The sequence below is a fragment of the Paenarthrobacter sp. RAF54_2 genome, assembly GCF_052113945.1.
In the GTDB taxonomy this organism is placed as follows: Bacteria; Actinomycetota; Actinomycetes; order Actinomycetales; family Micrococcaceae; genus Arthrobacter.
The window spans coordinates 57,672-105,796 of record NZ_JBFRDV010000017.1 but is presented as its reverse complement, the minus strand read 5'-3'; the positions used below and the strand labels follow the sequence as shown (position 1 = coordinate 105,796).

The 48,125-nt window shown below is 61.5% G+C and carries 46 protein-coding genes and 1 tRNA gene (1 of these 47 only partly in view); 35 read left to right on the top strand and 12 right to left on the bottom strand.

Translation table 11 applies throughout. The annotated features are described in order from the left end of the window. The coding region (locus AB4Y87_RS17835; protein WP_442005633.1) for a hypothetical protein at positions 1-725 on the bottom strand (725 nt) is incomplete at its 3' end. Between AB4Y87_RS17835 and AB4Y87_RS17830 the strand changes: the two genes are divergently transcribed. The 9 genes from AB4Y87_RS17830 to xerD all read left to right on the top strand — a co-directional run bounded on the left by AB4Y87_RS17830 (position 714) and on the right by xerD (position 10,032). After that, on the top strand, positions 714-1,583 hold the full coding sequence (locus AB4Y87_RS17830) for a hypothetical protein (protein WP_442005632.1): 870 nt from the start codon (positions 714-716) through the stop codon (positions 1,581-1,583). The genes AB4Y87_RS17835 and AB4Y87_RS17830 overlap by 12 nt on opposite strands. After that, a complete protein-coding gene (locus AB4Y87_RS17825) occupies positions 1,576-2,562 on the top strand; it encodes an HAD-IIA family hydrolase (RefSeq protein ID WP_442005631.1) in 987 nt (328 codons plus the stop codon). The genes AB4Y87_RS17830 and AB4Y87_RS17825 overlap by 8 nt, the downstream gene beginning before the upstream one ends. 9 nt (positions 2,563-2,571) lie before the next feature. Next, the gene (locus tag AB4Y87_RS17820) at positions 2,572-2,835 is read left to right on the top strand and encodes a hypothetical protein (protein ID WP_442005630.1); all 264 of its coding nucleotides are present in this window, start codon (positions 2,572-2,574) and stop codon (positions 2,833-2,835) included. Positions 2,836-2,838: 3 nt separating this feature from the next. Then, positions 2,839-3,651 (top strand): TlyA family RNA methyltransferase, encoded by an 813-nt coding sequence (locus AB4Y87_RS17815; protein WP_442005629.1) that lies wholly within the window; start codon positions 2,839-2,841, stop codon positions 3,649-3,651. A 13-nt stretch (positions 3,652-3,664) separates the two neighbouring features. Beyond that, on the top strand, positions 3,665-4,723 hold the full coding sequence (locus AB4Y87_RS17810) for an NAD kinase (protein WP_442005628.1): 1,059 nt from the start codon (positions 3,665-3,667) through the stop codon (positions 4,721-4,723). 3 nt (positions 4,724-4,726) lie between these two features. After that, on the top strand, positions 4,727-6,466 hold the full coding sequence (gene recN, locus AB4Y87_RS17805) for a DNA repair protein RecN (RefSeq protein WP_442005627.1): 1,740 nt from the start codon (positions 4,727-4,729) through the stop codon (positions 6,464-6,466). Positions 6,467-6,612: 146 nt separating this feature from the next. Next, complete coding sequence (locus AB4Y87_RS17800; RefSeq protein ID WP_442005626.1) at positions 6,613-8,358, top strand: CTP synthase; 1,746 nt, start codon at positions 6,613-6,615, stop codon at positions 8,356-8,358. 49 nt (positions 8,359-8,407) lie between these two features. Next, positions 8,408-9,070, top strand: a complete 663-nt coding sequence (locus AB4Y87_RS17795) for an NUDIX domain-containing protein (RefSeq protein ID WP_442005625.1) — start codon at positions 8,408-8,410, stop codon at positions 9,068-9,070. Between the two features lie 2 nt (positions 9,071-9,072). Beyond that, complete coding sequence (xerD, locus tag AB4Y87_RS17790; protein ID WP_442005639.1) at positions 9,073-10,032, top strand: site-specific tyrosine recombinase XerD; 960 nt, start codon at positions 9,073-9,075, stop codon at positions 10,030-10,032. Positions 10,033-10,056: 24 nt separating this feature from the next. Here xerD and AB4Y87_RS17785 read toward each other — a convergent pair whose 3' ends face one another. Next, entirely contained in the window at positions 10,057-10,836 is a 780-nt protein-coding gene (locus tag AB4Y87_RS17785; RefSeq protein WP_442005624.1) for a hypothetical protein, read from the bottom strand. 93 nt (positions 10,837-10,929) lie between these two features. Here AB4Y87_RS17785 and AB4Y87_RS17780 point away from each other — a divergent pair, with 93 nt between their 5' ends. Next, on the top strand, positions 10,930-11,427 hold the full coding sequence (locus tag AB4Y87_RS17780; protein WP_442005623.1) for an 8-oxo-dGTP diphosphatase: 498 nt from the start codon (positions 10,930-10,932) through the stop codon (positions 11,425-11,427). A gap of 91 nt (positions 11,428-11,518) precedes the next feature. Here the strand turns inward: AB4Y87_RS17780 and AB4Y87_RS17775 are convergent, their stop codons facing one another. The 6 genes from AB4Y87_RS17775 to AB4Y87_RS17750 all read right to left on the bottom strand — a co-directional run bounded on the left by AB4Y87_RS17775 (position 11,519) and on the right by AB4Y87_RS17750 (position 18,329). Then, complete coding sequence (locus tag AB4Y87_RS17775; protein WP_442005622.1) at positions 11,519-12,658, bottom strand: bifunctional 2-methylcitrate synthase/citrate synthase; 1,140 nt, start codon at positions 12,656-12,658, stop codon at positions 11,519-11,521. A 75-nt stretch (positions 12,659-12,733) separates the two neighbouring features. Beyond that, a complete protein-coding gene (gene prpB / locus AB4Y87_RS17770) occupies positions 12,734-13,639 on the bottom strand; it encodes a methylisocitrate lyase (protein WP_442005621.1) in 906 nt (301 codons plus the stop codon). Beyond that, on the bottom strand, positions 13,640-15,160 hold the full coding sequence (locus AB4Y87_RS17765) for an MmgE/PrpD family protein (protein WP_442005620.1): 1,521 nt from the start codon (positions 15,158-15,160) through the stop codon (positions 13,640-13,642). A gap of 39 nt (positions 15,161-15,199) precedes the next feature. Beyond that, positions 15,200-15,841, bottom strand: coding sequence for a GntR family transcriptional regulator (locus AB4Y87_RS17760; RefSeq protein ID WP_442005619.1), 642 nt, complete (start codon positions 15,839-15,841; stop codon positions 15,200-15,202). Between the two features lie 131 nt (positions 15,842-15,972). Next, on the bottom strand, positions 15,973-16,686 hold the full coding sequence (locus tag AB4Y87_RS17755; RefSeq protein WP_442005618.1) for a response regulator: 714 nt from the start codon (positions 16,684-16,686) through the stop codon (positions 15,973-15,975). Beyond that, entirely contained in the window at positions 16,683-18,329 is a 1,647-nt protein-coding gene (locus AB4Y87_RS17750) for an ATP-binding protein (RefSeq protein WP_442005617.1), read from the bottom strand. The genes AB4Y87_RS17755 and AB4Y87_RS17750 overlap by 4 nt, the downstream gene beginning before the upstream one ends. 139 nt (positions 18,330-18,468) lie before the next feature. On the opposite strand from AB4Y87_RS17750, the gene AB4Y87_RS17745 reads away from it, so the two are divergent. The 18 genes from AB4Y87_RS17745 (at position 18,469) to AB4Y87_RS17660 (ending at position 36,934) form a co-directional block, all read left to right on the top strand. After that, a complete protein-coding gene (locus AB4Y87_RS17745) occupies positions 18,469-19,815 on the top strand; it encodes a cation:dicarboxylate symporter family transporter (protein ID WP_442005616.1) in 1,347 nt (448 codons plus the stop codon). A 268-nt stretch (positions 19,816-20,083) separates the two neighbouring features. Continuing rightward, positions 20,084-20,983 (top strand): ParA family protein, encoded by a 900-nt coding sequence (locus tag AB4Y87_RS17740; protein WP_442005615.1) that lies wholly within the window; start codon positions 20,084-20,086, stop codon positions 20,981-20,983. A gap of 7 nt (positions 20,984-20,990) precedes the next feature. Next, positions 20,991-21,878, top strand: coding sequence for a segregation and condensation protein A (locus AB4Y87_RS17735; RefSeq protein WP_442005614.1), 888 nt, complete (start codon positions 20,991-20,993; stop codon positions 21,876-21,878). A 7-nt stretch (positions 21,879-21,885) separates the two neighbouring features. Beyond that, a complete protein-coding gene (scpB, locus tag AB4Y87_RS17730) occupies positions 21,886-22,527 on the top strand; it encodes an SMC-Scp complex subunit ScpB (RefSeq protein ID WP_442005638.1) in 642 nt (213 codons plus the stop codon). A 143-nt stretch (positions 22,528-22,670) separates the two neighbouring features. After that, a complete protein-coding gene (locus AB4Y87_RS17725) occupies positions 22,671-23,876 on the top strand; it encodes a pseudouridine synthase (RefSeq protein WP_431119606.1) in 1,206 nt (401 codons plus the stop codon). A gap of 3 nt (positions 23,877-23,879) precedes the next feature. After that, positions 23,880-24,986: a prephenate dehydrogenase gene (locus AB4Y87_RS17720; protein ID WP_442005613.1), complete on the top strand. Its 1,107-nt coding sequence runs from the start codon at positions 23,880-23,882 to the stop codon at positions 24,984-24,986. Beyond that, positions 24,986-25,699 (top strand): (d)CMP kinase, encoded by a 714-nt coding sequence (gene cmk / locus AB4Y87_RS17715; RefSeq protein ID WP_431119609.1) that lies wholly within the window; start codon positions 24,986-24,988, stop codon positions 25,697-25,699. The genes AB4Y87_RS17720 and cmk overlap by 1 nt, the downstream gene beginning before the upstream one ends. Further along, positions 25,689-26,438, top strand: coding sequence for a lysophospholipid acyltransferase family protein (locus tag AB4Y87_RS17710; protein ID WP_442005612.1), 750 nt, complete (start codon positions 25,689-25,691; stop codon positions 26,436-26,438). The genes cmk and AB4Y87_RS17710 overlap by 11 nt, the downstream gene beginning before the upstream one ends. Before the next feature lie 10 nt (positions 26,439-26,448). Then, the gene (gene der, locus AB4Y87_RS17705; protein ID WP_431119613.1) at positions 26,449-27,999 is read left to right on the top strand and encodes a ribosome biogenesis GTPase Der; all 1,551 of its coding nucleotides are present in this window, start codon (positions 26,449-26,451) and stop codon (positions 27,997-27,999) included. A gap of 141 nt (positions 28,000-28,140) precedes the next feature. Then, a tRNA-Pro gene (locus AB4Y87_RS17700) sits at positions 28,141-28,217 on the top strand. A gap of 341 nt (positions 28,218-28,558) precedes the next feature. Next, positions 28,559-29,002: a MarR family winged helix-turn-helix transcriptional regulator gene (locus AB4Y87_RS17695; RefSeq protein WP_442005611.1), complete on the top strand. Its 444-nt coding sequence runs from the start codon at positions 28,559-28,561 to the stop codon at positions 29,000-29,002. A 292-nt stretch (positions 29,003-29,294) separates the two neighbouring features. Continuing rightward, a complete protein-coding gene (locus tag AB4Y87_RS17690; RefSeq protein ID WP_442005610.1) occupies positions 29,295-30,419 on the top strand; it encodes a hypothetical protein in 1,125 nt (374 codons plus the stop codon). Between the two features lie 50 nt (positions 30,420-30,469). Then, complete coding sequence (locus AB4Y87_RS17685; protein ID WP_442005637.1) at positions 30,470-31,984, top strand: MFS transporter; 1,515 nt, start codon at positions 30,470-30,472, stop codon at positions 31,982-31,984. Beyond that, positions 31,981-32,901, top strand: a complete 921-nt coding sequence (locus AB4Y87_RS17680; protein ID WP_442005609.1) for a HesA/MoeB/ThiF family protein — start codon at positions 31,981-31,983, stop codon at positions 32,899-32,901. Before AB4Y87_RS17685 ends, AB4Y87_RS17680 begins: the two co-directional genes overlap by 4 nt. A gap of 30 nt (positions 32,902-32,931) precedes the next feature. Beyond that, positions 32,932-33,378 (top strand): hypothetical protein, encoded by a 447-nt coding sequence (locus AB4Y87_RS17675; protein WP_442005608.1) that lies wholly within the window; start codon positions 32,932-32,934, stop codon positions 33,376-33,378. Beyond that, positions 33,375-34,592: an acyl-CoA dehydrogenase family protein gene (locus AB4Y87_RS17670; protein ID WP_442005607.1), complete on the top strand. Its 1,218-nt coding sequence runs from the start codon at positions 33,375-33,377 to the stop codon at positions 34,590-34,592. Before AB4Y87_RS17675 ends, AB4Y87_RS17670 begins: the two co-directional genes overlap by 4 nt. Then, entirely contained in the window at positions 34,582-35,565 is a 984-nt protein-coding gene (locus AB4Y87_RS17665; protein ID WP_442005606.1) for a hypothetical protein, read from the top strand. Before AB4Y87_RS17670 ends, AB4Y87_RS17665 begins: the two co-directional genes overlap by 11 nt. Then, a complete protein-coding gene (locus AB4Y87_RS17660; RefSeq protein ID WP_442005605.1) occupies positions 35,549-36,934 on the top strand; it encodes an amidase in 1,386 nt (461 codons plus the stop codon). The genes AB4Y87_RS17665 and AB4Y87_RS17660 overlap by 17 nt, the downstream gene beginning before the upstream one ends. 89 nt (positions 36,935-37,023) lie before the next feature. Here AB4Y87_RS17660 and AB4Y87_RS17655 read toward each other — a convergent pair whose 3' ends face one another. Next, a complete protein-coding gene (locus AB4Y87_RS17655; protein WP_442005604.1) occupies positions 37,024-37,470 on the bottom strand; it encodes a MarR family winged helix-turn-helix transcriptional regulator in 447 nt (148 codons plus the stop codon). Positions 37,471-37,644: 174 nt separating this feature from the next. Here AB4Y87_RS17655 and AB4Y87_RS17650 point away from each other — a divergent pair, with 174 nt between their 5' ends. Further along, on the top strand, positions 37,645-38,853 hold the full coding sequence (locus AB4Y87_RS17650) for an MFS transporter (protein ID WP_442005603.1): 1,209 nt from the start codon (positions 37,645-37,647) through the stop codon (positions 38,851-38,853). 79 nt (positions 38,854-38,932) lie between these two features. On the opposite strand, the gene AB4Y87_RS17645 is transcribed toward AB4Y87_RS17650, so the two are convergent. Then, positions 38,933-39,514, bottom strand: a complete 582-nt coding sequence (locus tag AB4Y87_RS17645; protein ID WP_442005602.1) for a hypothetical protein — start codon at positions 39,512-39,514, stop codon at positions 38,933-38,935. Positions 39,515-39,631: 117 nt separating this feature from the next. On the opposite strand from AB4Y87_RS17645, the gene gcvH reads away from it, so the two are divergent. From gcvH to AB4Y87_RS17620, 5 genes are all read left to right on the top strand, one after another. After that, positions 39,632-40,018 (top strand): glycine cleavage system protein GcvH, encoded by a 387-nt coding sequence (gcvH, locus tag AB4Y87_RS17640; protein ID WP_442005601.1) that lies wholly within the window; start codon positions 39,632-39,634, stop codon positions 40,016-40,018. Positions 40,019-40,156: 138 nt separating this feature from the next. Further along, positions 40,157-40,633 (top strand): FHA domain-containing protein, encoded by a 477-nt coding sequence (locus AB4Y87_RS17635; RefSeq protein WP_442005600.1) that lies wholly within the window; start codon positions 40,157-40,159, stop codon positions 40,631-40,633. Positions 40,634-40,656: 23 nt separating this feature from the next. Then, the gene (gene ftsR, locus AB4Y87_RS17630) at positions 40,657-41,373 is read left to right on the top strand and encodes a transcriptional regulator FtsR (protein WP_442005599.1); all 717 of its coding nucleotides are present in this window, start codon (positions 40,657-40,659) and stop codon (positions 41,371-41,373) included. Then, positions 41,373-41,876, top strand: coding sequence for a bifunctional nuclease family protein (locus AB4Y87_RS17625; RefSeq protein ID WP_216922920.1), 504 nt, complete (start codon positions 41,373-41,375; stop codon positions 41,874-41,876). The genes ftsR and AB4Y87_RS17625 overlap by 1 nt, the downstream gene beginning before the upstream one ends. A 237-nt stretch (positions 41,877-42,113) precedes the next feature. Continuing rightward, on the top strand, positions 42,114-42,707 hold the full coding sequence (locus AB4Y87_RS17620; RefSeq protein ID WP_275965381.1) for a MerR family transcriptional regulator: 594 nt from the start codon (positions 42,114-42,116) through the stop codon (positions 42,705-42,707). Between the two features lie 90 nt (positions 42,708-42,797). On the opposite strand, the gene AB4Y87_RS17615 is transcribed toward AB4Y87_RS17620, so the two are convergent. Next, positions 42,798-43,607 carry a ParA family protein gene (locus AB4Y87_RS17615; RefSeq protein ID WP_442005598.1) on the bottom strand — a complete coding sequence of 270 codons (810 nt, stop codon included), beginning with the start codon at positions 43,605-43,607 and terminating at the stop codon, positions 42,798-42,800. A gap of 304 nt (positions 43,608-43,911) precedes the next feature. On the opposite strand from AB4Y87_RS17615, the gene AB4Y87_RS17610 reads away from it, so the two are divergent. Continuing rightward, positions 43,912-47,307 (top strand): pyruvate carboxylase, encoded by a 3,396-nt coding sequence (locus tag AB4Y87_RS17610; protein ID WP_442005597.1) that lies wholly within the window; start codon positions 43,912-43,914, stop codon positions 47,305-47,307. 70 nt (positions 47,308-47,377) lie between these two features. Here the strand turns inward: AB4Y87_RS17610 and AB4Y87_RS17605 are convergent, their stop codons facing one another. Then, positions 47,378-48,125, bottom strand: partial view of an AMP-dependent synthetase/ligase gene (locus AB4Y87_RS17605; protein WP_442005596.1) — the final stretch only. The gene runs 1,064 nt beyond the window's last position; the window shows 748 of its 1,812 coding nt (coding positions 1,065-1,812); its start codon lies off the right edge, out of view — the gene reads right to left on this strand; it ends in the stop codon at positions 47,378-47,380.

Below are 48,125 nucleotides of genomic sequence, written 5' to 3'. Positions count from 1 at the left end.
GTGGCGAGCGTAAGCCCTTCGGCGACCGCCCGCCCCGCGATGGTGAGCGTCGTTCCTTCGGTGGCGATCGTGATCGTAAGCCGTTCGGTGACCGTGGTGATCGTCCGGCCCGTGATGGTGAGCGTCGTCCGTTCAACAGCGACCGTGGCGAGCGTAAACCCTTCGGTGACCGCCCCGAGCGTGGTCCCCGGAACTTTGATGGCCCCCGTCGTGATGGCGAGGAACGTCGTCCCTTCAACAATGACCGTGGTGACCGTCCCGCGCGCGATGGTGAGCGTCGTCCGTTCAACAGCGATCGCGGCGAGCGTAAGCCGTTTGGTGACCGTCCCGAGCGTGGTGGTGAGCGTCGTCCGTTCAACAATGACCGTGGCGAGCGTAAGCCGTTCGGTAGCCGCCCTGAGCGTGGCCCGCGGAACTTTGATGGCCCGCGGCGTGATGGCGAGGAGCGTCGTCCGTTCAGCAATGATCGTGGCGAGCGTAAGCCGTTTGGTGACCGTCCCGAGCGTGGTGGCGAGCGTCGTCCGTTCAACAATGACCGTGCCAACTCCTGGGAAGACCGTCCCGCCCGCGTTCCCAACGCGAAGGACATTCGCAGCGCCAACCGCCCTGACCGCGAACGTTCTCCGGAGATCGATGAGGATGTCACGGGCAAGGAACTTGACCGCGCCACCGGGCACCAGATCAAGACCCTCGAAGAGCAGAGCGCAGGCTGGGTGGCGAAGCACCTGGTCATGGCCGGTCGCCTGATCGACATCGAGCCGGAGCTGGCCTTCCAACACGCTTTGGCCGCCAGTCGCAGGGGTGGTCGGCTGTCGGCTGTCCGGGAAGCTGTTGGCTTGACGGCTTACGCTGCAGGTCACTATGGCGAAGCGCTGCGCGAATTCCGTACGTACCGCCGCATCAGCGGATCCAACGTTCATCTGCCCGTCATGGCGGACTGTGAGCGTGGCCTTGGCCGCCCTGACCGTGCACTGGACATGGTCCGGTCTCCTGAAGCGCAGGACCTGGATGCTCCGGGCAAGGTAGAGCTGGCGATTGTGGCTTCGGGCGCCCGTGCTGACCTCAACCAACTTGATGCTGCTGTAGCCGAGCTTGAGATCCCGCAGCTGGACATTAACAGGGCATTCTCTTACAGCCCCCGTCTGTTCCGCGCGTATGCAGAAGCACTGACTGCTGTGGGTCGCACTGAGGAAGCCGAAAAGTGGGCTCGTCAGGCACTGGTAGCTGAGAATGCCCTCGGCGTTGGTGACTTCGCCGAACCGGAAATTCTTGACCTCGGCTGGGACGAGCAGGAAGAAGCAGCGGCTGCACGGAAGCCACGCTTCGAGAAGCGCGGCGAGGATTCCGACGTCGTGAGGGCGGAAAGCGAAACGGTGATCGCGGAGGCGGCTGCTGCAGACGCCGAACACGACGACGTTGACATTGATGATGCAGAGTCGGACTACTTCGAGTCGGACGACGCCGAGTCGGACATTGATTCAGCTGACGAAGCCGAAGAAGCTGACGAATCAGAAGAAGCCGAGGAAGCAGTAGCACACACGGAATCCACCGAGGAACAGGGCACTGACTCCCAGCATGGCTGATTCACTCATTTCGTCCTTTGACGCGGTTCTTTCCGATCTTGATGGTGTCGTTTACGCAGGTCCCCATGCAATTCCCGGGGCTGTGGAGTCGCTGCAGCGCCTGGAGACCGTAGGCGTCGGCTTGGGTTACGTGACGAACAACGCCTCGCGTACTCCCGCCCAGGTTGCTGCGCACTTGCGGGAACTGGGGGCTCCTGCGGAGGATCACCAGGTGGTCAGTTCTTCGCAGGCTGCCGGGGAGCTGCTTGCTTCCATGCTGCCTGCGGGGGCTCACGTGCTCATTACCGGCAGCGCGGCGTTGGCCCACGAGATCGAACTGGTGGGCCTCAAGCCCGTGCATAGTGCGGCGGAATCGCCGGTAGCTGTTGTCCAGGGCTTCAACCCTGAGATCGGCTGGAAGGACCTCGCTGAGGCCTCCTATGTTGTTGCCGGTGGCGCCCAGTGGTTTGCGACCAACACGGATATGTCGATCCCGCAGGCGCGCGGTATGGCTCCTGGCAACGGTACTCTCGTTGCCGCAGTTGCGGCCGCAACGGGCAAGACGCCGATGGTGGCCGGTAAACCGGAGGCGCCGTTGTTCCATGCTGCGGCCAAGCGCTTGAAGTCTGATCGCCCTTTGGTGGTGGGGGACCGTTTGGATACGGACATCCTGGGCGGCAACCGTGCGGGATTTTCGACGGCGGCGGTACTCACCGGCGTCGATACGACGCTGTCGATTCTGGCTGCCCGGACGGAAGAGCGTCCGGACTACCTTTTGGCAGACTTGGGGGACCTTTACGCCCCTTACCCGGAAATCGTCAACGACGCCGGCACTTACCGTTGCGGTGCAGCGTCAGCAGTTGCTGAGGATGGCAAGGTCACGTTGACCGGGAATAAGGATGACCTCGACGCGTGGCGTGCTGCCTGCGCGGCATGGTGGGCTGAGGTTCCGGACACTGCTGTAGCTCAGGCGCCCCAGCTGGAATGGCGAACTCACTAGACTGGTGCGATGACCGAGGCCAACAATTACCCGGAAGCTGAGGCTGAACGGCCCCCTGTGCGCTGGCCAGAGGCTCTTGAAGCCACCGGCGACGTCCCTGTGGACCGCGCCCTTGGCTTGTTGGAGGGCGTTCATGGGGCTCCGGTGGCAGACCACGCTGGGTTGTACACGGCAATTCATGACTCCCTCCTGGAGGCTCTGGATGCTGAGCCCGGCCTGCCGCCGGTAGTGGACCGGGATACCGCTCGTACCCGCCCGGAAGGCGAGAATTAGCGAATGGCAAGACTTGATCAGGAACTCGTCACCCGTGGGCTGGCGAGGTCCCGGACGCACGCTGCCAAGCTCATTAGCGACGGCAAGGTGAGTTCAGGCGGGGTTGTCTTCGCCAAAGCGGCCCAGCAAGTGGACGCCGACACAGACCTGGACGTCCAATCCCACCTTGAGGACATTTACGTGAGCCGCGCCGGGCACAAACTGGCCGGCGCGCTGGCCGCGTTTCCGGCGGTAGCAGTATCCGGTCGCCGGTGTCTCGACGCCGGAGCCTCCACTGGCGGCTTCACGGACGTGCTGCTTCGGCAGGGAGCCGCGCAAGTGGTGGCGGTCGACGTCGGGCATGGCCAACTGGTGCCGCTGCTCCGCGATGATCCCCGGGTGGTGGTCCATGAGGGGCTCAATGTCAGGTATATGACGCCGGACCAGATCGGTGGCACCGCAAGCCTGACTGTCGCAGACCTGTCCTTCATTTCCCTGACGTTGGTCCTGGGCCCCCTTGCTGCCTGCACGGAACCTGGCGGAGACCTTGTCCTGATGGTCAAGCCGCAGTTTGAAGTCGGCAAGGAGCGGCTAAGCCGCACGGGCGTCGTGTCTTCCGAGAATGAACGACGCCGGGCGGTGGCCCAGGTTGCCCGCGCTGCAGTTGATGCGGGGCTGCAACTTCATGGCCTGGCGGCAAGTCCACTTCCGGGCCAGGACGGAAATGTTGAGTACTTCCTGTGGATGAAGCGCAGGATGTCCGCTGTGTTGCCTAAGATCGTAGAGCGGGACGAGGACGTTGCTGCATTGATAAAGAACCTCTGGCCAAACGACTAGAAAGCAGAACCCGATGAGCAGGCATGTACTTGTCCTTGCCCACACAGGGCGGGAGGAATCGCTCCGGGCGGCGTGGGATGCTTGTACGCAATTGCACTCGTCGGGCCTGGTGCCGGTCCTTCAGAAGTCAGAATTGGCAGATGTCGAGCGCTTCTTTGGTGCCGTTGATACCCCCATTGAGATCCTCCACGACGACGTGAGTCTGGAAGACGTGGAATTGGTGATGGTCCTTGGTGGCGACGGAACAATCCTGCGCGCGGCGGAGCTGGTCCGGGAGGTGGACGTTCCCTTGCTGGGCGTCAACCTCGGCCATGTGGGCTTCCTTGCAGAGAGCGAACGTGCTGATCTGGCGCAGACGGTTGAATGGATCGCGAGTCGCCAGTACACCGTCGAAGAGCGCATGACGATCGATGTCCAGGTGTGGATCAAGGGCCAGAAGATCTGGCATACCTGGGCCTTGAACGAGGCCGCGATTGAGAAGGCCAATCGAGAACGGATGCTGGAAGTCGTCACTGAGGTGGATGAACGGCCGTTGACCTCGTTCGGCTGTGATGGCGTGGTCCTTGCGACGCCAACGGGATCGACGGCGTACGCGTTTTCGTCTGGTGGGCCGGTGGTGTGGCCTGAAGTGGAAGCCCTCGTCATTGTGCCGATCAGCGCCCACGCCCTTTTTGCCAAACCCTTGGTGGTGTCTCCGCGATCCAAGCTGGCTGTGGAAATCATGAACCGGACGGATGCCTTGGGCGTCCTTTGGTGTGATGGCAGGCGCTCCGTTGACTTGCCTCCGGGGGCCCGTGTTGAGGTGACCCGCTCAGCCACGCCCGTACGCCTGGCACGGACACATAAGACTCCTTTCTCGGCACGGCTTGTGCGCAAGTTCCAGCTTCCCATCCACGGCTGGCGTGGTCCGGCTCCCCGCTCAGGGGAAGTCCACACCGGCCCCATCCCCGTGATTCGAACACTTTCACCGGCTCCTTTGCCTACCCCCCGGGACGCGAGTGATCTCCGGGATACCGAAACGTCCCTGAACCCGGGGCACGGTGAGCCATCCGACCCCACGAATGCGAAGTGAAGCATGCTTGAAGAACTCCGAATCCGTGATCTCGGTGTCATCACCGATGCCGCCCTGCCGCTAGGGCCCGGCCTCAGCGTCGTAACCGGTGAAACTGGTGCCGGCAAGACCATGGTGGTGACCGCCGTCGGGCTCCTCCTGGGTGCCCGTTCGGACGCCGGCGCAGTCCGGAGCGGCGCCAAATCTGCCTCTGCGGAGGCGGTCCTGAAGCTTGATCCAGGCCACAGCGCCGTAGAGCGGGCCAAGGAGGCCGGCGGTGAGGCGGAGGAGTTCGACGGCGTCGCTGAACTCCTGCTGGCCCGCACCGTTGGTGCCGATGGCCGCAGCCGGGCTTACGTTGGGGGACGGGCGGCACCGGTAGGGGTTCTGGCCGAACTTGGGGAGAGCCTGGTGGTGGTGCATGGACAGTCGGACCAGATCCGGCTGAAAAGCGCTACGGCACAGCGACACGCCCTGGATCGCTTCGCTGGTGCAGCGCTGGCCAAGGTTCTGGGGGAGTACCAGGATCTGTACAACCACTGGAAGTCCATTCAGGCCGAGCTGGAGACACTTCGCAGCGAAGCGCGGGAACGGCTTCGTGAGGCGGAATCGCTGGACGCCGCTCTCAAAGAGATCGATGACGTGGATCCCCAGCCTGGTGAGGATGAGACCCTCAAGGCTGAGGCCGTAAAGCTTGCCAACGTTGAAGAACTCCGGCTCGCAGCGGCAGCGGCACATGAGTCGCTCATCGCCGAGGAATTCGGCGATGCCGGCGATGCCACATCGATGGTGGATGCGGCCAAGCGGACGCTGGAGCACGTTGCAGAACATGATGAGGCGTTGGGGGCCGCTGCTGCACGTCTTGCAGAAGTTGGCTTCCTGCTGAACGATATCGCCGCTGACTTGTCCAGCTACCAAGCTGCATTGGACACTGAAGGCCCGGAGCGGCTCTCTGAAATTGAGGAACGCCGCGCAGCCTTGGCCAAACTGATCCGCAAGTACGCCCCCAGCATCGATGAGGTGCTGGAGTGGTCGGCCACTGCCCGGATGCGTTTGGACGAGCTGCAGGACGATTCAAGCCGCATCGAATCCTTGGATGCCGAGGTGGCTTCGAGCGAAGCTACCCTGCGCAAGCAGGCCGCAGCGATCAGCAAGGCCCGGCTGAAGGCGGCCAAGGACCTCTCAGCCCGCGTGAGTGCAGAGTTGAAGGCTTTGGCGATGGCGGATGCCACATTGATCATCCAGATAGAGGACAGCGGATCGCTTGGCCCCTGGGGGACTGACGAGATAGCCTTCCTCCTCCAACCACACTCTGGCGCTCCGGCGCGTCCACTGGGCAAGGGAGCCTCCGGCGGTGAACTCTCAAGGGTGATGCTGGCCATCGAGGTGGTGCTCGCGGCGGTGGATCCTGTTCCTACATTCGTCTTTGACGAGGTGGACGCCGGAGTGGGTGGACGGGCCGCCGTCGAGATCGGGCGCCGGCTGGCCATGTTGGCCCGCCACGTCCAGGTCCTCGTGGTGACGCACCTGCCGCAGGTTGCCGCCTTCGCTGATCAGCACATCCGTGTTACCAAAACCTCAGTTCGGGGCGCCGACGGAAAAACGTCCACCGGATTCACCTCCAGCGATGTGCAACTGCTGGACGACGACGAGCGCGTGAAGGAGCTTGCCCGTATGTTGGCCGGGCAGGAGGACTCAGAATCTGCCCAGGCACACGCGCAGGAATTGTTGGACGATGCGAAATTGCTTCCCCAGAGGGCCTAGGAAATTCTCGGCACGGGGCTGATTAAGGACTGCGACCACTATCACATCCGTGCACTTGGTCCCGCCCGGCTCTTGATTGCAGGCATGGTCTTGGGCAACTATTGACCATTTGGGGAATCCGGACGGACGCTTGGAAGGCGTAATTGATGATAAGCTCGAATTCCGTGGTGCAGCGATCAAATTCCCGTGTAAATTCCCGGTTCCCGGGCTCGTCCAAGACGACCAAACACATCTTCGTCACCGGTGGTGTGGCGTCCTCGCTCGGTAAGGGTCTGACGGCTTCCAGCCTCGGCCACCTGCTGCGGGCACGCGGTTTGTCTGTAACTATGCAGAAGCTCGATCCCTATTTGAACGTGGATCCGGGCACGATGAATCCCTTCCAGCACGGCGAAGTTTTCGTGACTGATGATGGCGCCGAAACCGACCTCGACATCGGACACTACGAGCGCTTCCTCGATGAAAACCTCGAAGGTTCGGCCAACGTCACAACAGGCCAGATCTACTCCACGGTCATCGCAAAGGAACGCCGTGGTGAATACCTTGGAGACACCGTTCAGGTCATCCCGCACATCACGGATGAAATCAAGCGCCGCATGCGCCTTCCCGCCGAAGGCAAGAACGCTCCGGATGTCATCATCACCGAAATCGGTGGCACGGTGGGCGACATCGAATCGCAGCCCTTCCTTGAGTCGGCCCGCCAGGTGCGCCAGGACATCGGCCGAAACAATGTCTTCTTCCTCCACGTATCCCTGGTTCCGTACATCGGGCCTTCCCAGGAACTGAAGACCAAGCCGACGCAGCACTCCGTGGCAGCCCTTCGTTCCATCGGTATCCAGCCCGAAGCCATCGTGATCCGTTCGGACCGCGAAGTGCCGGACGCCATGCGCGAGAAAATCGGCCGCATGTGCGACGTCGATATCGACGCCGTCGTCAACGCCGCTGACGCACCCAGCATCTACGACATCCCCAAGACGCTGCACTCCCAAGGCCTGGACTCCTACATCGTCCGTGCACTGGACCTGCCGTTCAAGGACGTCGACTGGAGCAAGTGGGACAAGCTGCTCGAAGCTGTCCACAACCCCAAGCATGAGGTCGAGATCGCCCTGGTGGGCAAGTACATCGATCTTCCCGATGCTTACCTTTCGGTGACCGAGGCCCTCCGTGCAGGTGGGTTCGCGAATGAAGCCAAAGTCAAGATCCGCTGGGTCCCCTCTGACGAGTGCGAAACACTTGCAGGCGCCACCAAGTCCCTTGCCGGCGTCGACGCCATCTGCGTGCCGGGAGGCTTCGGCATCCGTGGCCTGGAGGGCAAGTTGGGCGCGTTGAAGTTTGCCCGCGAATCCAAACTCCCGGTTCTGGGCCTGTGCCTTGGCCTTCAGTGCATGGTGATCGAGTACGCCCGCAACGTGGTTGGCCTGGAAGGCGCCTCGTCCAGTGAGTTCGAGCCGGACTCCAAGTACCCGGTTATCGCCACTATGGAGGAGCAGCTGGACATTGTGGAAGGCAAGGGAGACCTCGGCGGCACCATGCGCCTGGGACTCTACGAAGCCAAGCTGGACGAGGGCTCCGTAGTCGCAGAGACGTACGGCACCACTTCAGTGAGCGAACGCCACCGCCACCGCTACGAGGTTAACAACAAGTATCGTGACCAGATCGCGGCGGAGGGCCTGGTCTTCTCGGGTACCTCTCCTGACGGCAAGCTGGTTGAGTACGTTGAACTTCCCCGCGAAGTGCACCCGTACTACGTCGCGACGCAGGCACACCCCGAGCTCAGCTCCCGCCCRACGCGCCCGCACCCGCTCTTCGCAGGCCTGGTGAAGGCTGCCTTGGAGCGTCGTGAAGGCGCCGTTGTGGGAACCAAGACGGGTGCCCGCGCGGTAGCTGCCAAGTAAGCAGCTGCCAAGTAAACGGTAAACGCAAGCACTAACGAAGGACGGCGCGATGCCCGGCATTTCTGAAACCCCCAGCACCTCAAGGCAGGTTTCGGATATGCCGAGCCCGCGCCGTCTTTTGTCCACCAGCAAGGTCTACGAAGGCCGTATCTGGGATGTGGTCAGCGACGCCTTCCAGCTCAGCGAGGATACGGACACCCTGGTCCGGGATTACATCGACCACCCTGGGGCGGTGGCCGTGCTGCCCATGAACGTTGACGGCGAAATCCTGCTCCTGAAGCAGTACAGGCACCCCGTTGGTATGGACCTCTGGGAAATCCCCGCGGGCTTGCTGGACATTGAGGGCGAGGATTTCGTCGTGGGTGCTGCCAGGGAGCTCGCTGAGGAAGCTGATCTTGTTGCGGCCACGTGGAATGTCCTGGTGGACTTCTTCAACTCTCCGGGATCCTCCAGCGAGGCTGTTCGCATCTATCTGGCTCGTGGGCTGAGCGCTGTTCCCGACGCTGACCTGCATGTCCGCACGGACGAAGAGTCAGAAATTGAGTTCCACTGGATTCCGCTCGACGACGCCGTGAAAGCGGTCCTGGAAGGGCGCCTGCACAATCCGTCCGCGGTCCTGGGAATCCTTGCAGCCGCCGCCGCGAAGGCCGATGGCTTTTCCAGCCTGCGCCCCGCTGACGCGCCGTGGCCCGCGCACCCGAGCCAGCGCTGAGAATGGCCGAGGCCGCCACCCGCACCGCAAACGGCATTGATCGCGGAGTTACGGACTACCTCCAGCACGTCGGGGTGGAACGTGGCCTGGCTGCCAACACCTTGGCTGCCTATCGCCGTGACCTTGCCCGCTATTCGAACTTCCTGGCCAGCCAAGGCGCGGAACGGCCCGGAGACATCACCCGGCATCATGTCACCGCCTTTGCCCAGGCCTTGTCCGACGGCTCCGATGGGGCTGCGGCCCTCGGCGTCCGCTCTGCCGCCAGAACCATCGTGGCCGTGCGGGGGCTCCACAAGTTTTGGGCCCTTGAGGGAACCACGACGTCGGATCCCGCCAGCGATGTCCACCCGCCGATGCCGGGCAAACGGCTTCCGAAAGCCATCAGCGTTGGTGAAGTAACGCGGATCCTTGAAGCTGCGGGTTCGGACTCTGCGACCGGCCTGAGGGACCGGGCCTTGCTTGAATTTCTCTACTCCACCGGTGCGCGCATCAGCGAGGCCGTAGGGCTGGACGTTGACGATGTATCCCTGGAGCACGCCGGTGGCGAACCTGCAATCGTCAGGCTCTTCGGCAAAGGTTCCAAGGAGCGGTTGGTTCCTTTGGGCTCTTACGGTGCACGCGCCGTCGGAGCCTACGTGGTCCGGGGAAGGCCACTGCTGGCATCCAAGGGCAAGGGCACTCCCGCCTTGTTCCTGAATGCCCGTGGCGGCAGGATCAGCAGGCAAAGTGCCTGGACAATCCTCAAGACTGCCGCGGAGAAGGCAAACATCACCAAGGATGTTTCGCCACACACCTTGCGGCACTCTTTTGCCACGCATCTTCTGGAAGGCGGGGCTGACGTGCGCGTAGTCCAGGAGCTGTTGGGGCACGCGTCGGTGACCACCACCCAGGTCTACACGTTGGTCACGGCCGATACTTTGCGGGAAGTTTACGCTGCTGCCCATCCCAGGGCGCTCGGCTGAACCTGCGGTCGGCAGGAGCCGCAACTAGTCCAGGACACTGAACGTCAATTCCACGGCATCGACGAACAAGGCCAGCAGCGACGTCCCCAATCCGGCCACCAGCAAGAGCCCGGGGTGGGCCAGCCCCACGACCACCCGCTTCAGCCGTGGCTGACCCTTGAGGAACTTTTTGGGTACCCGCGTCTTCAGGGGTATTTGCCGCCAACCGCGTAGCCGGCGGAGGAACCAGGCGCACCGCACTATGAACGCCATCCACAGGACAGAGAGCACCAGCGGGACCGAAGCCAGCATGAGGTTGAAGCCGAGTGCGGTCACCTCCTTTTCGGAGTCGCCGATGACGGTTTGCACGGTGGTCGAGATGGAAGCACTCATCACCACAGAGGCGGCCCACACCATGAAGGCCACTACCAGGGCGAGGAAGCGGACGAAAAAATGGCCCAGGACAGTGGCATCCACTGCCTTGAGGTGGCTGCGGGGCGTGGCATGCAGCACAGCCAGCGTGGACAGCAGCGTTGGCAAAGCAGCGGCGAGGACCAGCAAATACCAGGTCCATCCGGCCAGGTCCACCACTTCATCCAGAACAATGAGCCCGGCCCACACCACCGTCCAGGCCCAGCCGACGTATAGCGGATGCGCTACCACCCAACGGGGCAGCCAGGCATCGCGCTCCTGCCCGGCTCGGACGTGTGCTGGTGACTCGGCCACAGGAACTGTTTCGACATCTTCCGCTGCCTGGGGCTTCGCAGCGTGATTGATGGCCTGCGCCTGCGTCTCGGCGCGCGCTTCGCCGCCACCTTCGTTCATGGGCTCACTGTAGGCAACTGGGCTCACGGTAGCAATTGGGCTGACCGTCGCAATGCCAGCCTTGGTAGAGGAGATCGGGTTAAGGTAGGCAGCATGACAGCAGCCCATGTGACACTGTGCTTCCTCCTCCGCGATGACGAGGACGGGGAACACGTCCTCCTCGGCACCAAGAAGACCGGTTTTGGGCGCGGCAAAGTGGTGGGCGTGGGTGGGCACGTGGAACCGGGGGAGACCGCAATCCAGGCGGTGTGCCGCGAGGTCATGGAGGAGATCAGCGTGGTGGTCCAGGCGGCGGACCTCATCCCTGCCGGCATCATCGATTTCGTGTTTCCCGGCAGACCGGAATGGAACATGGCCACCACTGTGTACCTGACGCGGATTTGGGAGGGTGAACCGGTTGAAAGCGATGAGATCGCGCCGGAATGGTTCCCAGTGTCCAAGCTACCGGTGGAACGGATGTGGGCCGACGCCGAGCATTGGCTCCCCGCGATGATTTCCGGGCAGCGGATCGCAGTTCGAGTGGACCTGGCTGCCGATAACGAGAGCGTGGCCAAAGTCCACACCATCGATTGGATCGGAACCGAGCAGTAGAAAAGGTTTCCCAGCGTACGACGGCGGGCCGGTCGCCTTTCGGTGACCGACCCGCCGTCGTCTGCTTCCTTAGCGCCCGAGCGCCAAGAGGCTACGGCACGTGCCGCTCTTCGGGTCCGTTGTATTCGCTGAGCGGACGGATAAGGGAATTCGAGGCAAACTGTTCCATGATGTGTGCTGTCCAGCCGGTGATCCGGCTGGCGACGAACAATGGGGTGAACGTCTGCGTATCGAAGCCCATGAGGTGGTACGTGGGGCCGGCGGGGTAATCGAGGTTGGGCTTGATGGCTTTGGCTTCGTCCATGGCCTGCTCGAGTCCGTTGTAGAGTCCCAGGAGTTCGGGCCGTCCGTAGTGGGCGATCATCTTGTCCAGGGCCGCTTTCATAGTGGGTACCCGGGAGTCGCCGTGCTTGTAGACGCGGTGCCCGAAGCCCATGACCTTCTTCTTCTGTGCCAGGGCGTCTTCCATCCATGCCCGGGCCCGTACGGCGGCTTCCTCCATGGATTCTTCGCTGCGGATGCCGATCTCATCGAATGTGTGCATGACGGCCTCGTTGGCGCCGCCGTGCAGCGGGCCTTTGAGGGCGCCGATGGCAGCGGTCACGGCCGAATGCAGATCCGAGAGCGTGGAGGTGACTACGCGGGCTGTGAACGTGGAGGCGTTGAAGGAGTGCTCCGCGTACAGGATCATCGAGACGTTGAATGCCTCCACAACCTCCACCACTGCTTCTTCGCCGAAGGTCATCCACAGGAAGTTGGCCGAGTAGTCCAGGTCCTCCCGCGGTTCCATGGGCTCCTGGCCGCGTCGGCGGCGCTGGTCATAGGCCACGACGGCAGGCATCGCAGCCCAGAGGTCAATCGCCTTCTTCATGTTGGCATCGGGCGATGAGTCCTCGGCCAGCTCGTGCCGGGCTCCCAGCACGGAAGCTGCTGTACGGCAAACATCCATGGGATGTGACGTGGTGGGCAACGTGTCTATAACTGACTTGACCACAGGGTCCAGGGCACGCCCCGCGCGTTCGCGGGCAACAAATTCAGCCAGTTGGGCATCGTCGGGCAGTTCGCCGTTCCATAGCAGGTAGGCAACTTCTTCGAAGCTGCACTTGGCGGCCAGTTCCTGGACCGGGTATCCCCGGTACAGCAGCGAGTTGGTGTCCGGGTTGACCTTCGAGACGGCGGTGTAGTCCACCACGACGCCGGCAAGGCCTTTTTTAATGTCTTCAGCAGCCATGCTGAACTCCTTCGTTCATTATGCAAGCGCCCCGGTTTGCCGGAGTGCCTGCTGTCCCCTTGGTGATTCCCGGACCTAGCGGATGCCAGGAACCTGGAAGTTGAAAACGCCGGTATCGAACTGGTTGTAGGCCTCGTAATCCACGAGTTCGTAGAGGCGCGCACGCGTGAGCATGTTTTCCACTTGTGCCTCTTGAGTCCCCGCAGCCTTAATCGATTCCAGCGTACGCTCTGCAGCGCCCATGGCAATGCGGAGGAGGGTAACGGGGTAGATGACCATGTTGACTCCGACGCTTTGGAGTTGGTCCACGGTGAAGAGTTCGCTTTTGCCGAACTCGGTCATGTTGGCCAGGATGGGCACGTCCACGGCGTCCCGGATGGCCTGGAATTCGCTCAAATCGGCCATGGCTTCGGGGAAGATCGCGTCGGCTCCGGCGTCCACGAGGGCTTTGGCGCGGTCCTGGGCTGCTTGGATTCCATCGACGGCGCGGATATCGGTGCGGGCCATGATGAGGAAGTTCCGGTCCCGGCGTGCGTCTGCTGCGGCGCGGATGCGTTTGGTGGCGGTGTCGATGTCGACGACGTTTTTGCCGTCCAGGTGGCCGCAGCGTTTGGGGTTGAACTGGTCTTCGATGTGGCAGCCGGCCAGGCCTGCGTTTTCGAGTTCCTGGATGGTGCGGGCCACGTTCATGGGTTCGCCGAAGCCGGTGTCCGCGTCAACGAGGGAGGGCAGGTCGGTCATGCGGGCGATCTGGCCTGCCCTCGTGGCGACTTCGGTGAGGGTGGTCAGGCCGATGTCGGGCAGGCCGAGGTCGTTGGCCAGGACCGCGCCGGAGATGTAGACCCCGGCGAAGCCTTTTTCCTCGATCAGCCGTGCCGAGAGCGGGTTGAACGCCCCGGGGAACTGGTGCACGGTCCCGGAGGCCAGCAGTTCCCGCAGCTTCAGTCTCTTCTGTTCGGGTGTGGTTTTGGAGTACAGCATTTAGAACAGTCCCTTCGGAGCTGCCGCGAGGTCGATCACGCCGGGGGCTGCGGTGATGTTCAGCTGGTCCAGTTCGCCTGCGGACAGTTCGGTGACGCGTTCGACGGCGGTGAGGAACCGTTCGATTTCGGCCTCCTCGACCAGACCGGCAGCAAGCGTGCGGAACTTGTTGATGTACTGCTCACGGGCGAACGGCCGGGCACCGAGCGGGTGCGCATCGGCCACGGCGATCTCATCAGTGATCACGGTTCCGTCCGTGAGGGTGATTTCCACGGAACCGCCGAAGGCTTTCTCTGCGATGTCGAGGGAGTGGTAGCGGCGGGTCCATTCCGGGTCTTCCACCGTGGTGACCTTCTGCCACAGTTCCACGGTGTCCGGACGGGCGGCGCGTTCGGGGGCGTAGGAATCCACGTGGTGCCAGGCGCCGTCCTGCAGGGCGACGGTGAAGATGTACGGGATGGAGTGGTCCAGGGTTTCGCGGGACGCTGTGGGGGAGTACTTCTGGGGATCGTTCGCGCCGGAACCGATCACGTAGTGGGTGTGGTGGCTGGTCTTGATCAGCACCGACTTCACATTTGCAGGATCGGTGGTTTCGGGGTGCTCGCGGTTGAGCTTGCGGGCGAGGTCGATCCACGCCTGGGCCTGGTACTCGGCGGAGTGTTCCTTGGTGTAGGTGTCCAGGATGGCGCGCTTGGCTTCACCGGGCAGCGGCAGAGGGACCTCGTAGGCGGCGTCCGGACCGTCCAGCATCCAGGCGATCACGCCGTCTTCGCCTTCGTAGATCGGCACCGGGGAGGTCTGTCCGCGCATGGAACGGTCCACTGCTTCGACGGCCATCTTGCCCGCGAAGGCCGGGGCGTGGGCCTTCCAGGTGGAGATTTCGCCCTTGCGGGACTGCCGGGTGGCGGTGGTGGTGTGCAGGGCCTGGCCCACGGACTGGAAGATCGTCTCAACATCCAGGCCCAACAACGTGCCGATCCCGGCTGCGGCGGAGGGGCCGAGGTGGGCGACGTGGTCGATCTTGTGCTTGTGCAGGCAGATGGCCTTGACCAGGTTCACCTGGATCTCATACCCGGTGGCGATGCCGCGGACCAGGTCGGCACCGCTGGCACCGACGTGCTGGGCGACGGAGAGGATCGGCGGGATGTTATCCCCGGGGTGGGAGTAGTCCGCGGCCAGGAACGTGTCGTGGTAATCCAGTTCGCGCACGGCTACCCCGTTTGCCCAGGCAGCCCATTCGGGGGATACCCGTTCCGTGATACCGAAAACGTTGCCGCCCTTGCCGTTCGTGGACGGCCCATGCGTCAATGCCTGGGCACGTGCTGCGACAATCGGGGCCCGGTTCAACGAGGCAATGGCCACCGACGCGTTGTCGATGATCCGGTTGATCACCATATCCGTGACCTCGGGAGTGACGTCGACGGGGTCGGCGGCGACCACGGCGATCTTATGCGCCAACTGCTCCTCACGCGGGAGGTTCTCTTCGGACTTGTAAACGCGGACGTGGTGGTTCTTAACCATGGTGCTCCTTCTAGGCAGGGGTGGTTCTAGGCAAGGTCTTTAGCGGGCCACATGAGCGGCTTTGACGTGGGTAAGGCTGCGGTGCAAATGAAGTGTGGTGGCTGCTTCGGCCAGCCGGGGATTCCCTGCGGCGATCGCTTCGGCAATGGCCGCATGTTCTGCGGCTGCGGCATGGAGCCTGGCGGCGTCATCGGCTGCCAGCCGGCGCACCCGGACCAGATGCACGCGAAGGCTCCGCATCGCCTGGGCAAGGTAGGAGTTGGAGATCGCAGCATCGATGGCCTCATCGAGCCGGCTAACCAACGCGTAGTAGTCGTGCCGGCCAGGATCCTTCTCGCTGAGCAGTTCCGGCGCACTGAGCAGCTGCGCGTGCAGTTCGGCGAAGACGCCCGGCTCTCCGCGCTGCGCCGCCAACGCTGCGGCCCTGACTTCGAGTGTTTCGCGCAATTCGAACAGTTCGTCGATGCTGTCCAGCGAGATATCGGTCACGACGACGCCGCGGCCGCCTGCCGCCGTCGTCAATCCCTCAGCCATCAGCCGGCTCAACGCCTCCCGCACCGGCGTGCGGGAAACCCCCAGCCGCTCGGACTGTTCTACTTCCGCGAGGACCGTGCCGGGCCGAAGGCGCCACTCAATGATGTCTTCACGGAGGGCCGCATAGGCCCGATCACTGGCGCGCATGACTTCAGTGTATACATAAACTCAAGGAATTTGGATAAATCTTCAAAAAGATCGGAGCAATGTATACATTTGCAGGCTCTGTGGGGAACTTGAGGTCCAGATCGCGGGCGGACCAGTCGTTGAGGCGCGTGTTAGCCCCGGTTCCAGCCGTACTCGTTCTCCGGGCGGCCCGGTGTTCCGTAGCGCGGGGCCCTGGTGACCGTCCCGGCGTCGGCCAGGTACTCCAGATACCGGCGGGCTGTGACCCGGGACATTCCAAGGGCGTCCATCACTTCACTAGCGGATACGGCTTGTTGCCGGGCGCGGACAAGATCCTTCACCGCCTCCAATGTGGAACCTGACAACCCCTTCGGCAGTGGTAGTTCCGTGGGTGCCCGGAGACTCGCGAAGGCCTGGTCCACGTCGCTCTGGGATGCTCCGGCCTTGGAGATGCCGGACACTGAGCCCGCCAATTGATCACGGAAAGTGCGGTAGCTGTTCAGCTTGTCCGCAAAGGTTGCGTACGTGAATGGCTTGATCAAATACTGCACGACGCCGATGGAAACGGCGCTGCGCACGATGTTCAATTCACGGACGGCTGTGATGGCAATAATGTCGGCGAAGACTCCCGCCGAGCGCATGCGTCGGGCAACATCCAACCCATGAAGGTCCGGCAGGTTCATATCGAGCAGCACCAGGTCCACCGGCGAGCCGGACGCAGCGAATTCGCCAAGGATGCGCAGTGCAGACTGGCCATCCGGGGCCGTTCCCACCAGCGTGAACCCTTGGAGCCTGCCCACGTAAATAGAGTGGGCGTCTGAGGCGATGGGCTCGTCCTCGACCACCAGGACGCGGATGTCAGTCATGCCTTCTCTTCCTCGGGGATGGGCGCGGGCAGCACAACATGGAACTGGGCGCCGCCTGGATTGCTGATCGTCATAGTACCGTTCAGCCGCTGGACAGCCTGCCGGACCAAGGCAAGGCCGACCCCACGCCCATGGGCTCCCAGCGGATTGTCCTGGGCGGACTTGGTGCTGTACCCGTACTGCAACACATCATCGATCGAACCAGGATCGATACCGGCCCCGGAATCCCGAACAGTGAATCCAACACCGGCCACACTGGCTTCGACGTCCAGTTCCACCTTTCGGGGCATCTGACCGGACGCGGCAGCATCAATGGCGTTGTCCAGGAGGTTTCCCAGAATCGTCACAAGGTCCTGGATTTCCAGACCACGGACGCCCGAACTCCCTGATGTCCGAACCACCAATTCCACCCCACGCTCATGTGCTTCGGCGGACTTGCCCATCACCAATGCACTCATCACCGGTTCATCCACCGAAGCAAGCATGTCGTCCGTGAGCTGCTGGCTGAGCTCCAGGTCCTTGGTGGCGAACTCGAGCGCTTGGGGCGTGCGGCCCAACTCAAGAAGGGAAACGATCATATGCAGTCGATTGGCATGTTCATGGGTCTGGGCCCGCAACGCATCCGAGAGAGTCTTCATGGTTTCCAGCTCGGTTCCCAACGACTCAATCTCAGTGCGGTCACGAATGGTGGCCACTGTGCCGTAGACAGATGGCTTTTGCCGGCTCCGGGCAGGGACCGGACCCACGGCGGGGGCTTGGTTGACCACCAGGATCCGTGAACCAGTCAAATGGATTTCGTCATGGGCTGGCCTGCCGGATTCGAAAAGCGCTCGCAGGCTCCCGTCGAAGGGGAGGTCGGACAGCTTGGGAGCATCATCGGGGGAGCGGTCGGCCTCGGAAGGTTCCAGTCCCAGCAACTCCGCGGCTTGATCGTTGTACATCACTGCTTTTCCGCGGGTATCGATCAGGATCACGCCTTCACGGACGGAGTGCAGGACTGATTCGTAGTAGGCGAAGAGCTGCGCGAGCTGTTCGGGACCCCAGCCGCGGGTCACGGATCGCAGGTAACGTCCGAGCAGCCAGGAGGCTATGGAGCCGAAGAACAAGACCACCAGCGCGATGCCGCCAATCACTCCCAGCCTTTCGGCGACATCGGTATCCACGGTTCTTACGGTGATGCCTGCCGCCACCAAGGCCTTGACGGTTCCACCGGAGTCCTTCACCGGCACGATGGTCCGGACCGAGGGCCCCAATGTACCGGCAGTGACTTCAGTGAAAGTCTCACCCCGGAGGGCAGGGTCGATCGTGCCGATATAGGGCTTGCCCAGCTCTTCGGGACGGGGATGTGTCCATCGCGTTCGGTCGGGAGCCATGATGGTGATGAAATCTGCGTCCGCGTCCTTCATGACCTCCAGCGCATAGGGCTGCAGTATGGCTGACGGATCAGAAGTTGCCGCCGCCTGCAACACCAGTGGGTTGTTGGCAATGGACGTTGCGATCGCAAGCATCCGGCTGCCCGCATCCTCGTATGCCCTGTCCCGTGCCTCCAGTACCGAGAACGCGCCGAAGACAGCTGTCAGCACCAGCACGAACAGCAGGTTTGCCACAAACAAGCGGCGGGCGATGCTCCAGCGATGAAACAAGTAGGCCTCCCATGACCAATATGACCGCAACGGTGATGTGTGTCACCCATGGCTGAATGATGGATATCACACAAGGGCAGCGGATTGGACACAAGTGCAGGACCGCAGCGCCTTACACAGTATCCAGAAGGAGAATCCCATGACCTCTCAACGAGGAGAGTCGGCAGTAGCCACCACCGGTGGACGCAGGGGGCTCGACAAGTCGCATTACCTGTACATCGCGGTCATCCTGGCCGTAGTGCTCGGTGCCGTGGTCGGCCTGCTGTTCCCTGAGGTTGGAAAGTCCCTGAAGCCGCTCGGTGATGGCTTCATCAAGCTCATCAAAATGATGATCGCTCCGGTCATCTTCTGCACCATCGTCCTGGGCATCGGTTCCATCGCCAAAGCCGCAACCGTCGGCAAGGTAGGTGGACTCGCACTTGGCTACTTCGTAGCCATGTCAACCTTCGCACTGGCTATCGGCCTCGTTGTCGGCAACCTCATTCACCCGGGTGAGGGCCTGAAGCTGACTCCGTACGATCCCAACAAGAAGGCGGCCACGGACAGCACCGTGGACTTCCTGATGGGCATCATCCCCAGCGACATTCCCGTCCTGCCCACCCTCCTTGCGGCCATCCTGGTGGGCTTCGCGCTCCAGAAGATGGGTAAGCAGGGCACCCCGATCCTCACCGCCATCGGCCACGGACAGCGACTTGTCTTCCGGATCCTCATCATGATCATGTGGCTGGCTCCCGTCGGCGCCTTCGGTGCGATCGCCGCCGTCGTTGGTGCCACTGGCGTCCAAGCAATCCTCGGCATGTTCACTCTGATGGTGGCCTTCTACATCACCTGCGCAGTGTTCATCGTGGTCATCCTCGGCTCCCTGCTCCGTGCGGTGGCCGGTGTCAACATCTTCAAGCTGATGAAGTACCTGGCCCGTGAATACCTCCTCATCTTCTCCACGTCATCCTCCGAGGCAGCCCTGCCCCGCCTTATCGCCAAGATGGAACACCTGGGTGTCTCCAAGCCGGTTGTCGGCGTGACCGTGCCCACCGGCTACTCGTTCAACCTTGACGGCACGGCCATCTACCTGACCATGGCCTCCCTGTTCGTCGCCAACGCCATGGGTACGCCGCTGGACCTGGGTGCCCAGATCTCACTGCTCGTGTTCATGATCATCGCTTCCAAGGGCGCCGCAGGCGTCACTGGAGCTGGCCTGGCAACGCTTGCCGCCGGCCTGCAGGCACACAGGCCCGAGCTCCTTGGCGGCGTGGGCATGATCGTTGGCATCGACCGCTTCATGTCAGAGGCCCGTGCACTGACGAACTTCACCGGCAACGCCGTTGCCACCGTTCTGATCGGCACCTGGGTCAAGGAAATCGACAACGCCCAGGTGGAGCGCGTTCTCTCCGGCAGCGAGCCGTTCGACGAGACGACAATGATCGCCCACGGCGCCGAGGCTGAGACGGCTCCGGAAGCTGAAACCCGCCACAAGGCAACCATCTAACACCAATACATAGCAACGAGGACCGACACCCATTCGGGGTGTCGGTCCTCTGCCGTTCGTCAAGGAAGACAAGGAGGCCCGGCAGCCAAGCAAAGCAAGCCTTCGACCGGCCAACCTTCGACCTCAACTAGAGGGTCAAGGCTCAAAGATCAACGAAAGTCAAGTTCCCTGAAATGCCGTGTCGGGCGCTGTAGCCTAGGTGGGTAGCAGCGCTGTACCCAGGGGAACAGCGGCAGGGAAGATCGTCGTCGAAAGAGTGGTTAGATACGTGAGCAGCGAACGGGGAACAGCTACGCTGGGAGACACCGAGCTCGATCTGGAAGACGCCATCATGGGGCCTACGGGCCGTCCTTACCGCGACTTCCCGGAACCGGCTCCACTTGCCTCCCACGGCCCGGCAAGGGTCATCGCCATGGTTAACCAGAAGGGCGGAGTGGGCAAAACAACGTCCACCATCAACCTTGCGGCGGCGCTCGCGGAGTATGGCCGGCGGGTGCTTTTGGTGGACTTTGATCCACAAGGTGCTCTTTCTGCAGGGCTCGGCGCCAATCCGCACGAACTCGATCTCACCGTCTACAACGTCCTCATGGACCGCAAAGTGAACATCCGGGATGCTATCCAGCAGACCGGCGTGGAAGGTGTGGACCTTCTGCCTGCAAACATCGACCTCTCCGCTGCTGAAGTGCAGCTGGTCAACGAAGTCGCCCGCGAGCAAGTCCTGGACCGCGCACTCAAGAGCGTTGAAGATGACTACGACGTCGTGCTGATCGACTGCCAGCCGTCGCTCGGCCTGTTGACTGTCAACGCACTGACCGCCGCCCATGGCGTCATCATTCCGTTGATTTGCGAGTTCTTCGCGCTTCGCGCAGTGGCCCTCCTCGTGGAAACCATCGAGAAGGTGCAGGACCGTTTGAATCCACGTCTGCAGGTGGACGGCGTCCTCGCCACCATGTACGACGCCCGCACCCTGCACAGCCGCGAAGTCATCTCGCGCCTCGTGGAGGCCTTCGGTGACAAGGTTTTCGAGACCGTCATCAAGCGTTCCATTAAGTTCGCGGACGCCACAGTGGCCGCGGAACCCATTACGAGCTACGCCGGCAACCACATCGGTGCAGACGCCTACCGCCGCCTCGCAAAGGAACTGATCTCGCGCGGCGGCGCGCCGTAGCGGACACGTGGGACGGTCACTCGCCGAGGCGGCAAGTCCGGAGAAAACTTCCGACGCCGGCACCTCCGACACCCGTAGGGCGGGCTTTGAGGTTCGGCTCGCAAACTTTACCGGGCCGTTCGACCTCCTGCTGGGCCTGATATCCAAGCACAAGCTGGACATCACCGAGGTGGCCTTGGCCACCGTCACCGATGAGTTCATCAAGTACATCCGCCGCCTCCAGGAACTGGGGGAGGACTGGGCGTTGGACGAGGCCAGCGAATTCCTGGTGATCGCTGCCACGCTCCTGGACCTCAAAGCTGCCCGGCTCCTTCCCGCTGGCGAAGTAGAGGACGACGAAGATATTGCTCTCCTGGAAGCCCGGGACTTGCTCTTCGCACGGCTGCTCCAGTACAAGGCATTCAAGCAAGTGGCAGGTCTCATCAGTGAAACCCTGGAACAGGAAGAGCGGAGATACCCGCGTCAAGTGGCACTGGAGGCCCATTTCGCCGCGCTGCTGCCCGAACTTGTGTGGCGGCACACCCCTGAACAGTTCGCGGAGCTTGCCGCCAAGGCACTGAAGCCAAAGGACTCGGCGCCCGCAGAGGTGCGATTGGACCATCTCCACGCACCCCCGGTGAGTGTCAAGGAGCAAGCCGAGATCATCGGATACCGGCTTCAACTTGGAGCCCCCCTCTCCTTCCGCGTGCTGATAGCCGACGCCGAGACAACCTTGGTGGTGGTGGCCCGCTTCCTGGCCTTGCTGGAGATGTTCCGGGACAGGGTTGTGGCATTCGAGCAGGCAGGTCCGTTGGCAGAACTGACAGTGCGATGGACCGGGGATGTGGCCGAATGGGACAGCTCGAACCTGAGCGAAGAGTACGAGGAAACGACCGAAGGGACAGCCAGTGACTGAGCAGGACATGGCCGCAGCCGGCCTCGCTGAGCTCGAAACCCTGCCTGGCGGGGCGCGGGCAGCGTTGGAAGCTGTGCTCATGGTCATCGATGAGCCAGCCACCTCGGAGGAGTTGGCTGCGGGATTGAACGTAACGGTCGCCGTCGTCGAGGATTTGCTGCAGGACCTGCAGCGGGAGTATAGCGGCTATACTGTTAAAGCCCCGGACGTGGATGCTGTCGGCTTTGCCGTTGCCAGCTCTGCCCCCCGGGGTTTTGAATTGCGGAACGTCGCCGGTGGGTGGCGGATCTATTCACGGTCTGACTTTGCGGACATCGTGGGCAGGTTCGTCCTCGAAGGGCAGACCACCAGGCTCACTCAGGCAGCGCTTGAAACTCTGGCGGTCATTGCCTACAGGCAACCGGTCTCCAGGGCCCGGGTGTCCGCAATTCGAGGCGTCAACGTCGATTCTGTGGTCCGGACTCTTACCCAGCGTGGTCTGATCGAAGACTCCGGGAACGATCCCGAGTCAGGGGCTGTCCTGTACAGGACAACCTCCTACTTCCTGGAACGGATGGGCATCGGCTCGGTGGCGGAACTGCCCCAGCTCTCGCCGCACCTTCCGGGTTTGGAAGGGATCGACGAGTACTACGACGCCAGCCGGATGTAAGCCCGGCAACGCACGAAAACTACATACTGATTCACGGCACCGCATGGACGGTGCCACGGCAACAAGGGGCAGACGATGTCTGCCCGGCTGGCTAGTGTTGATTGCAGCACTAATTGCCGGCCATTACTACACAAGGACGGGTCATGACACAGGCGGGACGCCAGGGTTCACCACGTAACAGTTCGGGACGCAACAGTTCTGGACGCAATGAGGCAAGGGGCGGCACAGGCCGCTCCAACGCCGGCGGCTTCTCCGGCCGCGGCGGCAGTGCCGGCGCCGGAAAGCGCAACTTCACTCAGGGCGAGGGCCGCCCGTTCAAGGCTTCAAAGCCACGGGAAGCGGCCCCTTTCGATCCCGATAACCCCACAACGGCTGGCGATTACGATCGCGGCCAGGCCGCCAGGCCTGCCAAGCCCTTCCGCAAGCCCGGCTCCAACAAGCCTGGTTACGGCAAGGCTCCCGGAACACCCGGTGCGTTGAAGCCCAAGGCGAAGCCCGCGAGGCAGTATGGCTCCAAGGCTTTCGGCAGCGAACGCTTCGGCCAGAACCTGGGCCCCATCCGCAAGCCTGGCCGCAACCGCGGTCCGCGCCAGGAAGTCCCGCAGTCGGACCTCCACGATGTGGACGGCGTGCGCCTGCAGAAGGTCATGGCCCAGGCCGGCGTGGCTTCCCGCCGCGTGTGTGAGGAAATGATCCTCGAAGGCCGCGTCGAGGTAGATGGCGTGGTCACTACCGAGCTTGGCATGCGTGTGGATCCCAAGACCGCCGTGATTCACGTTGACGGTATCCGTATCCAGCTCGACGAAACCCTCGTCTACATGGTCTTCAACAAGCCCAAGGGCGTTGTCTCCACCATGGAAGACCCCGAGGGCCGCCCCTGCATCAGCGATTTCCTGAAGAACGCCAAGGGTGAGCGGCTCTTCCACGTCGGGCGCTTGGATGTCGGCACCGAAGGGCTGCTGTTGTTGACCAACGACGGCGAACTCGCCAACCGCCTGACCCACCCCTCCTATGAGGTTCCCAAGACGTACCTGGTTCAGGTTCGCGGTCCCTTCCCGCAGGGCGTCGGCGCGCAGCTGAAGTCCGGCGTCGAGCTTGAAGACGGTCTGGCAACAGTGGATTCCTTCCGCCTTGTTGACTCCACCCCTGGCCACGTCCTCATTGAGGTTGTCCTGCACTCCGGCAAGAACCGAATCGTTCGCCGTATGTTTGATGCCGTTGGTTTCCCGGTAGAGCGTCTTGTCCGTGTCAAGATCGGTCCCATTGGCCTGGGAGACCAGCGCCAAGGAAGCATCCGCAACCTCGGCAGGCAGGAAGTCGGTCACCTTCTGGCATCTGTGGGGCTCTAGGGCATGTCGGCATTCCGCTCGCACGGCCGCGGCCATCTTGATGGCCCGGTCGTGGTTCTTGGTACAGGCTTGCTTGGAGCCAGCATTGGCCTCGGCCTGCGCGGACGCGGTGTTCCCGTTTTCCTTTTCGACCCCTCGCCGACCAACCAGGCGGTCGCGGTGGACATTGGTGCCGGCAGGCCGTTGGCCGAGCTTGATGAGCAACCTCAGTTGGTTGTTGTCGCTGCACCGCCTGACGTGACGGCCGACGTCGTGGAGAAGGCCTTGGCGGACTACCCCTCCGCCGTCGTCGTTGACATTGCCAGCGTCAAGGCCACTATTCAATCCCAATTGCGGGAGCGCGGCGTGGATTTGGCCAGGTACGTGGGGACCCATCCGATGGCCGGCAGGGAGAAGTCGGGGCCCGTTGCGGCCAGGGGCGAGCTTTTCACATCCATGCCCTGGGTGGTTTGCCCATCGGAGGAAACCGACACCGACGCCCTGCAAACGGCACGTTCGCTGGCGGGGGATTTGGGAGCAATCGTCTCCCAGTTCACCGCTGATGAGCATGACGAAGCGGTCGCTCTGGTGTCTCATCTGCCGCAGATCATGTCTTCGCTTCTGGCGAGCCGTTTGCAGGGAACGCCCTTGCATGCCCTGTCCTTGGCCGGGAACGGGTTGCGGGACACAACGCGTATCGCTGCCAGTGATCCCACCCTTTGGGTGCAGATACTGGGTGGCAATGCGGAAAAGGTTGTTTCCATCCTGCACGGCGTCCGTGAAGACCTGAATCGCTTGATCGGGACTTTGGAAGCGCCGCTTGCCCCCGGAGCGCGGTTGGATCTCGCCCAGCTCATCAGTGAAGGCAACGCCGGACAGGCCCGGATTCCGGGCAAGCACGGCGGGCCTCCACAAGCGTATTCCTGGCTTACGATCCTGGTGGATGACAAGCCCGGACAGATCGCGCAGCTCCTTACCGAAATTGGCGAGATCGGCGTGAACGTCGAAGACCTCCGGCTCGATCACTCCTCGGGTCAGAACGTGGGCATGGTGGAGCTCTCAGTCCTGCCGAGCAAGCACGACCTCCTTGTTGAAGCCTTGACCGATCGTGGATGGCGGGTACTCCAGTAATGACGCGTGAATTCTTTGGGCCGGAGACAGTTGCCCGCCCCGGCAAGCCGCTCGTGATCGCGATCGACGGCCCCTCGGGGTCGGGCAAATCCAGCGTCAGCAAGGAAGTTGCCCGGCGCTTGAAGCTGGCGTACCTGGATACCGGTGCGATGTACCGCGCGCTCACGTGGTACTGCCTCAAAACAGGCCTCGACCTCCAGGACGGCGCTGCGGTGGAGCAGGCTTCCAAACTTATGCCCCTGGAGATCAGTACCAGCACGGCTACCGAGTATGTGGCAGTAGACGGCACCGACATCACAGATGAAATCCGCGATCCCTTGATTTCGTCCTCCGTGAGCGCCGTCGCTACTACGCTGGGTGCCCGCACGGAGCTGATCCGCCGCCAGCGCCAGCTCATCGATCAGCACCATCACCGGATGGTGGTGGAGGGACGCGACATCACCACGGTGGTTGCACCCAACGCCGAGGTCCGTATGCTCCTGACCGCGAGTGAAGAAGCCAGGCTCCGGCGTCGTGGTATTCAGTTGGGCGGTACGCAGACCAAGGAACAGCTTGCCGCGCAGGTGACACAGCGTGATGCCAAGGACTCCACGGTGGTGAACTTCACCCAAGCGGCCGACGGCGTTGTAACCCTCGATTCCTCGGACCTCGACTTTGAGGAAACAGTGGAAACAGCCCTGGCGATCGTTAGCAAGGTCATCTATGGCGACTAAGAACCAGCTTTCAGCACCACTCCTTCCAGCCAAGTGGACACGCATCTGGAGCCGTCCCGTTGGCTGGATCCTGGATCATGTCATCTATCGGACGGTCGTGGCGGGCAAGGGCAACATACCCGCTGCTGGTCCAGTGATATTTGCAGGCAACCACATCAGCTTCCTCGACGGTCCCGTGATGTTCGGCGCTTCGCCGCGCCCCATGCACATCCTGGTCAAGAAAGAGATGTTCCAGGGATTCCTGGGCCGCGTCCTCAGGGGATCAGGGCAGATTCCGGTGGACCGAAGCGGTGACCGCAGCGCACTGCACGTGGGCAAGCAATTGCTCGACGCCGGCCGTTGCGTGGGGATCCTGCCGGAAGGTACCCGGGGGAGCGGCTCCGCTGACAACATCAGTAATGGTGTCGCCTGGCTGGCTATCAACTCCGGCGCCACGGTCATACCCGTCGCGATTCTCGGAACCCGTGCGGGTGATGAGCACCGCGACCATATTCCCAAACCCCGCCGCAGGCTGTATGTCAGCTTCGGCGAACCCCTCACGGTGCAGCGCCGGAAGGGCGAACCGGGGCGTGTTTCAATGGACAGGGCGGCTGCGGCAATCCGCGATGCACTGGCCGGACACGTCCAGGATGCAGTCAGGACTACAGGGCAGGGCCTTCCCCAGGAACCTCCGTCCGGACCATCCACACCGCAGCACCGCCAAACAGAAGTAGCCGGGACGCCGGCAGACCACCATTAAGGAACGTGCAATGAGCGATACGACTCAAAAATCCGGCCTCCACGGAGCCGGCGACGACGAATACACGCCCACCGGCACCGACCAGGTGGCTGAAAACCTGGCTGCCCTGGACGATGAAGAGGCCGAACTCCGTGCGGCCACCCTCCGGGCCGGCCTGGACGATTACGACCTCGACGAAGAAGATGCCGCGCTGCTCAGCGGCGAATACGGCGATGAAGGCGACGAAGGTCCCCTCAAGCTGGACCCGGTTTTGGCCATCATCGGCCGCCCGAACGTGGGCAAGTCCACCTTGGTCAACCGCATCCTTGGCCGCCGCGAAGCCGTCGTGGAGGACACCCCGGGTGTTACCCGCGACCGCGTCATGTACTCCGCACGTTGGAATGGCCGTAACTTCACGTTGGTAGACACCGGCGGATGGGAACACGATGCCAAGGGCATCCACGCCCGTGTTGCCGAGCAGGCCGAGATGGCTGTTGAGCTTGCCGATGCTGTTCTCTTCGTCGTGGACTCCGCCGTTGGCGCGACTGCGACGGATGAAGGCGTCATGAAGATGCTGCGCAAGAGCAAGAAGCCGGTCATCATGGTGGCCAACAAGGTGGATGACTTCGCACAGGAAGCTGACTCGGCAGCATTATGGGGCCTTGGTTTCGGCCAGCCCTACCCGGTATCGGCCCTCCACGGCCGCGGCGTAGCCGACCTCCTGGACCACGTCATGGACACCCTCCCCGAGTTCTCCCTGGTTGAGGGCGTGGAGCGTTCAGGCGGTCCTCGCCGTATCGCCCTGATCGGTCGCCCGAACGTCGGTAAGTCCTCCCTGCTGAACAAGCTTGCAGGCTCCGAGCGCGTAGTGGTGGATCCGCTGGCCGGCACTACCCGTGACCCGGTTGACGAATTTATCGAACTTGGCGACCGCACGTGGCGCTTCGTGGACACTGCAGGTATCCGCCGCCGCCAGCACATGGCACAGGGTGCCGACTTCTACGCGTCCCTGCGTACGCAGGCCGCCCTCGAAAAGGCGGAGGTCGCCGTCGTGCTCCTCGCAGTGGACGAGGTCCTCAGCGAACAGGACGTCCGCATTCTGCAGTTGGCCATTGAGTCCGGCCGTGCGCTGGTACTCGCGTTCAACAAATGGGACCTGCTGGACGACGAACGCCGCCGCTACCTCGAGCGTGAAATCGAGCAGGACCTGGCCCACGTTGAGTGGGCTCCGCGAGTCAACATTTCTGCGAAGACCGGTTGGCATAAGGACCGCCTGGTTCCTGCCTTGGATACTGCACTGGAGAGCTGGGACCGCCGTATCCCCACTGGCCGCCTGAATGCGTTCCTCGGTGAACTGGTTGCTGCCCACCCGCACCCGGTTCGCGGTGGCAAGCAACCGCGTATCCTCTTCGGCACCCAGGCTTCCAGCCGCCCACCGAAATTCGTGCTGTTCACCACCGGTTTCCTGGATCCCGGCTACCGCCGCTTCATCACGCGTCGCTTGCGCGAAACGTTCGGCTTCGAAGGAACGCCCATCGAGGTCAACATGCGCGTTCGTGAGAAGCGCGGCAAGAAGCGCTAAATGAGACGGGCATCACAGTCGACTTTGGCTCTGATGGCCTTGGCACCCTCCAACTTCGTGTAAGCTTTTGGAGGTGGTTCGGCCGGACTGCTTAGGTGGGACTCTTCGGAGGAAAACCTGGGCGGAGAACGGTGGAACCAGCGGGCTGTAGCGCAGCTTGGTAGCGCACTTGACTGGGGGTCAAGGGGTCGCAGGTTCAAATCCTGTCAGCCCGACCATGAAGGCCGGAATCACGCGGAAGCGCTAGGTTCCGGCCTTTGGTCGTTAACTCCGTATTTGCGTGTGCGGCGCGAAAGCCGGTCTTGTTCGCTCCACTCGCCTTTGCACTCGGGTTTCGGCAACCCCGACGTGGCAGGTCGGGCCTTCTGAAGCGTGGTCGGCAAGGGCGAGGTGGGCAATGGGGATAACTGTCGTCTAGACTGACTCTCCGGCGCGGTTCTGTAACATGGCCGTGTGGCGCAGATCGTTTTTCTTGGACCTCAGGAAGATCGGCGTTGATACGCGGTGAGACGCGCCCCTCATCAGCTGACTGGAAGGGCCCGCTTTGCCGAAAGGTCATATGAGTGCTTCTGAGCGCCAGCAGGAAATCAATGGGCGCCTCATAACCCTTCTCAACCAAGCCGAAGCTGTTCTGGTTGAACGTGTTACTGAGGCGCTGCTCGAATTCGACCTGACACCCACCCAGTATGCGACGCTTCTGATGCTCGGCTGCAACCAGGGCTCCACCAGCGCCCAGCTGGCCCGTTTCGTCAATGTCACACCACAGTCCATGGGTGTCGTAGTGGCAAAACTGGAGGCCCGAGGGTTGATTTCCAGAGAGCCTTCCAAGGTCAATTCCCGGGTAATGGCTACCAAGTTGACGCGGGAGGGTCGTCGCGTCATGGAAGCGGCCGATGAAGCGGCCGGGATGATCGAGCAGCAGTTGCGTGAGGTCCTTGGCGAGGCTGAGGTCGAGCAGTTTCGTGGCCTGCTTCAGATGGCACGCGGGGCACTTGCGTCCTAGTTGCTCCAAGTCGTCATAAGGCGCTAAGGCTCTTGTGGTGCCTGCGCGCCGGGGGCTCTCCGCGATGGCTTTTCGCCTGAATCAGGTGTATCTCGCGGCTGACGCTCTGGCTTCGTCGGCATCCGAGCCGCAATCGTCCTCACCGCGCGCCACCCAGCGCTTTTCGTCCGTCGCCGTATGCGACTCTGTAGATGCCTCCAATGAAATGTGAGCTAAGACTCTTGTTTAGCTCGGGTTAACCCTGCTATAAGTTAACTTACTGGACTAAGGAAACTTGTATGGGGGATTTGAGATGACTAGCGATACGCAGCATGTCGTGAACGACCACGACCGTACTTGGCCGATCAAACCGATGGAAAACCTGGCCATCAAACTCAGCGATGTAGAGCGAAGCCGGTTGGCCCGGGTTGCTCGCAATGTGGGTAGTCGACATTCGGAACGGCCTTCCGGATACCACCTCGACGATTCCGAGTTGATGCTGGACTGCAATATAGCCATGCACCGCGAGGCACCTGCCAGGCTCGTTAGGGCCCTGCTCGAGTTTCGCCATCAAAGCACGGCAGAAGGAGCGCTGTTGATACGAAATCTGCCCATTGATGAGGAGCTGCCGCCTTCACCAAAGACAGGAAACTACGACGAGAGTTGGAGGGATGTCGAAATCGCAAGCATTGTTCAACTAATGGTCATGAATATTCTCGGCGATGTCATCTCTTACGCGGACGAAAAGCAAGGGAGGATTATTCAAGATGTAGTTCCCATCGCAGGCTCGGAGGACAAGCAAGAAAACTCCGGAACATGTCTCCTTGAATTACACACCGAGGACGGTTTTCACCCGGCCAAACCACGGTTCATCAGCCTGCTGGGAATTCGTGCCGATCATGATCGTAAGGCATGGACTCTCGCATGCGGAATTCGCGAGTCGCTGGCTGGACTCGAGGGTGGAGTCCGGGCCACGCTTGCGATGCCGATTTTTCGTATCCGCTTATCCAGCTCTTTTGTTGGGAAAGCAAATGTTTTCTCTGCCCCGATGGCAGTGCTCCGGGGGTCCCTTTCCGATCCAGAGCTCTGCGTCGATTTCCATGCCATGACGGCGTTGACGTCGGATGGCGAGCGGGCTCTCATTAGGCTCCGGCACGCTTTGTTGTTGAATCTCAATGGTCACGTTCTCGAACCAGGAGATCTGCTTATCGTTGACAACGAGAAGGCTGTACACGGGCGCACGAATTTCACTGCGCGAGCGGATGGAACAGACCGTTGGCTACGTCGATGCTTTGCCATACCAGACCTCCGCGGGTCTACTGAATCCAGAATTCCCCAGTCCAGAGTGTATGTACCAATTCGTGCCGTCGAGGACCATGTCCTGGCGCCTTCCGGTTCCGACTATGCGGGCCAAATTTCAGTGGGGGCCTCCAGGTGACCCGCGTGTCGATAGGTGTGCCGTCTGTTCCTCAGCGGGTTCGCCCTGGCATGCTGCTTCTGGTGACGGGGGCGTGTTTCCTCATGGTGATGATGGACAATACGATCCTCAACGTCGCTCTGCATGAAATTCAGGAGAATCTCGCTGCGACGACCGCCCAACTGCAATGGGCTGTGGATTCCTACATTCTCGTATACGCCGCGCTTATATTCACAGCCGGCGTACTCGCCGACCGATTCGGGCGTCGCCGGATGCTGACAATGGGGCTCGTGGTTTTCGCAGTGGCCTCCGCGTTCTCCGGCTGGGCAGACACACCTGAGCAGTTGATTATTTGGCGAGCGATCATGGGGCTCGGTGGTGCTGTAGTGCCACCTGCCACTTTGGCAATGATCAAGGATGGCATTCCTGAACACGATCAGGGCAAGGCCATGGGCATCTGGGCCGCTCTCGGAGGCTTGTCGGTTGCCTTTGGACCCATCATTGGGGGTGCCCTCCTTGAGAACTTTTGGTGGGGGTCCGTGTTCCTGATAAATCTGCCGATTGCAGTTGTCTGCATCATCCTGCTGTTCGTGGCTGTGCCCGAGTCCAAAGGAATAAGCGGACGGAAGCTCGATCTTCCTGGGCTGCTGCTTTCCGCAGCTGCTACATCCACCCTTATTTATGGAGTGATTGAAGCAGGTTCGAATCACGACTGGCTCCGGCCGGCTTCTGGGGGGATGATCCTGCTAGGGCTCTTGCTGACAGTGCTTCTCGTCGTCGTTGAGCGGCGTGTGTCATCTCCGGTGCTTGACATGCAACTGTTCCGCAATCCGGCTTTCGCTGGTGGGACGCTGTCGATTTCATTAGCCTTTTTCGCACTTACCGGTGGCACGTTCTTGTTGGTGTTCTTTGTCCAATTGGTGCTTGGCTTTTCTCCACTTGGGCTCGGCTTGATCCTGCTGCCCGTGGCCGCCGGCTCCATTGTTTCAGCTATTGGCAGCGCGAGGGCGGTAAGTATTGCCGGCTATAAAGTAGTGGTGACTTCAGGGCTGTTGCTTCTGGCGACTGCTCTGGGTAGCTTCCTGCTCGTCGAATCAGGATCACAACTCCTTTTTTTGGAGACCGGATTACTCATCGCCGGCCTTGGCATGGGCCTCGTAATGGGGGCGACGACTACGTTGGCAATGTCAGCGGTTGAGGTCGCGAAGGCAGGTGTCGGCGGTGCTGTCAACAACACCCTCCGGCAGGTCGGCGCTGCATTAGGCGTCGCGGTGATGGGGTCCGTTCTTTCGAATGTGTATCAGGACCGGCTGGGCGGAACCCTTAATTCGCTCCCGCTTGGTTTACAGGAGCAAGCCAAAGACTCATTGGGGAGCACTATCTATGTTCTCGGTAAGTTGGCCGATGACCGATCCTTGGAAGTGGAAGCAGTACGGACAGTGCTGATTGAGGCTCAGTCGTCGTTTGTCGAGGCTATGCACTTTACTTTCGGGATTGGAAGCATCGTCCTTTTKCTTGGAGCGTTGGCTGCGGCCGTGTGGGTTCCCAGACAAATTGCATCGACGAAGGTGGAAGACACCGTATGAGCAATTTGAACGATGAAGTGGAGAGTGAAGCCGCTGCTTTAGCTCTGGACCCGGACGAGTTCTATCGCATTCTGACCGCCCGGAATACCGGCATCGTGAGCAAAGCAGATCAACTAGCGGTCGCCGACGCACGCATTCTTGTTGCTGGATGCGGCTCGATTGGCGGAGCGGCAGTCGAGCCGCTGGTTCRCTTTGGATTTCGCCGGCTGATTTTGGCTGATCCTGGAACTTTCGAGCTCAAGAATCTGAATCGTCAGAACGCGACTGTTGGTGACTTGGGACGCAATAAGGCACTTGTGGCCGCAGAACGTGCATTGGCCGTCAATCCCCATGTTGAGGTCACTATTGTCGAGGAAGGCGTGACATTAAGCAGTATCGACGGGTTGCTCGAGGGCGTCAATTTGGTGGTCGACGGAGTCGATGTCACCACAGCTACGGGGCTCGCCGCGAAAGCGTTGCTTCACAGCCGCGCACAGAAAGCGCGGCTGCCGACGTTCACCGGATGGGATATGTCGGGAACCCAGTATGTTCGGCTCTATGACTACAGGAACGGCCTAAGGCCGTTTGATGGGGAGGTCACTCTGGAGCAGATGGAGCAGATGCCTATGTGGAAGTTGCTTGCCAGGCTGGTTCCTGCTCACAGAGTACCGCGTGATCTGATACGGCTGATTCACGACGGCATGAGTGATCTGACCTTTACCTTTCCGCAATTGGTCTATGCTGCTGACCAATTTGGAGTATTAGCCACCGGTTTGGCCTTCCGGCTTGTAACCGGTCGTCACGTTCCGCCCCACGTTTTCGTGGACGTTCACGCCATCACCTCACCACTGGGGGAGCGGATCCTAAACGCCGCTCTGCGGCCAGCGGCGGCGGTCCGCATGCTGGCTTCAATCGTCTTCGGCGCTCGAGCCCACTAAGCCTTCGGTTAGTTCCAATCATCCTTTGACATGGAGTTTGCATTGACATTATTCTCTGATTCCCAAACCGCTTACGTCGTCTTCGGCGAGCTTTTCCGAATTCTGTCCCAAGACGAGGCATTTACTGCTCGACTGCAAGAAAGTAACTTGAGCGTCCGCCTCGTGCATACAAACCCGGCAGCCGTCATTCATGTATCGGCTGACGGTGTTTTGTTCGGCGACGATGTCCCCGAGGCTGCCACCATCATCATCAAGATGAGCTGCGCGACGGCCCATGAACTCTGGAACGGGTCTCTGCTGATGCCAGCTGCTTTGGCAATGGGGAAAGTCCGCATTAAGGGCAAGATCGCCAGGGTTCTTGAGCTCGTACCAATCCTTCAACCCGCTTTCGATCGCTATCCGGGCATCGCCGCTGCACATGGCATCGTGGGCGATTCCAATGGCCCTGATCGTTCTACCAAAGGGATTCCGGCATGACTAATACCTTCGAGGCCGAACTCAACTTTGATCAGCTCCCCGCGGCAACGCTCGGATTTCGCAATTCGATTCGTGATTACGCCCAAGAAGTTGTAGCTCCCAGGGCAATCGAACTTGACCAAGCGGCGGCGGATGCTTTTGCCTGGGACGTTATCCAAGCGGGTCACGAGATCGGTCTGACTCGAGCGCTGCTGCCGAGAGATTTGGGAGGCCTCGGTATTGGGGTCCTCGGTGTCGCAATAGCAATGGAAGAATTGGCGGCGGCCTGCCCGGGCGTTGCCCTTGCGTTTGGTGCCACGATGCTTGGCCAAACTCCCGTCCTGCTTTCCGGGGACCCCGAGCTCCAGGACCGTTTCCTTGCGCAATTCGCTGGGGCAAACGCGGTTTTGGCCTGCAATGCCGTCGCCGAAGAGGAAGCGGGCAGCGACCTTGTCATCCCGCAGCACTTTGCGGACGCCAGTATGCGCACCACCCTGCGTCGTGAGGGCGATGTTTACGTCCTCAACGGTCACAAACGTTTTATCACCAACGGGGCCGTCGCAGCCTTTGCTTCTGTGTACGCAAATCTGGAGGGTTACCCGGGTGCCACCGGACTTACTTGCATCCTGGTGCCCCTGGACGCGGACGGCGTGCGCCGCGGCGCTGTTCTCGACAAGATGGGGTACCGGGCATGTTTGGGAAGCGAGCTTTGGTTTGAAGAAGTCCGGTTGCCCATGAGCAATGTGGTCGGTGGTGAGGGCCAAGGGCTGGCGATGAATGTTGCGCAAGGCAATATGGCTCGGACTTCTGTTGCGGCAGTTTCAACGGGCATTGCCAGGCACGCCTTCGAGGTTGCGAGAGATTGGTGCGGGGAGCGAGTGCAGGGTGGCAGCCTTCTCAGGAATCATCAGATGACTGCGCGTCGACTTGCGGAAATGAAAATCGATGTTGAGGCCGCTCGGCTGATGTACCTTCGGTCCGCAGTGAAGGTCGATACTGAATTACCAGCTCCTGAACTTGAGCCCGCGATGGCCAAAATGTTCGCAGACAGAGTGGCGATTAATACCGCCAACACCGCCGTTGCCCTGTTGGGCTCTCGCGGGTATATGAAGGAATACGGTCTGGAAAAAGTGCTGCGAGACGCTTTTGGTACTCGCATCTTTGAAGGTACGCCCGAAGCCCTTGCGCTGGCTGTGACTGAGTGCCTTTATCAAGCCGGCGACGATGATTTCTGAGAGCACCTTCCTTAAATCGACATCAGACCCAACGACCCGGGATGACCTCGACGCCGCCTATGTTGGTCATCTTCTTAGCTTGCAGCGGACGCTTCGACTACCAACGCTGGCCAGTGACCTCGGGGAAGAAGCCGTTTGGCGCGTCAACGGGCTCGGAGACGGGTTGACGACGGTGGCATTTCGCACGACTCAAGTTGAAGTGGAGGTCCTCCGCGCTGTGCTCGGCTTCCGATTGGCTGAATTTCTGAACCTAGGGCTGATGAGCGCGTCTCTCGCTCGTACTCGTAATCTGTTTCACGAACCTGTAGAGGGTGCCCAGAACACCATCCACGCCGTGTGCTTGGACAAGACGGGTCGAATACTCGGGTACATAGCGATGGTCGGGGCCCTCCAGCCCAAGGCGCTTCTGCTCGACGGTCTTAGAAGGGAGTTGTTCCCGGTCGAAGTGGCGCACGGCGTTGACCTGCTCAGCCGGTTTGCCAACATAGACCTCACAACTCATCACACGTGGGAGGTAAAGCGGTTCGTGCGCGCGAGCGGACTCCCACCGGGTGGTAGACGTGACCGCATACCGTGGCACCTAATTCTTGCCCTGGGCCGGACCGCGCATTGCCTCGACGACGTGCGTGTTTTGATCGGAGACAGCCGTGAACATGGAGCACTTCATCACCTCAGGCTTCTAGGCTTCGACCCGCTGGTCCTGCCTGACACCAAGCCATCACTACCTCGCGACTACCTAATGTGGCCATCATATGAAGGCCAGTCGACGGCCCGGCCGTTCGCTTCCCTGCTGCCAAGGGACCTCGATACTCACTTGGATTTCATCGAACAATGCCTGAAACGAGAACAGGGCGACGGGTGGCAAAGGAAGCTCTTGGGCGAACTCCGGGCTTCAGTTCGGCGACCGCGGAACGAAGGCAAGGACGAAAGCCGGGGATCAGTGAAGGAGCCCGGTGATGTCATCTCTGCATAAATTCAGCGCTCGAGCGCAAGCCGCGCTGATCCGCTCGGGCGATCTTACGTCTGTTCAGTTAACGGAGCATTACCTCCACCGGATCGCAAGTCTCGATAAGAGACTGTGCGCCTACGTTAGGGTAACTGCTGACCTGGCACGAGGGCAGGCTATCGAAGCAGACAGGGTGCTGCGCGAGCGCGGGGCTGGTGCGGTTGGGCCTCTTCATGGCGTCCCGGTAGCGCTCAAGGACAACCTTGACGTGGAGGATGTCGTCACGGGTTGGGGTCTCAGAGAGCGTTGCAATGAAGCTCTAGGCGACGATCACGTGGTCGCCCTACTCAGGGCTGCCCATCAGCCGATTTTGGGCAAGACGCATTTGCCGGAACTCGCTTTGTCATGCCACACGGAGAATCAGGTCGGACATAACACAAAGAATCCGTGGTCTGAATGGCATTCGCCTGGCGGGTCCAGTGGCGGCTCGGCCGCTGCGGTTTCTGCCGGTCTTGCGCCTATTGCGCTCGGAACAGACGCCGGCGGCTCGGTTCGTATTCCTGCCTCGTGTTGTGGACTTGTTGGGGTTCGTCCCAGCAATGGTGCAGTGAGCGGTGGTCCAAGCGATCCAGGAGTTACTGGGTTGTCCGTGCCAGGCGTCATTGCGCGGGACGCTGGGGATGCTGGGCTTCTCTTGGAGGTTATAGCGGGGGCGGCACCTGGCGATTTCGCCGCGCCACGCGTTTGGGAAGGCCCCGAAGGACGCCTTCGCGTTGGACTGTCGACCAGTCCAATGATCCCGGGTCTTGAGGTCTCGCACGAATGTCAGCGGTCCGCCCGCGAGCTTGCCGATGCGCTCGGAGAGTTGGGGCACGAAGTCGTTCCCATCGCGCTCGGAGAAGATACCGCAGTGGCGGACGCGTTTCGGGACGTCTGGTCAGTGGTTGCAGCGGCCCACGATGTCATGCACGAAGCTTCGCTGTCACCCTTCACACGCATGATGCGCCAGCACGGCCGCACAGTGTCGGGTGTTCGTTTGCATGAGGCATTGGAATTGTTCCGAGGCACGGCCCGCATGCTTGAGGAAATCGTCTTTGGAGACGTGGATCTGTTAGTCACGCCGACCCTTGGAACTGTACCTCCGTTCCTCGGGGCGTTCCAGACAGAAGCAGATGAGGAGTTGAACTTCGCTGCGATGGGCCGCTTCATGCCTTTCACACCTATGTACAACATTTCGGGCATGCCCGCGGTATCCGTGCCCATGGGGGAGTCGAGGGGCCTTCCCATCGGGGCTATGGTCGGCGGTAGACACGGCAGCGAGCAGAGGTTGCTGGCAGAGGTGGACCGGATCCTGGGGGACCGTGGGACAAGTGGCCTTGCGCCTGGCTGGAGATGATCGCCCATCGCGACCGTCCTTCGCCATATTGATTGCCGTCGGTAGCGAACCAGAGGCCTGGCATGAGTTTGCGAGAAGAGCGCGCCAGTTCAGGCCTTCTGCAGGGCTCCCAGTGCGCGTACCAGGGGTTCGAGTTCCGGAACCTGCTCAGCGGCTTCCAGGGCCGACGCCAAGGTCTCGTCATGGACAGGCTTTGCTGTCTCAAGCAGCTTTTGGCCGGCGACTGTGAGCTCGGTGTAGATACCACGACGATCATCCGCGCAGAGGATCCGCGTCAGCAGCCCCCGGTCCTCCAGGCGGTTGACCAGGCGGGTGGTTGCGCTGCTGGAAAGAGCCGTGGCGCGGGCAAGCTGCTGCATGCGCATGTGCCATCCGTCCTGGCGGCTCAGGGCGTCAAGAACTGTGTATTCGACCACCGACAGCTCGGTGGAAGCCTGGAGTGCTTTCTCGAGTTCAGCCTCGATGCTTCCGTGCAGGGCAGCGAGGGTGCGCCATCCCTGCGCGCGTACTTCTACGGCGTCATCCTTGATGCCCATGCTTATTGTGCTCCTGCCTTGGTTTGCGTATCAGTGCAGCCGATCGAAAGTAGTTGCTTGCGCAATTATCTAGCGTGTGCAACTATGTATACAGCGTCTGCAACTATTATTCTACGGGTTTCCAGAGGCGCACATCCACTTTGCTTTTGGGAGCCACCCAACTAAGGAGTTCACATGCCCGCAGGGTTGATTGCCCTCGCCCTCGGCGGATTTGGCATCGGACTAACCGAGTTCGTCATCATGGGCCTTTTGCCGGAAGTAGCGGCAGATTTCCAAGTGAGCGAGGCCTCGGCGGGCTGGTTCATTTCCGGTTATGCGCTAAGCGTGACAGTCGGCGCCCTTCTGGTTACTGCCGCCGTTACCAGGCTTCCGCGCAAGCCCGTCCTTGTTGGGCTGCTTGTCCTGTTCATCGTCGGCAACTTCCTCTCCGCCATCGCCGACTCGTACACGGCGATGCTTGTAGGCCGCATCATTGCGGCGTTGTGCCACGGTGCGTTCTTCGGAATCGGCTCTGTGGTGGCAGCCAGCCTGGTTCCTGCGCACAAAAAAGCCGGTGCCATTGCCATCATGTTCACAGGACTTACTGCCGCCAACGTCCTCGGCGTTCCTTTCGGTACCCTCCTTGGCCAGAACCTGGGTTGGCGTTCAACGTTCTGGGCCATCACCGGAATCGGCGTGGTGGCACTGCTCGGAATAGCGTTGATGGTGCCGAAGGGGAGTGCGGAGCCGACCAAAGGCCTCCGAAGCGAACTGGGAGCCTTCAAATCCGGCCAGGTCTGGCTGTCCCTCGTCGTGACGATTTTGGGCTTTGGCGGCATGTTCGGCGCGTTCACCTACATCGCCTTCACGCTTACTGAAATTTCCGGGTTTGAGCCGGGCGCCGTCCCATGGTTGTTGGTGCTCTTCGGTGGCGGACTGTTCGTCGGCAACTTCCTGGGCGGGAAGGCGGCCGACAAAAACCTGGACGGATCCCTCGTCATAATCCTCGCCGGCTTGGTGCTGGTCCTGGGCTTCTTCGCCCTCACCGCGTCCAGCAGCATCGCTACTTTGATCTCGCTGGCCCTCATGGGCGGCTTCGGTTTTGCTACCGTCCCCGGTCTGCAGATGCGCGTGATGCACTTTGCCTCCTCCGCTCCCACGCTCGCATCCGGAGCCAACATTGGCGCCTTCAACCTGGGTAATGCGCTGGGCGCCTGGCTCGGAGGGGTCACCATTTCGGCTGGTCTGGGCTACACCTCGCCCATTTGGGCAGGGGCCGCGATTACTGTAGCCGCGTTGCTGGTCATGCTTGCTGCCGCCGCAGCAGCCAAGCGCAAGGAAGTTGGAGCAGCAAAGACCAGGCCCGACGTCGAACGCGAACCTCAGGGGGCGGCAGTCTCCTGACGCTGGGCTGCAAAACTGACGCTGGGCTGCAAAACCAAAAAGCCCGCCATGGACAATGTCCGTGGCGGGCTTTCGCGTCCTAGGGGTTGGGCGCGGCGTCGCGGGCTTCCTGCTCTGCTCTCTTCGCAGCCTTGGTTCGTTCGCTCTCAGCCTGCTTCAACACCCTCATTTGCTTGCCTCGCCGGCGCCACAGGGCCCAAAGAACAGTAACCACCGCAAAAATCACCGCAGCCACTACCGCCGAGATTGCCGTCCACGTAGTGAAGAATCCGGCATCCACGCTCAAGGTGCGCTGGCCGGCGTGCGCAGATTCGGTGGAACCGAACACAATGCCTGCCGTCAGCAGGTTCGGCGTGGCGATTGCGACAGCCGCCAGCAAGATGACTATCTTCCACGGCCAGGAGACAGCCTTGTGGGTTGCCTGCCACGCCACCACGAGGGGAACGAAGGTGAAGACGAAGCCGTAGAACATGCCCACCAATACGCTCGCGCCGAGGTCCCGCCGGATCTGCCCCGCGACGACGTCGGACCACCAACGGGGCAGAATGGCCCCAAGGATAAAGTAGGCTGCCACAGCGACAAGCAATGCCACCAGGATCAGAATAATTTTGACGCCCCAATTGCGTTTTTTCCGAGCCGGTACTTGTGCTTGTTCAGTCATGGGTCAATCATGGCAGAGACCTCATCAGGCACAGGGGAATTGTGCCTATACTTTCAGCGGTGGCCGGATGCCCGGGCCGCCGTCGAGATCCGTAAATGTCCCGATGAAAGGCGACCCATGAGCAATATTCCAGCCGATCTTTCCTACACCGCAGAGCACGAGTGGGTTTCTGCCCCTGACGCCGATGGCGTGGTGCGGATTGGTATCACCGACTTCGCTCAGGACGCCCTGGGTGACGTTGTTTACGCCCAGATGCCTGAACCCGGGACCAATATCACCGGGAATGAAGTTGTTGGGGAGGTTGAATCCACCAAGAGCGTCAGTGATATCTATGCTCCCGTTAGCGGTGAAGTCATTAACCGCAATGACTCTTTGGACCAGGATCCGGCCCTGATCAACTCTGATCCTTACGGCGATGGTTGGCTTTTTGAAGTAAAGCTGGCAGAAGCCGATGCAGTGGATTCCCTGCTCAGTGCATCGGAGTACGAACAACAGGTAGGCTAAAGTTATCTGGCCCGCCCGGCTGCATTCTTTTAGCCAAGGACGCGGGAAGGCGGGCCAGCAACCGATTTGCCCGGCGGTACCGGGAGGCGGAAGTGGYTGGCAAGGTTTGGAATTGCCGGCGGATGAGGAGGAAATTCCATGGTTGGCGGCGAACAGAACCAAGCCAATGTCGGAAGGGGCGCGGAAGAGCAACCCACGTCGGAGACCACCTCGATCAGCATCACGCCAACGTGGGACGAGCCAAGCGTTGCACCCCGGCTTGCACCCGAAGAGCGTGCCTCCGTTGATGCCCTGCCGCCGGACTCTGCCTTGCTCATTGCACACAGCGGACCAAACGCGGGGGCCCGGTTCCTTCTGGACGCCGATACCACTACGGCCGGCAGGCACCCGGACGCAGACATCTTCCTGGATGACGTCACGGTGTCCCGCAAGCACGTGGAGTTCCACCGCACCCCAACGGGCTTCGAACTCGTGGACATGGGTAGCCTCAATGGAACCTATGTGAACCACGACCGCGTGGATCGGGTGCTGCTGAAGAGTGGCAACGAGGTGCAGATCGGCAAGTTCCGGCTGACCTACTACTTCAGCCCTGGCCGCCCGGCGGGCCAAGTCTGACCCCGGGGTACCTGCCTGTGGCAATGGCCCAGCCGGAACGTCGCGGACCGCAGGTCCTGAACATCGGGGAAGTCCTGGCGCAGTTGAGCGACGACTTCCCAGGGATGACTGCGTCCAAAATCCGCTTTCTTGAGGAAAAGGGCCTCATTAATCCGAAGCGGACCCCTGCCGGGTACCGGCAGTACGCGGACAGTGATGTTGAGCGCCTCCGTTTCGTCCTTGCCCTTCAGCGCGACCAGTACTTGCCGCTCAAGGTCATCAAGGATTACTTGGACGCGATCGATCGCGGGCAGCGTCCCGAAAACCTGCCTCCAGGCGTCACGGTGTCACCCCGGGTAGTTTCGGCGGAAATGGCTGCCGAAATCCAAGGCCGTGCCCGCGCATTGACCGAGGAGCAGCTCCGGGCCGAATCGGGTGCAAGCGTACCCTTGCTGGAGTCACTCCTGAGCTTCGGACTAATAAGCCATGTTGGCGGCAAGTTCGACGAACACGCCCTCCAGGTTGCGCGTGCCTGCGTCCAGTTGGAGGGTCATGGTTTGGAGCCGCGCCATCTCCGGCCGTTCCAGGCTGCAGCCGAGCGTGAGTTCGGCCTGGTGGAGAGAGCGGTTGCGCCCCTGACGTCCCGGCGCGACGCCGCCTCCCAAGCACGGGCTGCCGAGGCAGCACGTGAAATCAGCGAACTGTGCCTGACGCTGCACAGGGCGCTCGTCCACGACCGTATCTCCCGGATGGACACCTGATGATCGAAGTTGAAATTGTCGGCGTCCGGATCGAACTGCCATCCAACCAGCCTTTGGTCCTCCTGCGGGAGATCAAGGGTGAACGGCATGTCCCCATCTGGATTGGAACACCCGAAGCCAGCGCCATTGCCCTGGCCCAGCAAGGTGTGGTCCCACCGCGGCCGATGACCCACGATCTCCTGATTGACGTCGTAGAATCCTTGGGGCATTCAATCATCAGCGTTAACATCGTGGCGGTCGAAGACAACATCTTCTACGGGCAACTGCAATTCGACGACGGCACTGTAGTGAGTTCGCGCGCTTCCGATGCGTTGGCCCTTGCATTGCGGGCCAAATGCCGCATTTGGTGCGCGGATGCGGTGATGGAGGAGGCAGGAGTCCGGATCACTGAGCATGACGAAGGCGAAGATTCGGAGCCGGATCCCAGTGTGGACGAAGAACGTGAAATGCGGCGTTTCCGCGAGTTCCTGGACGACGTGGAACCTGAGGATTTCGAAGGCTGAATCACCCTAAGCCTAAAGTTGAGGGTGAAACTTTCGACACGACCGGATTTTGCGCCCGAGGTCTTTGACCTAACGCCCTCCCGGGCCTAACGTCGAAGGTATCAAGTTCCCGTTGCATACACTGCCCGCGCAAGTCACACTGGAAGGTGCCGACTTGTGGGAATTACACGGCTGAATTTCGGCGTTGTGATCAGTGGTAAGCACCGTCCCCAAGGGAACTGAGAACAAGGAGGTCACGTGAGTCCGAAAGGCGAAGCAGGCGAGCTGAAGCAGGCCTCGACCGGCATTGCTGCGCCCGCATCCGGCGCCCAAGGTTTGCTCTTCACAGAGGACCTTCCAGTGCTGGACGAGGACGCGGGCTACCGCGGGCCCACTGCCTGCAAGGCTGCAGGTATCACGTACCGTCAGCTGGACTATTGGGCGCGCACCGGTTTGGTTGAGCCGGCCGTCCGTGGTGCTGCGGGTTCCGGCTCGCAACGTCTCTATGGATTCCGCGACATCCTGGTGCTCAAGGTAGTCAAGCGACTACTTGATACCGGCGTTTCCCTGCAGCAGATCCGCACAGCCGTGGAGCATCTTCGCGAGCGTGGTGTTGAAGACCTTGCGCAGATTACGCTGATGAGCGATGGCGCCAGTGTTTACGAATGTACCTCTGCCGACGAAGTCATTGACCTCGTGCAAGGCGGACAGGGTGTCTTTGGCATCGCGGTGGGACGTGTATGGCGGGAAGTCGAGGGAAGCCTTGCCGCGCTTCCGAGCGAGCACGCCGCCGAGCAGTCCTTTCCGGACGACGAATTGAGCAAGCGGCGCGTTGCCCGCCGTATCGGCTAAATAAGCCCAACTGGATGTCTTGGTAACGGATGAAGCCGCCCCTTGGATAGAGGGTGCGGCTTCTTCCGTCATATGGCTGGTGCGTGGGGGCTAGCGCTGCTGGCGATTCCGCAAGCCGGCTTGGCCCTCAAGCAGGCTCTGCAAGAGTGCGTCGAAGAGTTTTGCGGAGTTCTTGGCTGAATCGCCAGGCCAGTGGTGCACGGAGTGCGCTGCGCCTTGGATTTGCTGCCAGTTTGCCTGCTCCGGAATGTGCGGCGTCAGGAGCAGCTCGCCGAACATGGACTCCATCTCGGACAGCCGGAAGGTGTGCTCTGCTGACCCGGTGCGAACGCGGTTGGCGACGATTCCCGCTGGCGCCAGATGAGGAGCGAATTCCTGTCGGAACAACTGGATGGCGCGCATGGTCCGTTCGGTACCGGCCACGGAGAACAGGCCGGGCTCGGCCACGAGCACTACGCGGTCGCTGGCGCTCCATGCCATGCGCGTGAGCCCGTTCAGCGAAGGAGGGCAGTCCACAAGAATCAGTTCATAGTTGGTGGTTCCTGCAAGAACGGCCGAGAGCCTGCGAAGGTCGCGGCGGCCGAGATCCGGGCGGTCATAGATACCCGTGAACGCGGATCCAACAGCAACGTCAAGCTTGCCGCCGCTGGAACCGTTGGAAACCCAGCTGCTGCTGGCGACGTTCTCGGGAAGTTTCGCTTTCCGGGGACTCTTGAGCATGCGGCCAATGTCCAACTGGTCACCTCGCTGGACGCCGAGTGCCGTCGTAGCGTCGGCATGGGGATCGAGGTCCACCACGAGGGTTGGAATGCCGGCCGCGAGGGCCGCGGACGCCAGTCCGGTGGTCACTGACGTCTTTCCCACTCCGCCTTTGAGGCTGCTGATGCTGACTACTTGCACTTGAAAACCCAAAACCTAACGCCGGTTGCCGTATCGCGCTGTTTTCCGCTCCGGGACCGCCGGAGCCGGGGCTTGCCGAAGCCCCTCCAACATCATATGGGGCGGGGCCGTGGATTCCCGCTTTCTACGCGCCCGGGTGCCGGAGGATGCTGCGGCCATTAGCACGGTGGGGAGTCGCGCGCACGCATATACAGCCCAGATGACGATTCCATTGTGATGGTTGCCACAAAGATTTGTGTTTGATGCTGGCGGCACTACACACTGTGACCACCGACCGATCCACCCGCAATGATGCAGGAGAAGTATGTTTTCGAAAATTCTGGTGGCCAATCGCGGCGAAATCGCGATCAGGGCGTTTCGCGCTGGTTATGAACTGGGCGCCAAGACCGTAGCCGTCTTTCCGCATGAGGATCGCAACTCGATCCACCGGCAGAAGGCCGACGAAGCTTACCTGATCGGCGAGGTGGGCCACCCTGTCCGCGCCTACCTGGACGTCGAGGAGGTTGTCCGCGTCGCCAAGGAAGCCGGCGCCGACGCCATCTACCCCGGCTATGGCTTCCTCTCGGAAAACCCTGACCTGGCCCGTGCGGCCAACGCCGCGGGAATCACCTTCGTGGGCCCGCCTGCCGAGGTCCTGGAACTCGCAGGCAACAAGGTTGCTGCCCTGGAAGCTGCCCGCAAGGCGGGTGTCCCCGTGCTGAAGTCGAGCAAGCCTTCAAAGGACCTCGATGAACTGATCGCGGCAGCCGACGAAATCGGCTTCCCGATCTTCGCCAAGGCCGTTGCCGGCGGTGGTGGACGTGGCATGCGTCGCGTGGAGACCCGTGAAGCCCTCCCCGAAGCCCTGCAGTCCGCCATGCGCGAGGCCGATGCTGCGTTTGGTGATCCCACGATGTTCCTCGAGCAGGCCGTGCTGCGCCCGCGCCACATCGAAGTGCAGATCCTGGCCGACGCCGAGGGTAACGTCATGCACCTGTTCGAGCGTGACTGTTCCTTGCAGCGCCGCCACCAGAAGGTGGTGGAAATCGCCCCCGCGCCCAACCTGGATGAAAACATCCGCCAGGCGCTCTACCGTGACGCCGTTGCCTTCGCCAAGGCCCTGAACTACGTCAACGCCGGAACGGTTGAATTCCTGGTAGACACCGAAGGCGAGCGTGCAGGCCAGCACGTATTCATCGAAATGAACCCGCGCATCCAGGTGGAGCACACTGTCACCGAGGAAATCACGGATGTGGACCTCGTCCAGGCGCAAATGCGCATTGCATCCGGCGAGACACTGGCAGACCTCGGATTGAGCCAGGAGACGGTCTCCATCAAGGGCGCGGCGCTGCAGTGCCGCATCACCACGGAGGATCCGGCCAATGGCTTCCGTCCCGACGTCGGAAAGATCACCGGCTACCGTTCCGCAGGTGGCGCGGGCGTGCGTCTCGACGGCGGTACCGTCTACTCCGGTGCCGAGATCAGCCCGCACTTCGACTCCATGCTCGTCAAGTTGACCTGCCGCGGACGCGATTACCCGGCCGCGGTTGCCCGTGCACGGCGCGGTTTGGCAGAATTCCGGATCCGTGGCGTGTCCACCAACATTCCATTCCTGCAGGCCGTGCTGGCCGATCCGGACTTCAACGCCGGGAACGTGGCCACGGACTTTATCGACAAGCGCCCTGAACTGCTCAAGTCGCACATCTCTGCCGACCGTGGAACCAAACTGCTCACCTGGCTGGCCGAGGTCACTGTGAACAAGCCGAATGGCGAGCTCAAGGTCCACTCCGACCCCGCCAGCAAGCTGCCAGTGATCGATGGTCCGGTGCCCACATCCGGTTCGCGCCAGAAGCTGCTGGAGCTCGGTCCGGAGGGCTTTGCGAAAGCGTTGCGTGAGCAGCAGGCAGTCGCCGTCACGGACACCACGTTCCGTGATGCCCACCAGTCCTTGCTGGCTACGCGTGTCCGCACCCGCGACCTCGTAGCGGCCGGCCCCGCCGTCACGGCGTTGCTGCCGGAGCTGCTTTCCGTCGAGGCCTGGGGTGGTGCAACGTACGACGTCGCGCTCCGCTTCCTTGGCGAGGACCCTTGGGACCGCTTGGCTGCTCTGCGGCAGGCACTGCCGAACACGTGTATCCAGATGCTGCTCCGTGGACGGAACACTGTTGGTTACACGCCTTACCCGGAAGAGGTGACCGAGGCCTTCGTCAACGAAGCAGCGGCTACCGGCATTGACATCTTCCGCATCTTCGACGCCCTCAATGACGTCAACCAGATGGCCCCGGCAATCCGGGCTGTGCGTGCAACAGGTACTGCCGTCGCAGAGGTCGCACTCTGCTACACCGGCAACCTCCTTGACCCCAACGAGGACCTGTACACCCTCGACTACTACCTGGACCTTGCCCAGAAGATCGTCGACGCCGGTGCCCACATCCTCGCCATCAAGGACATGGCGGGACTCCTGCGTCCCGCCGCGGCTGCCAAGCTCGTCTCCGCCTTGCGAGAGCGTTTCGACCTGCCCGTGCACCTGCACACGCACGACACCGCCGGTGGCCAGCTCGCAACGCTTCTGGCGGCCGTCGACGCCGGAGTGGACGCCGTTGACGTCGCTGCTGCCTCCCTGGCCGGGACTACAAGCCAGCCTGCCGCTTCGGCGCTGGTGGCAGCATTGGCCAATACACCGCGCGACACCGGGATGAGCCTTGCCAACGTCGGTGCACTGGAGCCTTACTGGGAAGCGGTTCGACGGGTCTACGCGCCCTTCGAGTCCGGCCTGCCGGGTCCCACAGGCCGTGTGTACCAGCACGAGATCCCAGGTGGCCAGCTGTCCAACCTTCGCCAGCAGGCCATCGCCTTGGGGTTGGGGGAGCAGTTCGAAGCCATCGAGGACATGTACACGGCGGCAGACCGCATCCTGGGCCGCTTGGTCAAGGTGACTCCTTCCTCCAAGGTGGTGGGCGATCTCGCACTGCACCTTGTCGGCCTGAACGCTGACCCTGCGGACTTCAACGAGAACCCGCAGAACTACGACATCCCGGACTCCGTCATCGGCTTCCTTTCCGGCGAACTCGGAGATCCTCCCGGAGGCTGGCCCGAGCCGTTCCGTACCAAGGCCCTTCAAGGCCGCAGCATCAAGGTCCGGGACGTTGAGATCAGTTCAGAGGACAGCGCCGCGCTGAAGGGTGATTCGAAGACCCGCCAGCACACCCTGAACCGCTTGCTCTTCGCAGGTCCTACCAAGGACTACCTCAAGAGCGTGGAGACCTACGGCAATATCTCCGTGCTGGACACCCGTGATTACCTCTACGGTTTCCAGCAGGGCTCGGAGCACGTGATCGAGCTGGAGAAGGGCGTCCGCCTCATTGCCCAGCTTGAGGCCGTGTCCGAAGCTGACGAAAAGGGCATGCGTACGGTGATGTGTACGCTTAACGGCCAGTCGCGTCCAGTGGTTGTCCGCGACCGTTCCGTGGTGAGCAACGTCAAGGCGGCAGAGAAGGCCGACCCAGCACAGCCCGGGCAGGTTGCAGCCCCGTTCGCCGGGGCCGTTACCGTCACGGTCAAGGCAGGCGATGTCGTCAACGCCGGCGACACGGTTGCCACCATCGAGGCCATGAAGATGGAAGCATCCATCACGACGCCGGTGGCCGGCACGGTCTCCCGGATCGCCATCTCCTCGGTGGAGCAGGTCCAGGGCGGCGATTTGCTGCTGGTGATCGGCTAACGATCCACCAACGAAAAACCCCTTCCGGAGGAGTTCCGGAAGGGGTTTTTCGCTTGCTGTAACGCCGTAGCTACTGCGCGCGGGGCGCTGAATACATTTCTTCGATCACGACGTCAAAGTCCTTCATGACTTGGGCGCGCTTGACCTTCAGCGACGGAGTGAGGTGGCCGGAGGCCTCGGTGAAGTCCGCGGGGACTATCCGGAAGGACTTGATGGCCTCCGCTTGGGAAACTGACTGGTTCGCTTTGCTGATGAGGTCCTGGACGGCAGCCCTTACTACCGGGTTCTCGGCGGCTTCAGTCAAAGTGGTGCCGGATGCAAGTCCGTGGCGTTCCAGCCATCCCGGCAAGGCCTCTTCATCCAGCGTGACCAGGGCGCCGATGAACGGGCGGTTATCGCCCACCACCAGAACCTGGGAAACCAAGGCGTCTGCACGGATCTGGTCTTCCAGCAGCGCAGGAACCACGTTCTTCCCACCTGCCGTGACGATGATTTCCTTCTTGCGGCCGGTGATCTTAAGGAAGCCATTGCTGTCCAGCTCGCCGATGTCCCCGGTGCGGAACCACCCGTCGGCAAAGGTTTCCTGCGTGAGGTCTTCGCGCTTGTAGTAGCCACGCATGACACAGACGCCCTTGGCGAGAATTTCGCCGTCGTCTGCGATCTTTACGGCGTTGCCGGGAAGCGGGGCGCCCACGGTGCCAATCCTGATCATGGAGGGTGTGTTGACCGAGATCGGCGCGGTGGTTTCCGTCAGGCCGTATCCCTCCAGGATCTGAAGGCCGATGCCTTGGAAGAAGTGGCCCAGGCGTTCGCCCAAG

Coding starts and splice junctions, on each gene's coding strand:
- AB4Y87_RS17650 (WP_442005603.1), top strand. CDS start 37,645: ATGCCCGCAGGGTTGATTGCCCTCGCCCTCGGCGGATTTGGCATCGGA.
- xerD (WP_442005639.1), top strand. CDS start 9,073: ATGGCCGAGGCCGCCACCCGCACCGCAAACGGCATTGATCGCGGAGTT.
- AB4Y87_RS17725 (WP_431119606.1), top strand. CDS start 22,671: ATGACACAGGCGGGACGCCAGGGTTCACCACGTAACAGTTCGGGACGC.
- AB4Y87_RS17660 (WP_442005605.1), top strand. CDS start 35,549: ATGTCATCTCTGCATAAATTCAGCGCTCGAGCGCAAGCCGCGCTGATC.
- gcvH (WP_442005601.1), top strand. CDS start 39,632: ATGAGCAATATTCCAGCCGATCTTTCCTACACCGCAGAGCACGAGTGG.
- AB4Y87_RS17710 (WP_442005612.1), top strand. CDS start 25,689: ATGGCGACTAAGAACCAGCTTTCAGCACCACTCCTTCCAGCCAAGTGG.
- AB4Y87_RS17760 (WP_442005619.1), bottom strand. CDS start 15,841: ATGCGCGCCAGTGATCGGGCCTATGCGGCCCTCCGTGAAGACATCATT.
- AB4Y87_RS17675 (WP_442005608.1), top strand. CDS start 32,932: ATGGAGTTTGCATTGACATTATTCTCTGATTCCCAAACCGCTTACGTC.
- AB4Y87_RS17780 (WP_442005623.1), top strand. CDS start 10,930: ATGACAGCAGCCCATGTGACACTGTGCTTCCTCCTCCGCGATGACGAG.
- prpB (WP_442005621.1), bottom strand. CDS start 13,639: ATGCTGTACTCCAAAACCACACCCGAACAGAAGAGACTGAAGCTGCGG.
- AB4Y87_RS17720 (WP_442005613.1), top strand. CDS start 23,880: ATGTCGGCATTCCGCTCGCACGGCCGCGGCCATCTTGATGGCCCGGTC.
- AB4Y87_RS17665 (WP_442005606.1), top strand. CDS start 34,582: ATGATTTCTGAGAGCACCTTCCTTAAATCGACATCAGACCCAACGACC.
- AB4Y87_RS17670 (WP_442005607.1), top strand. CDS start 33,375: ATGACTAATACCTTCGAGGCCGAACTCAACTTTGATCAGCTCCCCGCG.
- AB4Y87_RS17815 (WP_442005629.1), top strand. CDS start 2,839: ATGGCAAGACTTGATCAGGAACTCGTCACCCGTGGGCTGGCGAGGTCC.
- AB4Y87_RS17745 (WP_442005616.1), top strand. CDS start 18,469: ATGACCTCTCAACGAGGAGAGTCGGCAGTAGCCACCACCGGTGGACGC.
- AB4Y87_RS17820 (WP_442005630.1), top strand. CDS start 2,572: ATGACCGAGGCCAACAATTACCCGGAAGCTGAGGCTGAACGGCCCCCT.
- AB4Y87_RS17775 (WP_442005622.1), bottom strand. CDS start 12,658: ATGGCTGCTGAAGACATTAAAAAAGGCCTTGCCGGCGTCGTGGTGGAC.
- cmk (WP_431119609.1), top strand. CDS start 24,986: ATGACGCGTGAATTCTTTGGGCCGGAGACAGTTGCCCGCCCCGGCAAG.
- AB4Y87_RS17625 (WP_216922920.1), top strand. CDS start 41,373: ATGATCGAAGTTGAAATTGTCGGCGTCCGGATCGAACTGCCATCCAAC.
- AB4Y87_RS17825 (WP_442005631.1), top strand. CDS start 1,576: ATGGCTGATTCACTCATTTCGTCCTTTGACGCGGTTCTTTCCGATCTT.
- AB4Y87_RS17610 (WP_442005597.1), top strand. CDS start 43,912: ATGTTTTCGAAAATTCTGGTGGCCAATCGCGGCGAAATCGCGATCAGG.
- scpB (WP_442005638.1), top strand. CDS start 21,886: ATGGCCGCAGCCGGCCTCGCTGAGCTCGAAACCCTGCCTGGCGGGGCG.
- der (WP_431119613.1), top strand. CDS start 26,449: ATGAGCGATACGACTCAAAAATCCGGCCTCCACGGAGCCGGCGACGAC.
- AB4Y87_RS17690 (WP_442005610.1), top strand. CDS start 29,295: ATGACTAGCGATACGCAGCATGTCGTGAACGACCACGACCGTACTTGG.
- ftsR (WP_442005599.1), top strand. CDS start 40,657: ATGGCCCAGCCGGAACGTCGCGGACCGCAGGTCCTGAACATCGGGGAA.
- AB4Y87_RS17810 (WP_442005628.1), top strand. CDS start 3,665: ATGAGCAGGCATGTACTTGTCCTTGCCCACACAGGGCGGGAGGAATCG.
- AB4Y87_RS17635 (WP_442005600.1), top strand. CDS start 40,157: ATGGTTGGCGGCGAACAGAACCAAGCCAATGTCGGAAGGGGCGCGGAA.
- AB4Y87_RS17765 (WP_442005620.1), bottom strand. CDS start 15,160: ATGGTTAAGAACCACCACGTCCGCGTTTACAAGTCCGAAGAGAACCTC.
- AB4Y87_RS17785 (WP_442005624.1), bottom strand. CDS start 10,836: ATGAACGAAGGTGGCGGCGAAGCGCGCGCCGAGACGCAGGCGCAGGCC.
- AB4Y87_RS17795 (WP_442005625.1), top strand. CDS start 8,408: ATGCCCGGCATTTCTGAAACCCCCAGCACCTCAAGGCAGGTTTCGGAT.
- AB4Y87_RS17655 (WP_442005604.1), bottom strand. CDS start 37,470: ATGGGCATCAAGGATGACGCCGTAGAAGTACGCGCGCAGGGATGGCGC.
- AB4Y87_RS17695 (WP_442005611.1), top strand. CDS start 28,559: ATGAGTGCTTCTGAGCGCCAGCAGGAAATCAATGGGCGCCTCATAACC.
- AB4Y87_RS17755 (WP_442005618.1), bottom strand. CDS start 16,686: ATGACTGACATCCGCGTCCTGGTGGTCGAGGACGAGCCCATCGCCTCA.
- AB4Y87_RS17645 (WP_442005602.1), bottom strand. CDS start 39,514: ATGACTGAACAAGCACAAGTACCGGCTCGGAAAAAACGCAATTGGGGC.
- recN (WP_442005627.1), top strand. CDS start 4,727: ATGCTTGAAGAACTCCGAATCCGTGATCTCGGTGTCATCACCGATGCC.